A 54,847-nucleotide genomic window follows, 5' to 3' on the forward strand; every position below is an offset into this window, starting at 1 on the left:
CCGTCCCGGGCTGCCAGCCGCGGATGCTCACCCAGCGTTCGGTCAGCGCCTCGAAGTCGGCCTCCTCGAGATAACCGTTGCTGTCGGCGTCCATCGCGTGGAACACCCCGGCCACCTTGCGCCGTTGGAACTCACTCGCCATCTGCCTGCCCCTTTCACCACGTTCCAGGTCCGGTTTGGGACGCTACGCGGGGCGCGGCAGCCGCGCACTCTGAGTAATCGCTCGCGTGTGTCGATGTATTGGGTCGTTGCCAATGGCGTCTTTCGCTCGGGGTGTTAGCGGTTCTTCGTGGGGTCCGTCATCGGCGGGCAGTCGCCGCCGGGCGTGGTGACCAGCTCGAAGTGCCAGATCTCGTTGGACAGGGTCTGGCACAGGCCGAAGCGGTTGCCCTTGCGGTTCAGCCAGTCGTCGGCGTCGGTCGGGCCGACGTCGACCGCGTTGCCGGTGACGTGGTGGGACTCCTCGGGATCGGCGACGTACTCGCGGGCCTTCTCCCGGCTGCCGTACTTCGCGATCGCCTTCTTCATCAGCTCCTGCTGGTACGCCTTGCTGCGCCAGCCGGTTGTCAGGTGCAGCTTGATGCCGTCGTCCTCGGCGGCCTTGGCGGCATCCTGGATCGCCTTGAGCAGCTTGGGATTCAGCTTCGCGACGCCGGGCAGCGACGTGTCGAAGGGGGAGGCGTTGTCCGGCAGTACGCCGTCCTCGGCGCCGGGCGCGCCGCCCTTCTGGCGTTTGCCGCCGGTCGTGGAGTCGCCGGCGGACGCGCTGCTGTCAGCAGCCGGCCGGTCGTCGACCGAGCTGCAGGCGGCCAGCCCGAAGCTGATCACCGCGGCAACGACCGCCAGTGAGACCAGAGCGGTCAGCCGTCGTTCTTTCTTGCGCTTGGCAACAAGTTCGTCTGGGAGCATGCCGATCAGTCCACAGGTCGCGATGTTGCCGGAGCGTCAACGCTTTCGGATACGTTTTCGATACGTCCGGCCTGCTTCAATGAGGTCATGCGGGTTCTGGTCGTGGAGGACGAGGTGTATCTCGCCGAGGCGATCCGGGCCGGGTTGCGGCTGGAGGCGATCGCGGCCGATCTCGCGTTCGACGGTGAGACGGCGCTGGAGTCGCTCGGCGTCAACGAGTACGACGTGGTGGTGCTCGACCGGGACATCCCGGCGCCGGACGGCGACGAGGTGGCGCGCAGGATCCTCGCGCAGGGGTTGCCCTGCCGGATCCTGATGCTCACCGCGGCCGGTGACCTGGACGACAAGGTCAGCGGGTTCGAGGCCGGCGCCGACGACTACCTGACCAAACCGTTCGAGCTGCGCGAGCTGGTCGTCCGGCTGCGGGCGCTGGCCCGGCGGCCGGCCGCGTCGGCGCCGACCGTGCTCGAGTACGCCGGAGTCACGCTCGACCCGTTCCGGCGCGAGGTGTACCGGCAGGGCCGCTACGTGAAGCTGACCCGCAAACAGTTCTCCGTACTGGAGGTGTTGATGACAGCCAAGGGTGGAGTGATCAGCGCCGAGTCGCTGCTGGAGCGAGCCTGGGACGAGAACGCCGATCCGTTCAGCAACACCGTCCGGATCACCATCTCCACGCTGCGCAAGCGACTCGGCGATCCGTGGGTGATCCACACGGTGGCCGGCGTCGGCTACCGGATCAGCGACGAGCCATGAGTACTCCGTCCACGGACGCCGCCTTGGTGAGCTGGCGGCCGCGGCTGACCGTGCGGCTGCGCCTCACCCTCAGCTACGCGTTGCTGCTCGTCATCGCGGGCGGCGTGATCGGCGTGATCATCTACGCGGTGATGCGGTTCGTGCCGAACTACCCGCTCACCGCGGCCAACCCGCGCGACCAGGGGCCGGTGGTGTCGCGGGGCGAGATCCTCGACACCGTGGTCAGGCTGACCCTGTACGCGCTGGCGCTGCTGGCCGTGATCGGGATGGGCGCGGGCTGGATCATCGCCGGCCGGATGCTGCGGCCGCTGCAGGAGATCACGGCGGCCGCCCGGCAGGCGTCGGGTGGGTCGCTGGATCACCGGATCAGCCTGGGTGGGCCGCGGGACGAGTTCACCGACCTGTCGGACACCTTCGACGAGATGCTCGCGCGGCTGGAGCAGTCCTTCACGCAGTACCGGCGGTTCGCCGCGAACGCCTCGCACGAGCTGCGGACGCCGCATGCGGTGATGAAGACGATGCTCGAGGTGGCGATCGCCGACCCCGACCATCAGGACGTCCGGGTGCTGGCGCAGCGGCTGCACGAGACCAACCAGCGCGGGATCGACATCGTCGAGGCGCTGCTGGCGCTCGCCTCGCTCGGCAACCGGAAGGTCGAGCTCGAGCCGCTCAACCTCGCCGCCGTCGCGCGTCAGGTGGTCGAGGAGTTGCAACCGGAGGCGGCCGCAGCAGGCGTCACCTTCACCGCGTTGGTGGAGGGATCGCCCGTCGAAGGCAACAAGACGCTGCTGCATCAGCTGCTCGTCAACCTCGGACAGAACGCGATCCGGCACAACCTGCCCGCCGGCGGTACGGCGACGCTGACGGTCCTGCCCGGCGGTCGGCTGACCGTCACCAACACCGGCGCGATGCTCGATCCCGCCAAGGTCCCGACCCTCACCGAGCCGTTCGCCCGCGGTGGACGACTGGCCAAACGGCCAGGTCAGCAAGGCAGTCATGGCCTCGGCCTCGCGCTGGTCGAGGCGATCACCACCGCGCACGGCGGCTCGCTGGAGCTGACCGCGCAGCCAGCCGGCGGCCTTGCCGTCGCAGTACAGCTCCGTCCGGCCCAGGCCTGACCCGCTGCTGGGTGAGGATTGGAAGATGGGCGAAGTGACAGTACGGCGGGCGGTTGAGGCGGACGAGCAGGCGCTGCTGGCGATCGAGCTGACAGCCTGGGACGCCTCGTCGGGGTTCCCGTCGATGACCCCGGCCGACAAGAAGACGTTCTTCAGCGAGCGGAGTGGTCCCGACGCGCATCTGGTCGCGGAGGCGGACGGTGAGGTCCTCGGCTACCTCCGGCTCCAGGACGCGTACTCGTTTCCGGAGGGATCCGGTGTGCTCTCGATCAACGGGCTGGCGGTCGCCACCGAGGCGCGCGGCCGGGGCATCGGCTCGATCCTGATGACCGCGGTGGACGACGAGGCGAAGCGCCGCGGCGCCCGCAAGGTCACCTTGCACGTCCACGGCACGAACACCGTCGCAAGGCGGCTCTACGAGCGCCACGGTTACGTCGTCGAAGGAACCCGGGCCCGGGAGTTCCTGATCGAGGGCCAACTGGTCGACACCCTCGATCTGGCCAAGTTCCTGACCTAGTACTACCTCTCGTACTACGGATTGACACCGTGCTCACTGAGCCACGGCTTCGGGTTGATCTGCTGCTCGCCACCGAGCAGTACCTCGAAGTGCACGTGCGGGCCGGTCGTGTTGCCGGTGACCCCGATCGCGCCGACCTGGTCGCCGGCCTGGACCGAGTCGCCGACCGAGACCGTGAACGCCGACATGTGGCTGTACGACGTGACCGTGCCGTCCGCGTGCCGGACCTTCACCTGGCGACCGTAGGCGCCCTCGTAGTCGGCCTGGATCACTTCACCGGCCATCACCGAGCGGATCGGCGTACCGATCGGGGCGGCGAAGTCGAGACCGGTGTGGTTGCTGGCCCAGCGTCCGCCGGCCTGACCGAAGCCCGCGGTGAGGTGGTACCCGGTGGTCGGCAGGACGACCTTGGGGGCCGCCTTCGCCTCGGCGATCGCCTCTGCCTTGGCCTTGGCCTCGGCGACTGCCGCGGCAGCGGCCTTGCGGGCGGCGACTGCCTTCGCCGTGGCCAGGGCCAGTGCGCGGCGCTGGGTCAGGGTCGCGTTGGCGGCGAGCTTCGCCGCGCGGGCCTTGGCGACGGCGGCCGCGTCGACCTGCGCCTTGCGGGTCGACTGGAGCGACATGTCGAAGCGCGACATGTCCCGCGAGGCGAGCTCGCGGCGCTCGACCCGGGCGGCGGTCATCGCCTCCAGCTGAGCGGACGAGGTGGAAGTGGTCCCGGCGTTGGCCGGACCGGCAGAGGGGGACAGAGCGACAGCACTGGTACCGGCGGCGGCGGCGAGGGCGGCGGTGAGGCCGACCAACTGGACGCCACGGACGGAAGAACGGCGGGACGTCAGGCGGTGCTTCGCCACCCGACGCGCGCCGGCCGGAGTACGACGTGGTGCCGTACGTCCTGCTTCCGACACGTCATGGTGAGGGGACACGAGAGCCTTCCAGAGTCGAGTTGCCGCCAGGGTCGTCCCCAGCGGCCCATCGACCATAACGACGAGGTCACGGTCTCCTCAAACGCGGATTGCGATCGGATCACCGATTTCGGCGACGGAGAGTGATCGACGGTCACCCGATCGTGCTGGCCCGAGCGCGCAGGTGACCTGCGGGTAACCGTTCGATCGCGTGACGGGGATCACCCGCGTCATGTCTGTCCGCAGGTCTTTCGGGCCGATATATGGGCGTCCAGCATATGAGAGGTTTGTCCACTAACTTACTTCCCTTTCAACGACATCGCATACTGGTGGAACCAGGCCCGAAGGAAGGAGACGGTGATGACAGAACCAGCTCGGCGCGAACTCGCCTTCTACCGTCTCCACATCGACCTGCAGCGCGTCTCCAGCGCCCTCTGTCTGCTCTGACAGCTCTGTAATCCCCAATTCTTCGGCCATGACGCCCCGCTGAGGGTGCGTCCGCAGCGCCGTGCCCGGAAGTCCACCGGCCGCGGCGTTTCCCCCTGCCTGCCCGCCGCCCGGGAGCCCACTGTGTCGACCACCTCGCTGACCTCGGCAACCGCCGCCACCGACCCACCGCCGAGCTCCTCGCCGGCCGATGCCGATCTGCCCGTGATCGGCCGCCGGCACCCGTGGCGCTGGGTTGGTGTCGGTGTCGTCCTGGTGTTGCTGGCGATGTTCGTCAACGGCCTGATCACCAACCCTGGTTGGGATTGGCCGACGTTCTTCCAGTTCTTCACCACCCGGACGATCTTCTCCGCGCTCGCGGTCACCCTGCAGCTGACGCTGTACGGCACCGTGCTCGGGTTCGCCCTCGGCGCGGTGATCGCGACGATGCGGCTGAGCAGCAGCCCGTTCCTGCAAGTAGTTGCCTGGGGCTACATCTGGGCGTTCCGCTCGATCCCGTTGATCGTCCAGCTGTTGTTCTGGTTCAACCTGGCCTACCTCTACCAGGAGCTGAGCCTCGGCATCCCGTTCGGGCCGGAGTTCGTGAAGTTCAGTACGAACAACCTGTTCGGGCCGCTGGGCGCGGCGGTGCTGGGACTGGCCCTGCACCAGGCCGCGTATGCCGCCGAGATCATCCGCGGCGGCATCATCTCGGTCGATCAGGGCCAGCTGGAGGCGGCTGCGGCGCTCGGCATCCCGAAGTCCCGGCAGTTCTTCCGGATCGTGCTGCCGCAGGCGATGCGCTCGATCCTGCCGAACGGCGCGAACGAGGTGATCAGCCTGTTCAAGGGCACCTCGATCGTCTCGGTGATGGCGATCCCGGAGCTCTTCTACCAGGTGCAGGTGATCTACGGCCGCAACAGCCGGGTCGTTCCGTTGCTGATGGTGGCGACGGTCTGGTACATCGTGCTGACCACGCTGCTGTCGATCGCGCAGTTCTACCTGGAGCGGCACTTCGCCCGCGGCACCAGCCGGAACCTGCCACCGACACCGATCCAACGGGTCCGCCGAAGCTGGCGGAACCTGCAGGCCAAGGCCGCCGCGACGGCGCGACCCGGAGCGGGGGCCACGTCATGACGACGGCGATGGTCGACCTGAAGGGCGTGCACAAGGCGTTCGGCACCCTCGAGGTGCTGAAGGGCATCGACCTGGAGGTCCGGGCCGGCACGGTGACGGTGATCCTCGGTCCGTCCGGCTCCGGCAAGTCGACGCTGCTGCGTTCGATCAACCACCTGGAGAAGGTCGATCGCGGCCTGATCCGGATCGACGGCGAGCTGGTCGGCTACAAGCGCAAGGGCGACAAGCTCTACGAGCTGCGCGAGCGGGAGATCCTGCACCAGCGCTCGCAGGTCGGGTTCGTGTTCCAGAACTTCAACCTGTTCGGGCATCTGACCGCACTGCAGAACGTCGTCGAGGCTCCGGTCTCGGCCCAGCGCCGCAAGCGCCGCGATGTCGAGCCGGTCGCGCGGGAACTGCTGGAGCGGGTCGGCGTCGGCGACAAGGCCGACGTCTACCCACGCCAACTGTCCGGCGGGCAGCAGCAACGAGTAGCCATCGCGAGGGCCCTGGCCCTGCGACCAAAGGTGCTGCTGTTCGACGAACCCACCAGCGCGCTCGACCCGGAGCTGGTCGGCGAGGTGCTCGACGTGATCAAGGAACTCGCCCGGGACGGATCAACGATGGTCGTCGTCACGCACGAGATCGGTTTCGCCCGCGAGGTGGCCGACACCGTGGTGTTCATGGACGACGGACTGATCATCGAGTCCGGCCCACCACACGAAGTACTCGACAACCCTGCCCATGAGCGCACGCGCGCCTTTATCTCCAAGGTTCTCTGATGAAACGATCCCTGCTCGCCGTCGCCCTGCTGCCGCTCGCCCTGGTAGCGGCCTGCGGCGCCGATCCGACGACTGCCACGAACGCCAGTGCCCAGGTGGGCGGCGTGAACACCTCGCCCGAGCAGAACCGGGTGACCACGACGAAGAACGAGGCGGCGGCCGCGCTGCTGCCGGCCAAGGTCCGCGAGCGCGGCAGCCTGATCGTCGGGTTCGGCTTCGGGGCCGGCAGCCCGCCGCTCGGGTTCATTGCCGATGACAACAAGACGCCGATCGGGCTGGAGCTGGACATCGCCTACCTGGTGACCGGCGCGCTCGGGCTGAAGCCGGACGTCCAGGTGACCAGCTGGGAGAACCTGTTCATCGGGCTCGACTCCGCGAAGTACGACGTGGGCTTCACCAACATCACGGTGACCGAGAAGCGCAAGCAGAAGTACGACTTCGCCACCTACCGCAAGGACGATCTGGCCTTCGAGGCGAAGAAGGGTGGCTCCTGGAAGGTGACCGAGGGCAAGGACATCGCCGGCAAGACGATCGCCGTCGGCACCGCCACCAACCAGGAGAAGATCCTGGTCGACTGGAACGAGGCGAACGTCAAGGCCGGGCTGCCGGCCGCGACGATCAAGTACTTCCAGAGCCAGTCCGACACCTACCTGGCGCTGTCGTCCGGTCGCCTGGACGCGTACTTCGGGCCGAACCCGTCGATCGCGTACCACATCCAGACCAGCGGGCAGACCGAGTCGATCGGCAAGTTCTCCGGCGCCGGCCCGACCCTGCAGGGACTGATCGCGGCCACCACCAAGAAGGACAGCGGACTGGTGCAGGCCTACCAGGCCGCCCTGAACGCGGTGATCGCCGACGGCAGCTACGCGAAGGTGCTGGAGCGCTGGAACGTCGCGAACGAGGCGATCGAGAAGTCCGAGATCAACCCGCCCGGCCTGCCGATCACGAGCTGAGGACAACCATGAAGAAGCTACTGGCCTCAGCAGGGCTCTTGATGCTCCTGGCCACCGGCTGCGCGGACCCGGTGGCGGAGGCGCCGAAGGGGAGTGACGCGTCGGCGATCTCGTTCGACAGCTCGGCCGGGCAGTCGCACATCACCTCGGTCAAGGTGGACAGCATCGCGGCGGCGGTGCCGGCCGCAGTACGGGAGAGCGGGAAGCTCGTCGTCGGCAGCGGTTCGGCCGGTGGTGGGCAGCCGCCGCTGGCGTTCACGGCCGACGACAACAAGACACCGGTCGGTGTCGAGATCGACATCGCCTACCTGGTCGCGAGCATGCTCGGCCTGCAGGTCGAGGTCCAGACCACCAGCTGGGAGAACCTGTTCCTCGGGCTCGACTCCGGCAAGTACCAGGTCGGCATCTCGAACATCGGCGTCTCCGAGCTGCGCAAGGAGAAGTACGACTTCGCCACCTACCGGCTCGGCCTGCATGCCTGGGAGGCGAAGAAGGGGGCCGGCTACAAGGTCGACAAGCCTGCCGACATTGCCGGCAAGACGGTGGCGGTCAGCTCGGGCACCCTGCAGGAGGCGATCCTGCTCGACTGGAACAAGCAGAACGTCGCCGCCGGCCTCAAGCCCGCGAGCCCGAAGTACTTCCAGACGGCGACCGACTACTACCTGGCGCTGGAGTCCGGCCGGATCGACCTGTACCTCGGCCCGAACCCGGTCTCGACGTACCACGTGGCGACCTCGGGCAAGACCGAGATCATCGGCACCGTCTCGTCCGGCTACCCGATCCAGGGGCTGGTCGGCGTGACCACCAAGAAGGACTCCGGACTGGCCAAGCCGATCGCCGACGCCCTGAACGCGGCGATCAAGGACGGCAGCTACGCCAAGGTGCTGGCCAAGTGGCACCTGGAGGCGGAGGCGGTACCGACGTCGCTGGTGAACCCGCCCGGGCTGCCGAAGACCAAGCAGAAGTGAGAGGAGCAAGGGGCTAATGGCAACTATCGCGACCATCTCCAGCAGTCCGTCCGACGTGTCCCGGACCGATGCGGTGCTCAGCTATGTCACCAAGCGGCTGCTCAGCCACGGTCATCGGGTCACGCCGATCGTGCTGCGCGACCTGCCGGCGTCGCCGTTGCTGCGCGGCCAGGCCGACGACCCCGAGATCGCGCGAGCGGTCGAGACGCTCGCCGCGGCCGACGCGGTGGTGGTGACGACGCCGGTCTACAAGGCGGCGTACGCGGGGCTGCTGAAGGTGTTCCTCGACCTGCTGCCGCAGTACGCGCTGCGCGGGAAGCCGGTGTTGCCGTTGGCAACAGGTGGCACACCCGCGCACGTGCTGGTGATCGACTACGCGCTCCGGCCGGTGCTGACGAGTCTCGGCGCGGGATCGATCGGGCAGGGGTGGTTCGTGTTGTCGTCGCACATTCGCCTGTACGACGGGGGTGGGTTGCTGCTCGACCCGGCTGCTTCGGTTCCGCTCTATCAGGTGACTGAGGCGTTCCTGTCGACGGTCGAGGGCGCGCAGGTGGTGGAGAGCGTGCCGGTGCAGACCGCTGCGTTGGAGGTGGTGCGGGCTCGACCCGAGGACCCGGAGGCGGCGCCGTTGCTGGCCGACCTGGTGGTCGAGTACAGCTCGCGGTACGGGCTGAGCAATGAGTACACGTTGCTGACCGAAGTACCGACGTCGGACTTTCATCGCGAGCAGGGTGGCGCGTTCGTGCTGCTGCGGCACGGCGACGAGACGGTGGCCGGCGGCGCTATTCGCCGGTACGACGACCAGACCGCGGAGGTGAAGCGGATGTGGACCTCGCATCTGCACCGGCGGCAGGGGCTCGGCCGGCGGGTGCTGGAGGAGCTGGAGGTGGCGGCGCGGGATCTCGGGTATCGGCAGTTGTATCTGACGACTGGGCCGCGGCAGCCGGAGGCGAGTGCGTTGTATCTGGCCGCTGGGTTCGAGCCGCAGTTCGATGTGGATGCTGATCCGGAGTCGATCGGGCCGCTGGCGTTCAGCAAGAAGCTGCCGGTCAGTCTGCAGGTGGCGTCATGAGCCGGCGGTTGATCACTTCCATTGAGATCGACGGCGCGGGCGGGCATCCGGCTGCCTGGCGCGGGGCCGAGGTCGATCCGTCGGCGATTCTCACTGGTGAGCTGGCGTTACGTGCTGTCCAGCGGGCGGAGGCGGCGGGGATCGACTTCGCCACCTTCGTGGACACGCTCGAGGCGCCTGCTGATGATGCTTCGCGGGTCAGTGCCCGGTTGGATGCGCTCGGGCTGGCGGCGCGGATTGCGCCTTCTACCAGCCGGATCGGGTTGATTCCGACGCTGACGGTCACGCACACGGAGCCTTTCCACCTGCAGGCTTCTGTCGCGACGCTCGACTTCGTGTCTGAGGGTCGCGCGGGGTGGCTGGCGGAGGTGTCGTCGTCTGCTGAGGCGGCGGCGGTGATCGGTCGCCGCGAGCCGGCCGAAGCTGCCGAGACCTGGCGCGAGGCGCGGTACGTCGTGGATGTCAGCCGGCAGCTGTGGGATTCGTGGGAGGACGACGCGATCATTCGCGACGCTTCCACTGGTCGGTTCATTGATCGGGAGCGGATCCACTACGTCGACTACGAGTCGCCGAACTTCAAGGTCAAGGGCCCGTCGATCGTCCCGCGATCACCCCAGGGTCACCCGCTGACCGCAGTACGTTTCAACACGCCTGAAGCACTTCAGGTGGCTGTTGAAGCAGATCTAGTTCTGTTGCCGGGAGTGACCGAAGTTGAGGAGCGGCTCGCCGTAGTACGGGCGGCCAGTACTACTCCGAAGGTGCTTGTCTCCGTCAGCGTGCTGCTTGACGACGAGGAACGGGCTGCTGGGGTTGGGGTTGATTACGTCGGTGGGGTCGACGGGCTGGCTGACCTGATCGGCGAGTGGCAGGCGGCAGGCGTCGACGGGGTTCATCTGCGGCCCGCCTCGCTGGAGCTCGACGTACCGGTGATCGCCGAGCGGCTGGTGCCGTTGTTGCGGGAGCGCGAGCTGGTCGGGCCGGTGGTCGAACGGGCTACGTCGTTGCGGAACAGGCTCGGGTTGAAGCGCCCGGCGAACCGGTATGCGGGGAGTAGAGGATGACCAAGCAGATCCACCTGGCCGCGCACTTTCCCGGGGTCAACAACACCACCGTCTGGGCCGATCCGGAGTCCAAGTCGCAGATCGACTTCTCGTCGTTCAAGCACTTGGCGGCGACGGCGGAGCGGGGGACGTTCGACTTCTTCTTCCTGGCCGAAGGGTTGCGGCTGCGCGAGGTGAAGGGGCGGATCCACGATCTCGACGTGGTGGGCCGGCCCGAGTCGCTGACCGTGCTCAGCGCGCTGGCCGCGGTGACCACGCATCTGGGGCTCGCGGCAACGGTCAACTCGACCTTCAACGAGCCGTACGAGCTGGCCAAGCGGCTCGCGACACTCGACCACGTCTCGGGCGGCCGCGCTGCCTGGAACGTCGTCACCTCCTGGGATGCGTTCACCGGGGAGAACTTCCGCCGAGGTGGGTATCTCGACAAGGCCGACCGGTACGTCCGGGCGCAGGAGGCTCTCCGGGTGGTCCGCAAGCTGTGGGACTCCTGGAGTGACGACGAGCTCGTGCTTGACCAGCGGGGTGGGGTCTTCGCTCATGAGGGCGCTGGGGCCTTCGCGGACGAAGGCGACCACTTCGCGATCAAGGGGCGGTTCGGGTTGCCGCGGTCGCCGCAGGGGCATCCGGTGGTGATCCAGGCGGGCGACAGCGACCAGGGGCGCGACTTCGCGGCCTCGGGGGCCGATGTCATCTTCAGCCGGCACGGTGCTTTCGAGGCCGGTCAGGCGTTCTACAAGGACGTGAAGGCGCGGCTGCCGCAGTACGGGCGGCGGGAGGAGTCGCTGAAGATCATGCCGGCGGTCACGGTTGTTGTCGCCGACAACGATGCCGAGGCGGCGGAGAAGGCGCAGCACATCCGCGAACAGCAGGTCTCCGGCGCGACCGCGATCGTGCTGGCCGAACTGCTCTGGGGACGCGACCTGTCGTCGTACGACCCGGACGGGCCGTTGCCGGCCGAGGACCCGGTGGTCGGCTCGGCGGTGACTCAGGGGCGCACCGGTTACAACGATCCAGCGGCGATCATCACCGAGTGGCGAGAACAGGCGGCGGCGCACAACTGGTCGCTGCGCCAGACGGTGATCAACCAGCAGAACCGCCAGACCTTCATCGGTTCGCCCTCCACGGTCGCCGAGGCGATGAACCGTCACGTCCAGGAGGATGCCGCCGACGGTTTCGTGCTGGTCCCGCACATCACGCCGGGTGGTCTCGACGACTTCGTCGACCAGGTGGTCCCGCTGCTCCGAGAACGTGGCGTACTGCGCACTGAGTACACCGGTACGACGCTCCGCCACCACCTGGGCCTCGAAGGATGAGTACCCCGACCGTTCTTCATCCTCATCGTTCCACCGATCCCGCGACGGTGGTGTTTGTTGGGGGAGGCCCCCGAACGGTTGGCCTGCTGGAGCGTTTTGCGGCCAGTGCTGACGAACTGCTCGGCGACCGCGAAGTACACATCCACGTAGTCGACCCGTACCCCGCGGGCGGCGGCCGGATCTGGCGACGGGACCAGTCCCGCCTGCTGTGGATGAACTCGATGGCCTCCGACGTCACCATCTTCACCGACGAGTCGGTGGTCTGCGACGGCCCGATCCGCCCAGGCCCAGACCTCGCGACCTGGGCGAACGGGGTCGGCGCGACGCTGCTGGAGGAGGCCGGGCTGGAGCCGGCCGGGCCGATGGACTTCCCGCCGCGGCTGCTGCAGGCGGAGTACCTGAGCTGGGTCTGGGATCGCGTGATCCGTTCGCTGCCGGCCGGCGTCACCGTCACCACCCACCTGGAACGCGCGGTGTCGCTCACCTCGGACTGGGGAGCGGGCAACCGCGTCGTGCTGGCGTCGGGGGAGGTGCTGGAGGCCGAGCTGGTCGTGCTCGCTCTCGGGTACCTCGACCGGGCGCCGACGGCCGACGAGGCGGCTCTGGCGGACTCCGCCTCGTCGGCCGGCCTGACCTACATCCCGCCCGGCTACACCGCCGACGTCGACCTGAGTGAGCTGCGCCCGGCCGAGCCGGTCATCGTCCGCGGCTTCGGGCAGGCCTTCATCGACCTGATGGTGCTGCTCACCGAGGGCCGCGGCGGCTGGTACGACGGTTGCTCCGGGCAACTCGAGTACAACCCGTCCGGCAGCGAGCCGATCCTGTACGTCGGGTCGCGCCGCGGCGTTCCGTACCACGCGAAACTCGGCTACACCGTGGCCGGTACGACGCCCGTCCCGACTCGCTACCTGACCGGCGCGGCGCTGGACGAGCTGGGTGAGGGTGTCCTCGACTACGCGACCCAGATCCGGCCGCTGGTCGACAAGGAACTCACCTTCGCCCATTACCAGCAGCTCTTCCTGGCCCACCCGGAGAGAACCCGTTGGCCTTGGCAACAGTTCTTCGACGTGCTGGAGCGGACCTTCCCGGCCGACCCGGAATTCGTTGCTGCGGTCAACGAGGCGGTGCCTTCGGGTGACGACCGGTTCGTGCTGGCAGAGGTGGATCGGCCGCTGGCCGGGCTGACCTTCGAAACCCCAGCGCAGCTGGACCGTGAGCTGGTCCACCTGATCGAGACCGATCTGCTGCGTCGCGCCGACCCGCGGCACTCGCCCGATCTCGCGGTCTTCAACGCGTTGCTGAGCGTCTACACCGTGCTGTCGGTGGCGATCACCCAGGGCCGGCTCTCCGACGAGGACCGGGTCCGGCACGTCGAGACCGAGTGGCACGGCTTCTTCTCCTTCGTGGCCAGCGGTCCGCCGCCTCGCCGGCTGGAGGAGCTGCTCGCGCTGCACCGAGCCGGCCTGGTCCAGTTCGCCGGTCCTTCCCTGGAAGTTGCTTTAAGCAACGGTCGTTTCGTGGCCTCCAGTCCCGCGCTACCGGGGACGATCGAGGCCCGGGCGTTTGTGGAGGCCCGGTTGCCGCGGCCGGATGTGCTCGCCACCCCGGACCCGCTGCTGACCGGGCTGCTCGACTCCGGGCTGCTCGCCGCGGACGAGCTGATCGCCGCGGATGGCACCAGCCTCGGCGGCGGCCAGCTCAAGGCCGACGGCGACTGCCGCGCGATCACGGCGGACGGCTCGGTCCATCCGTCCCTGTTCCTGCTGGGTCCCTCGGTGTCCGGCTCGGCCGGCTCGTCGGGGTTCTCCCGGCCGCACTTCAACGGACCGGGCTTCCGCCAGAACGACGCGGTCGCCCGGCGACTCCTCCAGCTCGTCGCGGACCCAGCGGTCCGATCGCAGAAAGCAGGTCACCGTCATGCCAGTTGAGTTCCTCGGGATCGCCGGCACCAACCCGGCCAGCGAGGTCACGCCGCGTACCGGTGGCGCCCTCGACCTGGAGTACACCGCCAAGCTCGCCCGGGCCCACGAGGACAACGGCTGGGACCGGATCCTGTTCGCCTACCACTCGGGCGCGCCGGACCCGTCCCAGGTCGCCGCGTACGTCGCGGGCAGGACCGAGCGGATCAACCTGGTGGTCGCTCATCGCCCCAACGTCGCCTACCCGACGCTGACCGCGAAAACCTTCGCGACCCTCGACCACATCAGCGGCGGGCGGTTCGAAGTACACGTCATCACTGGCGGGTCGACCGCGGACCAGGCGGCCGAGGGCGACTTCCTGGCCAAGGACGACCGGTACGGCCGGACCCGCGAGTTCATCCAGATCCTCAAGCAGGCCTGGACCTCGGACGAGAAGTTCGACTTCGCCGGCCAGCACTACCAGTTCGAGCAGTTCGTGGCCGACATCAAGCCGCTGCAGCAGCCGCGGCCGCGGATCTCCTTCGGTGGTTCGTCCGCCGCGGCCTACGCGGTCGGCGCCTCCGAGGCGGACATCTTCGCGTTGTGGGGCGAGCCGCTCGCCGGGACCAAGGAGCAGCTCGCGACGATCGACGCCGAGGCGGCCAAGGCCGGCCGCAAGGACCGGCCGACCATCCAGATCGCCTTCCGCCCGATCCTGGCGGAGACCGAGGATCTGGCCTGGCAGAAGGCCGAGCGGATCCTCGGCCGGATCAAGGACGCGCAGGCTGGTGGCGCGGGCGCGAAGGGCCGGTACCGCGATCCGCGGAAGACGCCTGAGAACGCGGGCTCGCAGCGACTGCTGAAGGCCGTCGAAGCCGGTGACCGGCACGACCGCGCCTTGTGGACCGCGCCGACCGGCCTGACCGGTGGTGGCGGCAACTCGACCGCACTTGTCGGTACGCCGGAGACGGTCGCCGCCGCGTTGCTCGACTACTACGACCTCGGCGTCCGGATCTTCTCGGCCCGCGGCTACGACATCTACGACGACGCCGTCGACTTCGGCCGCTACGTGATCCCGCTGGTCCGCGAGGAAGTCGCGCACCGCGAACTCGGCACCAGAAAGGACCTGGCCTCATGACTGTCACCACTGAGCTGCAGCAGGACTGGCAGACCTGGCACGCCTTGCGGGAGCAGGACCTGAACACCGACTACGGCTGGCTCACGGTGGTGGCTTTCAACTGGTTGCCGTCGTCGCCGGGGGAGCTCCCGGGGCTGCCAGGCAAGTGGTGGGCTGCCGACGGCCTGGCGCATGTAACGGCTGCTGACGGCCTCACGCTTAACGGGGAGGCTGTCGAGGGCACTACCTCCGCCAGTGTTGCCGAGGCAGGCTCCCTGAGCTGGCTGCTGCACGGCGACAAGCTGGTAGAGCTAGTACTGCGTGGTGGCCGCTACGCGGTTCGCCAGCGTGACCCGAACGCCAGTACTCGCGCAGGCTTCAGCGGCGTACCGACGTACCCGGTGGACTCGTCCTGGGTGGTCACCGGCCACTTCAGCCCGTACGAGGAGCCGAAGCGGATCGAGGTGTCCACTGCCCGGGAGGACCTCCGGCAGCACGTCACTGCGATCGGTACTGTCCACCTGGCGATCGGCGATTCGGCGTACGAGCTGGTGGCGACCGCTGCTGGTGAGGGACGGGTCTCGCTGTCGTTCCACGACGAGACGAACGCGGACGAGACGTCTCCCTGGCGCACGGTGACCACGGAGCCGGTCGCCGATGACCGGACCGTCGTCATCGACTTCAACCGCGCCATCAACCTGCCGTTCGCCTTCACCGACTACGGCACCTGCCCGGCGCCGGTCGTCGGCAACCAGCTGGCACTACCTGTGGTTGCGGGGGAGAAGAGGCCCCGGTGAAGTTCTGTACGTACACGCTGATCGACAACTCGCCGGACCCGATCAGCGGGCAGCAGCTCTCGACGTACGAGCGGTTCCAGCACGTGGTCCGGCAGGCCCAGTGGGCGGAGGAACTGGGCTTCGACGGGTACGGCGTGGGGGAGCGGCACGCGCAGCGGTTCATCTCCTCGTCGCCGCCCGTGGTGCTGTCCTACATCGCTGCCTCCACCAGCAGGATCCGGCTGCTCACCACCGTCACTGTGGTGTCGCTGCTCGATCCGGTGCGAGTGGCCGAGGACTACGCGACGCTGGACCAGCTGTCGGGTGGGCGGCTCGACATCATCATCGGCAAGGGCAACGACCCGGACCAGAACGCGCTGTTCGGCTACGACCTCGACGGGCAGTGGGACCGGAACCGGGAGAAGTACGAGCTGCTCCGGCGACTCCTGCGGGAGACCTCGGTCTCCTGGTCGGGGGAGTACCGGCCGGCGCTGGTGGATGCCACTACTCAGCCGAGGCCGTTCCAGGACCCACTGCCGATCTGGCACGGCTCTGCGTCGTCCACCGAGTCCACGGAGCTTGCGGCGAAGTGGGGTGAGCCGCTGTTCTCCGCCAATGGGTTTCACCCGATGGAGAAGTACGCAGGGCTGATCCGGCACTACCGGGAGCGCTGGGAGGCGTACGGGCACGACCCGGCGGATGCGGTGGTCGGAGCCGGCTTCAACGGGCTCTACCTGAAGAAGAGCTCACAGGAAGCCGTCGAGGGCTACCGGCCGATTTTCAACGCCTTCATGGACTCGCCGGGTGCCAAGCACAACAAGCTGCCGTTCTCGACGCTTGAGGAGTTCCTGGAGCAGGGCTCGGTACTGGTCGGATCGCCGGAGCAGGTGATCGACAAGTTCGGCCGCTACCAGGAGGCCTTCGGGCACGAGCTGTCCGGCGTCTCGCTGGAGGTCCCGGGCCTGCCGGAGGAGGAGAACCGGGCCAGCATCGAGACTTTCGTCACGGAGGTCGTGCCGGTCCTGCGGAAGACGTACCCGAGTCGCGTCTGGACCTGAAAAATGGTTCGAAGCACTCCCGGGAACCGGTATGCTTCTCTGGTCGGACGAGGGGTCCTGCAGGGCGCTTCTTCCCCGATTTCACATCGGGTGGAAGACCGTGTAATCTCTCTCCTCGGCCCGCCCCTTTAGCTCAGTCGGCAGAGCGTCTCCATGGTAAGGAGAAGGTCTACGGTTCGATTCCGTAAAGGGGCTCAGAGAATCGTCGCTCCACCCGGTCCGCCGGGTGGAGCGACGGACTCTTTCCCGGCGGGGTAGCTCAGGTGGTTAGAGCACACGGCTCATAATCGTGGTGTCGCGGGTTCGACTCCCGCCCCCGCTACTTCGAGAGCGCGATCACTCCAGTTGCGTGCTCCAGAGAAAAAGAGGCAGTTGTGGCAAAGGCAAGCGACGTCCGGCCGAAGATCACCCTTGCGTGCACCGAGTGCAAAGAGCGCAACTACATCACCAAGAAGAACCGGCGCAACGACCCGGACCGTCTTGAGCTGAAGAAGTACTGCGCGCGCTGCAACGACCACACCGCGCACCGCGAGACCCGCTGATCTCAGCAGTTTTCGCCGAAGGGCCGTTCCGGATCTCCGGAGCGGCCCTTTCGCATCTCCGAAACTGCAGGTGAAAGTTCATGGTCGGCGGCGGGGGCACCCGCTTGAGTAGGGGGACTGCCGACCCGAAGAGAGTTCCTTATGCGTCATCGCCTCCTGGCCGCCTTGGCCGCTGTAGCCTCCACTGTCCTGCTGGGTACCGCGGTCACCGCCGTACCGGCCGCCGAGGCCGCCACACCGGAGCCGTCCGTCAGCCCCGGTGTCTCGCGGACCTGGGTGACGGAGTTCGTCTCGTCCGACTGCCCGAGCGGCTACCTGTGTGCCTACGTCATGTCGAACAAGCCCGGTAAGTTCGGCGCGGGCTGGTACCTGTTCAAGTTCACCAAGTGCATCACCTACGACCTGAACTACTGGCACTACGACGCCTGGGTCTTCGACCACCAGACCGGCGGCGTGACCACCAGGTTCCTCGGCCAGAACAACCAGGTGCTGGACAGCATGAAGGTGGCCGGCCCCGCGATCCGCTGGGTCTCCCCGAAGAACGGCTATCACCAGTGGGATCCCATCTACAAGATCGACGTCTGCTGACCGCTAGACCGTGAGGATCGGCTTGCCGCCCTCATAAGCGGCCAGCCGATCGGCTCGCGAGGTCAGGCAGCAGGAGCCGCAGACCGTGCCGCAACTCCTGGCGCTCGTGTAGTAGAGACAGCAGGTGTTGCGGAGATAGACGAGCTTGCCTGCTGCCTCGGTGACCTCACCCAGGCGAGCCAGCCCGGCCGGGGCCTTGGCGATGAAGGTCTGCCAGCGTTCCAGCAGGTAGGCCGGCTCGACGGTCTCTTCCTCGCGAGTGGCAGCGCAGAAGGCCATCGCGCAGCCGGCTGCCACTCCACCGTGGAGTTGTCGCAGGCCGGCCCGGGTACGCCGGTGGAGCTCCTCCGAGAGGGGGAGCAGGTGCTGCGTCAGCACAACGTCGTACAGGGTCTGCAGGCCGCCGGGGAGGAAGCGGGCGGAACGGATCGCGACCGAGGCGATCCCGTGGCCGTTGTGGGGCTTCACCCAGAGGTTGTCCGGGCGGATGTCGAGCACCCGGCCTTCGAGCGCCCAGAGCAGCAGCGCGGTAGCCGGTGCGCGACCGGCGTAGAACGACATCAGGCTCAGCGCGTTCGCGTGCGCCGAGACATGATCGCTCGCCTCGTGGTCGCGCTTGAGCAGCTCGGTGAGCTCGGGGCCGTCCGGTTCGAGCAGCCGGTCGACCCGCAGCCACTCGGTCCCCGCCGGTTCGCCGATCTCCAGCCCGTACCTCGGGGCGTAGCGCGCCAAAGCCGCCACACCTCCTCGCCCTGCCGTCACCAGTCCTGACCTTCCGTCTCGGGAGGAGTGGTGGCGGCACTCTGCCCACAGGGTAGCCAGCGGCCTTCCAGTAGGGTTACTGGCCATGACGATCGACGCCACGATGGTCGGCCGGAGCTACGCGGCCGCCGAGTCCTACCAGGTTGGCCGGGAGAAGATCCGGGAGTTCGCCGACGCGATCGGCGACCCGAACCCGGCGTACCGGGGTGATGACGCCGTCGCGCCGCCGACCTTCGCCTTCATGGTCGCCAACTCGGCCCTGATCGAGCTGCTCGGGGACGCCGAGCTCGGGCTGCGGCTGGACCGGATCGTGCACGGCGCGCAGAAGTTCAGCTACACCCGCCCGATCAAGGCCGGCGACGAGATCGCCGCGACCGCCACCATCACCACTGTCCGCAAGGCCGGTGAGGTCGAGGTGATCATGTACGAGACCGCGTTGACCACCGTCGACGGCGACCCGATCGCCACCTCGACCTCCACCATCTCGCACAACCGGGCGAACTCGTGAGCGCGCGCGTCGTCGAGGTCGGCACCGAGCTGCCGGCGCTGACCGTCACGCTGCGCCGCGAGGACCTGGTTCGGTACGCCGGCGCCAGCGGCGACTTCAACCCGATCCACTGGAACGACCGGATGGCCGCCGCCCTCGGACTTCCCGGCGTGATCGCGCACGGCATGCTGACGATGGCCAGCGCTGCCCGGGTCGTCACCGACTGGCTCGAGAACCCGGCCGACCTGGTCGAGTACGGCGTCCGCTTCACCAAGCCTGTGGTCGTCGCGGACGACGACAAGGGCGCGACGATCACCTTCTCGGCGAAGGTCGACAAGCTCACCGACGACGGCCTGGCCGAGATCGACATCACCGCCCTCGCGGGCGAGCAGAAAGTGCTGGGCCGGGCCCGAGCGGTCGTGCGGATCTCGTGAGCACCCCGCAGCAGCCGACCGGCGAAACCGTCGCCTCCGCGCCCAACGGCGACGTCATCGCCTCCGTGCCGACTGGCGAGACCCTCGCCGCTGCGTCCAACGGCGACGTCATCGCCTCCGTGCCGACCGGCGAGACCCTCGCTTCTGCGGACACTTCCGCGTCCGGCGCGGCAGGCGCGGCCGAGGACATCCGGCTGGCGAGCTACACGACGCTCCGGATCGGCGGACCTGCCGACCAGCTGGTCGAGGTGACCACCGAGCAGGAACTCATCGCCGCTGTCCGCGAGGCGGATGCAGCGGTTCAGCCGGTGCTGCTGCTCTCCGGCGGCAGCAACGTGGTGATCGGCGACGAGGGCTTCCGCGGCACCGTCATCAAGATCGCCACCCGCGGCATCCGGATCGACGCGGACGCCTGCTCCGGCGCGATGGTCCACGTCCAGGCCGGCGAGGACTGGGACGGCTTCGTCCAGCGCGCCATCGCCGAGGAGTGGAGCGGGCTGGAGTCGATGTCCGGCATCCCCGGACTGACCGGCTCCACCCCGGTCCAGAACGTCGGCGCCTACGGCTACGAGGTGGCCGAGACGATCGCCTCGGTCCGGGTCTGGGACCGGGTCGACCACGCGGTCCGCACGATCTTCGCCGCCGACTGCGGCTTCACCTACCGCAACTCCCGCTTCAAGGCCGACCCCACCCGGTACGTCGTCCTGGAGGTCGCCTTCCAGCTCCCCCTCGGCAACCTCTCGGCCCCGATCGGCTATGCCGAACTGGCCCGCGTCCTCGACGTCGAGCCCGGCAAGCGCGCCCCGATGACCGAGGTCCGCGAGGCCGTCCTCGCGCTGCGCAGCGGCAAAGGCATGGTGCTGGACGAGTCCGACCACGACACCTGGAGCGCCGGCTCCTTCTTCACCAACCCGCTGCTCGACACCACCGCCGAAGTACCGGCCGGTGCGCCGCAGTGGCCGCAACCCGACGGCCGGGTGAAGACCAGCGCCGCCTGGCTGATCGAACACGCCGGCGTCGCCAAGGGCTTCGCGATCGGCGACGCCGCCGTCTCCACCAAACACACCCTCGCCCTCACCAACCGCGGCAACGCCACCGCCAAAGAACTACTGGCCCTGGCCACCCACGTCCGCACCCAGGTCCAGCAGGCCTTCGGCATCACCCTCGTCAACGAACCAGTCCTGGTGAACTGCAGCCTCTGACCCTCCGATCCATTCGCCGCTGATCGGGCTTGCCACTTGTTGCAGTTCGGGGTTCTTGATTTGGTTTTTCGGCCCGATCACAGTGTTTTTGTGTGCGAGTGACCCGTCCGAATTCGCACAGACTCCAGCCGGTTTCGCAGGTATCAGCAGGAAACGCGTTCTCCGCTGATTCTCTTGCCCCTGACCGGCTGAGCCGTCGCGTCTCCTCGCGGCCGTTTTCTCCTTGTGGGCGGTGCTCTGGAGGGTGAGAACACGATGCAGAGAAAACGGGTGCTCGCGCTGGCGGCGATCGCCGTACTGGCGGTGGGCTTCACACCGGCCGCGAACGCCATCGCCGAACTGGCAGTGGCCGAGGGCGATCCGGTGGTCAAACCGGGCAGTCCTGTCGGCCGGCCGGCGGACCTTCGACAGCCGCCCGATGCGGCCGGCAACATTCCGGCTGATCCGAACGAGGGTGCGGCCAGGAGCGACATCGCGAGTCTGAACCAGAAGTACGCGCTCACCGCCGCGCAACGGGCGCAAGGCGACACGATCCTGCGGAACAGCCCGATCCTGGGGGGCACGTTCAAGAGTGCGGGCGGCGTGCCGTACACGATCGACCAGACCGGTGCCTGGCGAGACGACGACACCGGCGTCATGCACGGCGCGATCTACGACATCACGCTGTCCCGGCCGATCAGTACCACCATGGTCCGGTTGCCGGTGCTGGCCGAGGACGGCGGGCCGTCAACCATCCAGGTCAAGCTGACCAACGTCGAGAAGTTCACCATGATCGTCTCCTTCGACACCCAGACGGTGGTCGAGGTCGATCCGGTCGCCACCGACGGCTCCACCTTCGTTCCCGGCCCGGAGATGACGCCGCGGCCGACCCCCACGGGAGACGGTGATCAGTGATGAGCGCAAGATTCAAGCCGGCGGCGGCGCTGGCGGCTGCCGTGGTGCTGGCCGCCTCGGTCTCCGGGCCGATGATTGCCAGGGCCGCCGAGGCAGGCAACGCAAGAGCGCTCTACATCGGTTCCGACCTGTTCTGGAACTACGACTTCACCACCAAGACCGGAGCCGGCTGGAACAAGGTCGACTGGAACGTGACGCTGCTGTTCTACAACAACGCCGAGGTCGACAAGGTGAAGACCTCCTCGCCGATCCGGTTGCCCTACAAGTACGCGGGCGGCTCGATGTACGCCTTCATGAACGACGGTGGCGGAAACTACTTCGACAGCGACAGAGGCCCCAAGACCTACACTCCTAGTTGCTTCGGTGACACCCGCCATTTCCGGATCTACGCCGACGCGGACGACCGGATGTACAGCACCGGGCTGGGGTACTGGGTCTTCGCGACGACGCACAAGGACTACAACGAACTCTGCGCCGATTACTACGGCGACACGAACGGGACCGAGGCCGACATCGCCAACCGGTTTGCGAACAAGGGCTACACGGTGCTGCGGAACTACAGTTACTTCTACAACTACGAGCCGTACCACCTGGATCCCCACGACAAGAAGCACCGTTGGCAGTGCGACGGATACGCCACCTACATCCGGATGTGAGCGGCGTGCGAAGAGTCCTCGCAGTCCTTGCGCTCGTGCTGTGCCTGCCGTACTTCGCTCCGGTCGCGAGGGCGGCCGGAGCGGGGGATCCGGTGCTGATCGAGCCCTCGAAGGAGTCCTGGCCGATCGCCGAGCTCGATCCGGAGGCCCGGGCAGGGGTCCAGCTGATCGGTGCCGAGCGGCAGCGGTACGACGTGAAGTTCCGCCTTCCGGAAGGGACCGCGAACGGCAAGCCGAAGTGGTATCTGATCAAGCTGGACGTGCGTCTGCGGTTCGCCGCCCCGGCGCGCGGCGAGTGGGGGGTGGTCGGTGAGATGAACGGCTACACCGGCGCCCGGGTGGACTTTTCGGTCGAGCAGGGACAGGCAACCGTGAGCAGTCTGTCCCTGCTCGGCGGCCGGCGGACCCGGACGACCACCGCGACGGAGGTGACGGAACAGTTCGTGAACTACGCCCAGGACGGTGGCTTGATCCCCGGCCGGGTGAACGTGCTGTCGTTCTGGGTCGAGACCGACCAGTCGACCGGTCTGACGTCGGCCGAGGTACTGCCGTCCTCCGGCCTCGAGCTGACCTCGGCCCAACCGACCGAGATCGGTCTGGGGACGCCGGAGAAGGCCCTGGTGGCCGCGGTGGGGGAGACGATCGAGGTGCCGTTCGGGGTCAGCCGGCGAGGTGGGCATCCGGATGCCCCGATCGACGTCGAGTTGAGTCCCTTGCGATCGGGAATGTCGGTGGTCGGGGAATCCCATCAGAAGTTCTCCGGAGTGGGTGCCGGAATACGCGGCAAATTCGTGATCAAGGTCGAGACCGCCGGTGAATACCGAGTCGGTATTCGGGCGCTCGGCCATTACAATCCGGCGGGCGGTGAGGTCAGCATTCTCGCCGGTCCGCGAGGGCCTGATCGGATACGCTGGTGGTTGATCATTCCGATAGCGTTGTTGACGCTGACGATCGGCGCTCGGCAGCTGCTGCGGTACCGCAGAGGCACAGCGGAGGCCCGATGATGTCGACAACCAATGACTCGGTGGTGCGGCGCTCGCCGCTGGTGGCGGTCGGCGGGGCGGCGGTGCTGGCGCTGATCCTAGGCCTGCTCTTCGGGGTGATCGTTGCTCTCCCGATGGCTCTGCTGGGCGTGGTAGCTGCTCTCATTCTGCTGCGGAAGACGCCGGCCTGGGCGCTGCTCGGGGCTGGGGCGAACGTTGTTGTGGTCGTGGTCCTTTACGTCATCGCCATCTTCACCGCGAAGTGACGACCGGTCAGGCCAGGACCTCGCGGATGTCCCGGTCCAGCGGGCTGTGAACGCCGGCCGGGGAGCGGATGAAGTCGCGGATGGTCTCGTGCAGGGCGCGGGAGCGTGGGTCCTTTGCGTACTGCGTGGCGCGGGCTAGGGCGGCGACTTCGCTGATCCGGTGGATCAGCGGGCGCATCCGGTACTCCGTGGCGGTGGTGAGGACCGGGGCCAGGCATTCCTTGGCGCCGTCGAGTTCCTTGAGGACGAGGTGTGCCTTGACTTGTTGCAGGCGGGCCATTCGCTCGGAGCCGGGGTTGCGGAGAGCGTGCGGGGCCGCCTCGAACAGGGCGACGCTGCGGTCGGCGTGCTCGAGGGTCAGGTGCGCGTTGCCGAGGGAGAGGTGGGTGTCCGACCAGATGGCGGCGGCGCGTTCCGGAGTGCAGAGGAAGACGCCGCCGATCTCGGGGGTGGACGGGTCGGGGGTGGTGCGCTCGGCGCGGGCGAGGGTGGCCAGGGCCTCGTCGGAGCGGCCGGTGCGAGCCAGGTCGAGAGCAGCGGCCGAGGCCAGGAACAGCGCCGACGTGCCTTTGGCGTAGCGCAGTCCGTCGAGGGCGAAGTCGGTGGCCTGGGCGACGTCGTCCTGCCAGAAGGCGACGGTGTGCTGGGTCGCCCGGACCCAGGCGCGGAGTTCGTCGTGGCCGGCAGCTTCGGCGCAGGCCCACGCGGTCCTGGTGTGGCTCTCGGCGACGTCCGGGCGGCCGAGGTCCACCGAGATCCAGCCGAGCATCGTGATCGCCCAGCCGGCCGCGGCGTACAGCTCGCGGGTCTGCTGCGGTTGCTGCCGCCCGGCCAGCAACCGGAAGGCTCGGTCGCGGACGGCGACGCAGCGCTGGAACAGCGGCTTGGTCGGCACCTTCAGGTAGTTCTGGGCGATCCGCTGGATGTCCGCCTGCAGCTGTTCGACGGTGAGGCCGCCCACGTTCGACTCCTCGATCAGGGTCAGCAGCGAGGTCGACTGGTCGGCGGAGTCGACCAGCTCCTCCGCCATCCCGGCCATCGAGCAGCTCAGGTCGGCCGTCATCGGCCCGGAGGCGCCGGGTGGGACGAACCCGAGCTCGTGGTCGGTGGCGGCGTTCAGCACCTCCCGCAGCCCGGCCCGGTACGGCGCGCCCGGCCAGCGGACCACGCCGCGTTCCAGCTTGGCGATGTAGTGACCGTCCAGCTCGTACCTCGTGCCGGTGGTCGCCCAGAGCCAGGAGACCACCCCCTCGGCCAGCTCGGCGCGGGACAGGTGCACGCCCGGCGCAGTGCCGGATGGAGTCCGCTCCCGTGCGGCTCGCAGCAACTCGTTCGGGTCTGACATGACGGCTACTGTAGAGCTCCGGACACGCTCTGTGACCGCTGAAAAGGCCGTTGTGGAGATCTGCCCCAAACTGCCCCGCGCTGCCCCGAGCTGCCCCGTTTCCCTGCCCCGCCTAGGCTTTCCCAGGTGGCCGAAGAAGCAGTGACGACGTTGCATGCCGAGCTGAGCCGATTCGGCCGGGCCGAGGAGGCCTTCGCCTTGCTGGAGACCTTCCTCGAGGTCGGCCGGCCGCGGCTCGAGTCCGCGCTCCTCGATCCCAGGGTGCTGCACCTGCCGGAGCTGATGACCGACGACCGGGCCGTGGTGCAGGGCCTGATAGATGCCATTAGCAACGAACCCGTGCCGCCGCGCCGGTTGCTGGTCAGCACCGAACGCGCCTACGACCTGGACGACGCGCAGGCGCGCTGGGACTTCACCCGGCTGGCCTACTGCTCCAACCTCGCCACGGTGTGGAGCCGACGCCGGCGGACGACGTACTTCGAGGTGTCGCACCAGAGCCGGGCGACGTACTGGCTGCCGGCCAGCCTCAAGGCGCAGTACTTCGACGCGATCGCCGCCAAGGGCTGGGCGATCCCCGCGGAGTGGCTGTCGGCCGTCGCGAAGACCCCCAAACCCTGGTGGAAGCGTTTCTAGAAGGCCGGCAGCTTCTCCAGCGCCTTCGCGACGGACGCCTGCAGCTCGGCGTCGTCCCAGGCCCGGTCGGTCATCGCGCCGGACAGATACGCGTCGTACGCCGCCAGATCCAGATGCCCGTGGCCGCACAGTGCCGTCAGGATCACCTTCTCCTCGCCGGACTCCTTGCAGCGTTGGGCTTCCTCGATCGCGGCCGCCAGCGCATGGGTCGGCTCAGGCGCCGGCACGATGCCTTCCGAGCGCGCGAACAGCACCCCGGCCGCGAAGCACTCCGACTGCGGCTTGGCGATCGCCTCGATCTCACCCATCTCGTAGAGATGGCTGATCAGCGGGCTCATCCCGTGGTACCGCAGTCCACCGGCGTGGATCGGGTCCGGCACGAAGTCGTGCCCGAGGGTGTGCATCTTCATCAGCGGCGTCAGCCCGATCGTGTCGCCGAAGTCGTAGGCGTAGGTGCCCTGCGTCAACGTCGGGCAGGCCTCCGGCTCGACCGCCCGGACGACGGGTGACATCCGCCCCGCCCACTTCTCCCGCAGGAATGGGAAGGCGAGGCCGCCGAAGTTCGAGCCGCCGCCGGTGCAGCCGACCAGCAGGTCCGGCGTCTCGCCGACCATCGCGAGCTGCATCAAGGCCTCTTCGCCGATGATCGTCTGGTGCAGCAGCACGTGGTTGAGCACGCTGCCCAGCGCGTAGTGCACGGCCGGATCGGCGACCGCCATCTCGACCGCCTCGCTGATCGCGATCCCCAGCGAGCCGGTGGAGGCAGGGTTCTCGGCGAGGATCTTGCGCCCGGCCTCGGTCAGCTCCGACGGGCTCGGGTGCACGGTCGCGCCGAACACCTCCATCATCGTCCGCCGGTACGGCTTCTGGTCGTACGACGCCCGCACCTGCCAGACCTCACACTCGATCCCGTACTGCGCGCAGGCGAACGCGAGCGCCGTACCCCACTGACCCGCTCCGGTCTCGGTGGTGAGCTTCCGGATCCCCGCCTTCGCGTTGTAATAGGCCTGCGGTACGGCGGTGTTCGGCTTGTGCGAGCCGGCCGGCGAGACGCCCTCGTACTTGTAGTAGATCCGGGCCGGCGTATCGAGCGCCTTCTCCAACCGGTGCGCGCGGTAGAGCGGGCTCGGCCGCCACAGCCGATAGACGTCGAGCACCTCGCCGGGGATGTCGACGTACTGCTCCTGCGAGACCTCCTGCAGGATCAGGTCGAGCGGAAACAGCGGCGCCAGGTCGTCCGGCCCGACCGGTTGCCTGGTGCCCGGATGCAGCACTGGCGGCGCAGGCGTCGGCAGGTCGTGCAGCACGTTGTACCAGCGAGTCGGCAGCTCGTCCTCGGGCAGCAGGATCTTCGTCGGCGTCATTCCCGCAAAGTAAGGCCCGGCCCGGGCCTCGGTCTAGAGCGTCGGCGCAGGCTGTGGACAACCAGCCGTTTCCGGTACTCCGAGCCACTCGTCGATCTCGCTCAGCAGCCCTTTCTGCACCTCGGGCGGCGCCGTCGAGGCGAGCACCGAGCCGCGGGCCAGGCCGGCCAACTCGGCGTCGGTGAAGCCGTGCACGGTGCGAGCCGTCTCGTACTGCTCGGCCAGCCGGGAGCCGAAGAGCAGCGGGTCGTCGGCGCCCAGGGCGATCTTCGCGCCCGACTCGTACAGCTGTCGCAGTGGCACGTCTTCGGGCCGTTGATAGACGCCCAGCGACACGTTGGAGGCCGGGCAGACCTCGAGCGCGACACCCGCGTCGACCACGCGCTTCAGCAGGTCGGGGTCCTCGACCGATCGCACGCCGTGCCCGATCCGGCCGGCGCCGAGCTCGTCGAGACAGGTGCGCACCGTCGCTGGACCGCAGAGCTCACCACCATGCGGCACTGCGAGGAGCCCCGCGTGCCGCGCGATCCGGAAGGCCGGGGCGAACTCGGACGTCGTACCGCGGCGCTCGTCGTTGGACAGGCCGAACCCGACCACCCCACGCCCCACGTACTGCGCGGCCAGCCGGGCCAGCGTGCGAGCGTCGAGCGGGTGCCTGGTCCGGTTGGCGGCGATCACGACCTGGACCGAGATGCCGGTGCTCGCGGAGGCGTCCCGCGCGGCGTCCAGCACCAGGTCGGTGAACTCGGTGATGCCACGGAAACGGCCGGCGTACCCCGACGGGTCGACCTGGATCTCGAGCCAGCGCGAACCGTCGGCGCGATCGTCCTCGGCGGCCTCGCGGACCAGCCGGCGGACGTCGTCCTCGGTCCGCAGTACCGACCGGGCGACGTCGTACAGCCGCTGGAAGCGGAACCAGCCGCGCTCGTCGGCGGCGGACAGGTCCGGCGGCCACTCGGTGCGCAGCGCGTCAGGCAGCCGCACGCCGTGCTTGTCGGCCAGCTCGACCAGGGTGAGGTGCCGCATCGAGCCGGAGAAGTGCAGGTGCAGGTGGGTCTTCGGCAGCAGCCGCAGGTCCCGATCCGTCATTACAGAAGGTTACCGACAGACCGCCCGGAGGAGAAACCGGGCGGTCTGTCAGGCCAACCGGTCAGCTCAGCAGCTTGGCGATCCGGGAGACGCCCTCGGTCAGGTCGTCGTCGCCGAGGGCGTAGGACAGCCGCAGGTAGCCGGGAGCGCCGAACGCCTCGCCCGGGACCACGGCGACCTCGACCTCGTCCAGGATGATGGCGGCGAGATCGGTCGAGGTGGTGGCCACCTTGCCGTTGATCTCCTTGCCCAGCAGGCCCTTGACCGACGGATACGCGTAGAACGCGCCGGTCGGCTCCGGGCACTCGATGCCGGGGATGTCGTTGAGCATCTGCACCATCAGCTTGCGCCGCCGGTCGAAGGCTAGCTTCATCTCGTCGACCGCGCTCAGGTCACCGGTCAGGGCGGCGATCGCGGCCCGCTGGGCGACGTTGCAGACGTTCGAGGTCTGGTGCGACTGCAGGTTCGTCGCGGCCTTGATGACGTCCTTCGGGCCGATCATCCAGCCGACCCGCCAGCCGGTCATCGCGTACGTCTTGGCGACACCGTTCAGCACGACGGTCTGGTCGGCCAGCTCCGGCACGGCGACCGGCAGCGAGGTGGACTTGGTGTCGCCGTAGGTGAGGTGCTCGTAGATCTCGTCGGTGATCACCCAGATGCCGTGCTCCAGCGCCCAGCGGCCGATCGCCTCGATCGCCTCGGGGGTGTCCACCGCGCCGGTCGGGTTCGACGGGGAGCAGAACAGCAGTGCCTTCGTCTTCTCGGTCCGGGCCGCCTCGAGCTGCTCGACGGTGACCAGGTAGTTCTGGCTCTCGTCGGCCAGCACCTCGACCGGCACCCCGCCGGCCAGCTGGATCGTCTCGGGGTACGTCGTCCAGTACGGCGCCGGCAGCAGCACCTCGTCGCCCGGGTCGAGCAGCGTCGCGAACGTGTTGTAGACCGCGTGCTTGCCGCCGTTGGTCACCAGGACCTGCGACGCCTCGATCTCGTAGCCGGAGTCCCGCTTCGTCTTCTCGACGATGGCCTGCTTGAGCTCGGGCAGACCACCCGCCGGGCTGTAGCGGTGGTTCTTGGGATCGCGGGCCGCCGCGACGGCGGCCTCGACGATGTAGTCCGGGGTCGGGAAGTCGGGCTCACCGGCGCCGAAGCCGATGACCGGACGACCGGCCGCCTTGAGGGCCTTTGCCTTCGCGTCGACAGCGAGGGTGGCCGATTCACTGATTGCACCGATACGTGCGGAGATGCGGGAGACCATGGGCCCATCCTGGCACTGTCCACGTCGTGGTCACAGCCGGGTATCGCCTGGTGACGTGGAACTGTCACCGGCCCCCCGGCGTTGGCAGTCTCGTGGAGACGGTAAGGTTCTGCCCGCAGTACGACGTCCGGCCCGAAGTCCACGGCGGTTCGCCACCGTGGCGGGGACCCGGAGCACCCTGGGGCTCAGTTCGACCAGGTGGCCCCGACCCCGTACACTCTTCTAGTCCGGGCGTAGATGGCCCTGACTCGGCATGCCCGAGATCAGGTCCAGCGGCGTTCGGAACTTTGCAGAGGGCACTAGCTCAACTGGCAGAGCATCGGTCTCCAAAACCGAAGGTTGGGGGTTCAAGTCCCTCGTGCCCTGCAAATCCTGATCGGCAGATTGCCGGTCAGGCCGCCGCTAGCGAAAGAGGTAGGTCGTGACGGAGACGCGCACCCCGGCACCGTCCGGCGCCGGCAAGCCTGCGGAGAGCAAGTCGGGCAACCGGCTTCTGCGCTTCTACCGCCAGGTGGTCGCCGAGCTCCGCAAGGTGGTCTGGCCGACCCGCAAGCAGCTGTCGACGTACTTCGTGGTCGTGCTGACCTTCGTGGTGTTCGTGATCGCGATCGTGTCGGTGCTCGACCTCGCCTTCGGCTGGGCGATGTTCAAGATCTTCGGCTGACCTTTCGAGCCGCTGAACCACCTGCCGGAGCCCACCCGGTTCCACCACCCGATGCACAGATGACGGAGTACAACGTGTCCGACCAGCGCGACGACGAGGTCCTCGACGTGGAGGACGAGTTCGACGTATCCGCTGACTCCGGCGACGACCTCGATCTCGCCTTGGGTTTCGACGACTCCGACGACGACGACGATGACGACGACCTGTTCGCGGACATCGACGTCGAGGTCGACGTCGACGAGGACGACGCTCCGGTCAGCGCGGATCTCGAGTACGCCGCCGACGACGAGGCCGAGGACGGCGACGCCGACGCGGACGACTCCGACGACGAGCCGGTGGTGGTCGTGGCGGCCGCCGACGACGCGGAGGACGACGAGGTTGTCACCGCGGCCGATGTCGACGACGCCGCCGACGAGCTGGCCGAGGAGACCGCCGAGACGGCGGCCGACGACAGCACCGAGCCGGAGTCCGAGGTCGACGCGGTCGTCTTCTCCTCCGCCGGTGACGACGCCGCCGAGGCCGACTACGACAGCGCCGACGACGAGGACGAGGACGCCGAAGAAGCGGAGCCGGCCGAGCCGGTCGACCCGCTGGAGGAGCTGCGCAGCACGCTGCGCTCCCAGATCGGCGACTGGTACGTGGTGCACACGTACTCAGGGATGGAGAACCGGGTCAAGGGCAACCTCGAGAACCGGATCAACTCCCTGAACATGGAGGACTACATCTTCGAGATCGTCGTGCCGACCGAAGAGGTCGCCGAGATCAAGAACGGGCAGCGCCGGATGGTGAAGCGCACCGTGCTTCCCGGCTACGTGCTGGTCCGGATGGACCTGACGGACGAGTCCTGGTCGACCGTGCGGCACACGCCGTCGGTGACCGGCTTCGTCGGGAACAGCCAGAAGCCCGTCCCGCTCAGCCTCGAAGAGGTCGAGAAGATGCTCGCTCCGGCCGTCGTGGCGGCGGCCGAAGCGGCGGCTGCCGAGACCGGTGCCGCACCCACCAAGACCGCGGCCAAGAAGAAGGTCGAGGTCGCCGACTTCGGTGTGGGCGACTCGGTCATGGTCGTCGACGGGCCGTTCGCGACCCTGCACGCCACCATCACGGAGATCAATGCCGACGCCCAGCGGATCAAGGCGCTGGTGGAGATCTTCGGCCGGGAGACCCCGGTGGAACTCAGCTTCAGCCAGATCCAGAAAGTCTAAGGACCCCAGAGAATGCCTCCGAAGAAGAAGATCGCTGCCCTCGTGAAGGTGCAGCTCCAGGCCGGCGCCGCGACTCCGGCCCCGCCGGTCGGTACCGCGCTCGGTCCGCACGGCGTCAACATCATGGAGTTCTGCAAGGCGTACAACGCCCAGACAGAGTCCATGCGCGGAAACGTCGTGCCGGTCGAGATCACCATCTACGAAGACCGCACCTTCACGTTCATCACCAAGACGCCGCCGGCGCCGGAGATGATCAAGAAGGCCGCGGGCCTGCAGAAGGGTTCGGCCGTCCCGCAGAAGGACAAGGTCGGCAAGATCACCAAGGACCAGGTCCGCGAGATCGCCACCACCAAGATGCCCGACCTCAACGCGCGTGACATCGACGCCGCGATGAAGATCATCGAGGGCACCGCCCGCTCGATGGGCGTCACGATCGAGAAGTAGTACCTCTTTCCGGTTCGCCTCGGCGAGCCAGCTGGAGTGGAAGGGCGAGCAGTTCGCCCATCAAGACCACAACGGACGATGAGCAACCGTCCGCACACAGGAGAAAACCGAAATGGCACAACGCAGCAAGAGCTACCGCGCGATCGCGGAGAAGATCGACTTCGACCACCTGTACTCCCCGCTCGAGGCCATCAAGCTGGCCAAGCAGGGTGCGACCGGCAAGAAGTTCAACTCGACCATCGACGTCGCGATGCGGCTCGGAGTCGACCCCCGCAAGGCCGACCAGATGGTCCGCGGCACCGTGATCCTTCCGCACGGCACCGGCAAGACGGCACGGGTCCTCGTCTTCGCCACCGGTGAGAAGGCCGAGGCCGCACTGGCCGCCGGCGCCGACTTCGTCGGTGACGACGACATGATCAAGAAGGTCACCGACGGCTGGCTCGACTTCGACGCCGTCGTCGCCACCCCTGACCTGATGGGCAAGGTCGGCCGGCTGGGCCGCGTGCTCGGCCCGCGTGGTCTGATGCCGAACCCGAAGACCGGCACCGTCACCGCCGACGTCACCAAGGCCGTCAACGACATCAAGGGCGGCAAGATCGAGTTCCGGGTCGACCGGCACGCGAACCTGCACTTCCTCATCGGCAAGGTCTCCTTCGACGAGGCCCAGCTGGTGGAGAACTACAGCGCCGCACTGGAGGAGATTCTCCGGCTGAAGCCCTCCAGCTCCAAGGGCCGCTACATCAAGAAGACCGTCTTCTCGACGACGATGGGCCCCGGCGTTCAGGTCGACCCGAGCGTCACCCGCAACATGCTCGAGGAGAACACCGAGGCCTGAGCCTCCGATCTCCGAGCTGTACTTCGAAAGGCCCCGGTCGCTGACCGGGGCCTTTTGGTTTGTTCAGCGGCTGATGAGGTCAGGGGTGAGATCGGCCAAGGTGCGGGCGCCCACGAGACGCATCGTGTGTTCCAGTTCGTCGCCGAGGTCGGTGAGCAGGCGAGTGACGCCGGCGGAGCTGTCGACTGTCAGAGCCCACAGGGCGGGGCGGCCGACGAGTACGGCTCGGGCGCCGAGGGCCAGAGCGGCGAGGATGTGTTCGCCCCGGCGGAGGCCGCCGTCTACGTACAGCTCGGTGGAGGTGCCGGCGAGGACGTCGGCGATCTCGGACAGCGCTTGGGCAGTGGGGATGGACCCGTCCAGTTGGCGGCCGCCGTGGTTGGAGACGATCACCCCGGCGGCGCCTGCGTCTGAGCAGCGGCGGGCGTCGTCGGCTCGGAGGAGGCCTTTCACCACGACGGGGAGGCCGGTGCGGTCGGCCAGCCAGCCGATGACGTCGGGGGTCAGGTCGTCGGCTTTGGCCAGATCAGCCTCGGAGTACGCGTCGGCGTCGAGGTTTGCCAGCAGGTGACCGGGTGGGATGACGTCCCAGACGGTGGGGCCGTCGTCTTCCTTGCGGCCGACCACTGGAGTGTCAGCAGTCAGTACTACGGCCCGCGCGCCGGCCTCGACTGCTGCGTCCAGCATCCGCAGGGTGATGTCGCGGTTCTTCACGACGTAGATCTGCAGCCACCAGGGTGCGCCGACCGCGCCGATCTCGGCGAACGTAGTGCCGGCGTTGCTGGAGACCCCGAGCACCGATCCGGCAGCGGCGACTCCGGCCGCCATCGCCGCCTCGCCACCAGGATCAGCCTGGCGTTGCAGAGTCGTCGGAGCCACCAGCACCGGTACGTCGACCCGCGTCCCGAGCACCGTCGTCGAGAGATCCACCGTCGACACGTCGGTCAACACCCGCGGCCGGAACCGGTACGAGCTCCACGCCGTCGTCGCTTCGCCGACACTGATCCCACCGGCGGACCCCTGCCGGAAGTACCGATGCACGGCCTCCGGCAGCTTCTCGGCGGCAGCCGCTTCCAGACCGTCGATCCATCGCATGGGCCAGATCCTTCCACCTCAAGGTATTCTGGGTCTTGTGAGTTACCACGGGCAGCGATTTCCGCGCCCCGGCCGGCACAGTGGTGCCGACGGGGTGAGCTGCTGCTGCGCTCTCTCCTGAGGTGACCGCGGCCGGTCGGGGTGTCTGTTCCCTCGGACCGACTGCTCACAGGAGAGATCACCATGGCTGTACTCAGCATCGAAGAACTGCACTCCACCCTCGCGCTACGCGACCTGGCCGATCCGGCCCAAGGACCGCACGCGATCCAGCTGGTCGTCGATCAGATCCGAACCGCGCTCGGCACGGCCTGGCCGTACACGGAGATCTGGACCCGGCGCGATCATCCGGTCGTCTCGCTGGCCGACAACTACGACAATCTCGGGTACGCCGCCGGCGCGGTCACCCGGGAGGAGCGCTACACCCGCTACGCCTCGGCCGACCAGGTACTGCGGAGTCACACCTCCGCGATGATCCCGCCCGCGCTGCGCGAACTGGCCGGTTCGGCGGCATCCGACGTACTGATGGTCTGTGCCGGCATCTGCTACCGGCGCGATTCGGTCGACTGGCAGCACACCGGTACTCCGCATCAGCTCGACCTGTGGCGGATCAGCCGCAACGTCACCCTCGGCGAGCCCGAGCTGGAGGACATGATCGCCAAGCTGGTCGCCACCGTCCTGCCCGGCCAGACCTATCGCACGGTCCCCGCCGTGCATCCGTACACGACCCACGGCCGTCAGATCGACGTGCTGCTCGACGACCAGTGGATCGAGATCGGCGAGTGTGGCGTCGCCGCTCCCGCCGTACTGCGGAAGGCCGGTCTCGACGAGAGCTGGACGGGACTCGCGATGGGTCCCGGACTCGACCGGCTTCTCATGCTGCGCAAGGGGATCCGCGACATTCGGTTGCTTCGGTCAACCGATCCTCGAGTGGCCGAGCAGCTGCTGGATCTCTCGCCGTACAAGCCGGTCTCGGCGATGCCGGCGGTACGCCGCGACCTGTCGGTCGTGGTCGGGCCCGAGGTCGAACTGTCGGACGAGTTGCTCGGCGACCGGGTCCGCCAAGCGTTGGGCAGCGACGCCGATGCGGCCGAGTCCGTTGAGGTTCGCGGCGAAACGTCGTACGACGAACTGCCGGTCTCCGCGCGGGAACGGCTGAAGCTCGAGCCGGGCCAGCGCAACGTGCTGATCCGGCTGGTCCTCAGGCCACTCGACCGGACACTGACCGATACCGAGGCCAATGAGCTGCGCGATCGGGTCTACTCGGCACTTCACGAGGGATCAGTACTGGAATTGATCGGCCGATAGCCGGCGGTGCCGTGGGGCCACAAGAAGTGCGCCCCACGGCACACCCGGCTAGATGATCACCCAGAGCAGGGAGGCCATCCCGAAGCCGACCAGAGACAGGACGGTTTCCAGCACCGACCAGGTCAGCAGGGTCTCCTTGACGGTCATGTTGAAGTACTTCGCGACGATCCAGAAGCCGCCGTCGTTGACGTGGCTGAGGATGATCGAGCCGGCGCAGATGGCCGCCGCGATCAGCGCCAGATGCGCCTGCGAGTAGCCCTCGTTGACGAGCAGCGGACCGACGATGCCGCCGGTCGTCACGATCGCCACGGTCGCCGAGCCCTGCGCGATCCGCAGACCACACGAGATGACGTAGGCGAGCAGCAGAACTGGAAGACCGGCGCTCGACAGGCTCTTGGCGAGTGCGGCGCCGACCCCGGTGGCCGAGATGACCGCGCCGAAGAAGGCACCCGCGCCGACCACGAGCAGGATCATGCCGACCGGCTTGAGCGAGTTGCTGCTCAGTTCGCTGAACTCGGCGTTCGTCATGCCACGCCGTACGCCGAGCAGGTAGTAGGCCAGCAGTACTGCGATCAGCAGCGCGACGGCCGGAGTACCGAGGAAGGTCAGCACGCTGAGCAGATCGCGGTCCGGGTCGAGGATCAGGGTGCCGAAGGTCGCGCCGAGGATCAGCAGCAGTGGCAGCAGGATGACCGACATGACCAGGCCGAGCGACGGCTCGGGCCGCTCTTCGGCGTTCTCGTCGGCGACCAGGAACTCGTCCGGCACGCTGACCGGCACCCGCGGTGCGATGTACAGCGGCCAGAGGATGCCGGCCACGGCGAAGGCCGGCAGACCGCAGGCCAGACCGATGATGATGAGCCAGCCCATGTCGACGTGCAGCAGGCCGGCGACGGCGGTCGGGCCGGGGTGTGGTGGCAGGAACGCATGGGTCATGGACAGACCGGCCAGCACCGGCAGCGCGTAGAGCACCAGCGACTTGCCGCCGCGCTTCGCCGCGACGTACACCAGCGGGGCGAGCACGAAGATGCCGATGTCGAAGAAGACCGGGATGCCGAAGATGACGCCGACCAGGCCCATCGCGACCGGGGTGCCCTTGGGTCCGAACAGCTTCAGCAGCCGGCGGCTGAGCACGTCGGCGCCACCGGACTTCTCCAGCAGCGCGCCGAGCACGGTGCCGAGTCCGATGATCACCGCGATGTGGCCGAGGATGCCGCCGAAACCCTTCTCCAGCACGGATTCGTTCGACTTGAGCGCCGTACCGACGATGGTTCTGACGTTCAGCCCGGCGGCCAGCGCCAGGAACAGGCCGGTGGCCAGCAGTGAGATGAAGGGTTCGAGCTTGATCTTGATGATCAGGAACAGCAGCAGCGCGATGGCCACCAGGCACAGCAGCAGCAGACCTGCGGTGTCGTGGTGCAGCCAGTCGATGGCTCCGGACATGGGGGGACACTCCCGAGGGGTGGGCAGGACGAATGGATCAGCTCAATGCGGCGCAGAAAGCCTTGGCGTTGGTGGTGATCTGGGACCAGTTCTCCGCGGTGATGTCAGCGGGGGAGACGACATCGGTGCCGGCGCTGACGGCCAGCGCCCCGGCGTCCAGGAACTGCCGGGCGTTGCTTGCGTTGACCCCACCGGAGGGCACCAGTGGGACACCGGGGAAGGGACCGTTGAGGTCCTTCAGGTACTTCGGGCCGAGGTGGTGCGCGGGGAAGATCTTGACCGCGTCAGCCCCGAGCGCGAGTGCGGTCATCACCTCGGACGGCGTGAAAGACCCCAGCACGATGGGGATCCCGGCGTCGTGGGCAGCCTTGACGATCTCCGCCGCCTCGGGCCCCTGGCCGGGGGTGACCAAGAACGCAGCGCCCGCATCGATGGCCGAGCGGGCCTGGGCAGCGGTCTGCACGGTGCCCGCGCCGACCACCGCGCCGGTGTCGCCGGACGCTGCCCACTCCAGGTGTCTGGGCAGGTCCGGCGTGGTGAACGTCAGCTCGATCACATGGATGCCACCGGCAACGAGTGCGGAGCAGAGGTCACGGGCGTCGTCGAGCGCGGGCGCCCGGACGACGCTCAGCACCCGGTCGGCCCGGAGCAGGTCCAGCGTGGTCATCTAGTTTCCTCCTGAGTACTGCGACGGATGGCGCGGCCGGGCAGCGCGTTGGTGCGATGCCCGTCCTCGATGACGGGCACACCGCCGACCAGCACCCACGGAATGCCTTCGGCCTGCTGGCGAGGGTTGTCGAAGGTCGCGGCGTCCCGGACCGCGGCGGGATCGAAGAGCACCAGATCCGCGTGGTACCCCTCGCGGACCAGCCCTCGGTCGGCCAGCCGCAGCCGCTGGGCAGGACGCCCGGTCAAGTGGTGGATGCAGTCGGCCAACTCGAGGACGCCCAGGTCGCGGACGTAGTGCGCGAGGTACCGGGGGAAGGTCCCCCAAGCCCGCGGATGCGGCTTGCCGCCGACCAGGATCGCGTCCGAGCCACCCGTGTGGGTCGGGTGCTTCATGATCGCCTGCACGTTCTCCTCGTGGCCGACGTGCTGCAGGATCGTGGTCGCCAGGTTGTCCCGGATCAGCAGGTCGAAGAACACCTCGGCCGGGGTCTGGCCGGCTTCGACGGCAAGCGCCGCGACCGTATGGCCGACCGCGCCGCTGAGCTCGGGGTTCTTCACGCCGCCGATCTCGATGGTGTTCCAGTCGGTCACGCAGCCGTGGCAGCCGTCGGTGCCGACCTGCTCCAGCTCGTAGGTGATCCGCTCCCGGTCCGCCGGATCGGCCAGCCGCGCAACCAGCGCGTCCGAACCGCCCTCGGCGCTCCAGCTCGGCAGGATCGCCGACAGAGTCGTTGCTCCCGGCAAGTAAGGGTAGGTGTCGGTGGTGATGTCGACGCCGTCCGCGAGGGCCTGGTCGATCATCGCCAGCAGGTCGACGCCGCGGCCCTTGTTCGGCTCGAAGTTCATCGTCGCGTGGGTCAGGTGCAGTGCGCAGCCGGACTCCCGGGCGATCTCGATCATCTCGCCGTACGCCTCCAGTGCGCCTTTGCCGTACGAGCGCTGATGCGGGCTGTAGTAGCCGCCGTACTCCGCGACGACCTTGCACAGCTCGACCAGTTCGGTGGTGTCGGCGAACATCCCGGGCGTGTAGGTGAGCCCACTGCTCATCCCGACCGCGCCTTGCTGCAGTCCTTCGGCGAGCAGGCTCTTCATCTGCTCGAGCTCAGCAGTGCTGGCGGGGCGGTTCGCCGTACCGACGACCATCAATCGCAGCGTGCCCTGCGGGACCAGGTACGCCGCGTTGCAGGCGATCCCCTGATCGAGGCGCTCCAGGTACCCGGCGACGCTCGACCAGGAGAAGTCGAAGTCGTCCGGCTCCCCGTTCCAGCCCGCGATCTGCCGCCGGACAGCGATCCGGGTCGGGTCGTCGATCGGTGCGAAGGACAAGCCGTCCTGGCCGAGCACCTCCAGCGTGACGCCCTGGCTGACCTTGGCCGTGTGGTCCGGGTTGGCCAGGATCTGCAGGTCGGAGTGCGCGTGCATGTCGATGAAACCGGGGGCGACCACCAGCCCGGTGGCGTCGATCGTGCGGTCGGCCCGCACCTCGTTGCCCGGCAGGTAGTTGCCGATGGCCACGATCCGGCCGGCGTCGACGGCGACGTCGGCGCGGACACCCGCGGTACCGGTGCCGTCGATGACGGTGCCGCCGGTGATCAGCAGATCGGTCATCAGAAGAACGTCCGGACCAGGTCGACCACCACGGGGTCGTCGGCGTCGGGGTCGTCGATGACCGGGATCAGGCCCCACTTGTCGAACGCGGTACAGGGGTGGGAGAGGCCGACCCGCAGCTCGTCGCCGATCACCACCGGCGGCTCGCCGTCGGGGGAGAAGCGCAGGAAGCCGTGCTGGTCGTTCAGCTTGGTCACGGTCATCCCCTCGAGCGGGCGGGGGCGCTGCCGCGAGTAGCGCGGCCGGAGCAGCTGCGGCTCGGGAAGCCCTTCGTCATACGGCAGATCGCGCTTGCCCGCGTCGAAGATCGCCAAGCCGGCCTCGGGTTGCGAGGTGATCCGGACCCAGCCGTGCATGGCTGGGATGAGGCCGTCGCCGTTGGTCCGCGGGGTGGAGCCCAGCGGCGAGACCTCGCGGTAATAGCCGTCGTCGTGGGCAATGTAGGCGCCGGAGCGCAGTACGACTCGGGCGCCGTCGTTGGCGAGTGGGGCGAGTACCTGTGCCACCTGCTCGAAGTACGCGCTGCCGCCTGCACTGACCACCGGTACGACGTCAGCCTCGTAGTGCAGCCCGCGGTGCACAGCAGCGAGGTCGCGGAGGTAGGAGCGGACGTGCTCGAGCCCCGCCTCGTCGGCGCCGTGCGCAATCGCCCCTTCGTAGCCGGCGACTCCAGCGAGCCGCAGTGTCGATGCATCGGCGATGGCAGCGCCGATTGCCAGCCCGGTCTCGACGTCACGCGCGCCGGTCCGTCCACCCGCTCCGCCGACCTCCACCAGTACGTCGAGCGGCCGGGCGTCGGCGTCGACGTACGCCGACCTCGCGGCTTGCAGGATCTCGACAGTGCGCACCGAGTCGGCCCACACCATCACCTCGAACGCCGGGTCAGCGGCCAGCTCGTCGGCGATCCAACGGAGCTGCAGCGGCGACACCACCGAGTTGGCGATCATCACCCGGCTCACGCCGTACGCACGGGCGACGCCGAGCTGGAAGACGTTCGCGAGCGTGATGCCCCAGGCGCCCGCGTCGAGCTGCTTGGCCCAAAGTGCCGGCGCCATCGTCGTCTTGCCGTGCGGCGCCAGCTGGACGCCGTGCTCGGTGCACCAGCGGGCGAGCGTCTCGACGTTGTGCTGCAGGCCGGGCGCGGACAGAGTGAGGAGGGGAGTCGGCAGGTCGGACAGGCGTGGCTTGCCGGCCAGTACGTCGGCGACGGTCCGGCCCCAGAAGGCGGGCGGCAACGCCTTGTCCTGCCAGCTCACCGGCTGGTCGGCCAGGGCTGCGACGGCGGCGGCATCGTACGAAGCTGACATGACGTCCTCTGCACTGGGTTGCGTTCTGCGCAACGCGCGTTGCGCATTCTGATGTCTCGGTTGTAGCATCGTGCCAGAACTTCCGTCAACGACATCCCGCCCGAGAGGACTCATCGATGGCCGATCTGGTACCTCGGGCGGTCTGTCTGGGCGAGGCGATGATCATGCTCGCCGCCGAGACCGGGGCCCCGCTGGAGGACGTCGAGACGTTCCGGCGGTCGGTCGGCGGCGCGGAGTGCAACGTGGCCGGCGGGCTGGCCGCGCTGGGAGTGCCGACCGGCTGGATCTCGCGGCTCGGTGCCGACGGCTTCGGCCGGCATGTACTGCGTGATCTGGGGAGTCGCGGGGTAGAGGTGGGTGGAGTCGAGGACGACTCGACCCGGCCAACCGGGCTGTATGTGAAGCACACGATCAACGGCCGGACGCGGATGCACTACTACCGCTCTGGCTCGGCCGCAGCGGCGATGGATGCCGACTTCCTGGACCGGCCCGCAGTACGCAATCGGTTGGTTGGTGCCGAGCTTGTGCACACCACCGGGATCACTGCTGCGATTTCGACGACTGCTGCTGAGCTGCTGGATCGCCTGGCCTCACTGCGCGACACAGTGGGGTTCACCTTGAGTGTCGACCTCAACTGGCGACCGGCGTTGTGGCGCGACACCGACCCGGCTCCGCTGTGGCGACTGCTGCGGGCGGCGGACGTAGTACTGATTGGTGCGGATGAGGCGTTGGTGTTCGCGGGCACCAGTGACCCTGCTGAGCTGCGAGAACTGTTCGGGCCGCGCGCGACGATCGTGGTGAAGTCGGATTCCCATGTGGCACTGGCGTTGGAGCCTGACGGACGGCGTACGGAGGTGCCGGCGCTCACTGTCGAGGTAGTAGAGCCTGTCGGCGCCGGAGACGCGTTTGCCGCTGGCTACCTGGCTGGGACGCTGCAGGGGTTGCCGATGGAGCAGCGGCTGCGGCTGGGACACCTGAGCGCCGCGGCCGTGCTGGCGGTTCCCGATGACCATGCGACGCCGCCTGATGCCTCCACCCGGCAGGCGTTGCTCGACTGCTCCGATGAGGACTGGGCCGGCACCCACGTAGGCCCGGCAGGTATAAGGTCACCAGCCCTAGTGGAAGGTGCGGTGTGAGTCAGAGTCTCGCCAGAGCCCTGCAGATCCTGGTCAGCCTGGGGGAGGGTGACCGCTCGCTCGACCAGCTCGCGACCGAGCTGGACGTGCACAAGACGACAGTGCTTCGGCTGTTGCGAACCATGGAGACCGAGCGCTTCGTACGCCGGGACGACGCGCACCGCTACCGGTTGGGCTCGCGGCTGTTCTCGCTGGCCGACGCGGCGCGGGAGCAGCACGTCGTACGGGCTGTCGCTGCTCCGCATCTACGGCAGCTGAACCAGCGGACCGGGCAGACGGTCCACCTGGCGGCGTACGAGAACGGGCAGGTCATCTACATCGACAAGCTCGACAGCGTGCAGTCGGTGCGGATGTACAGCCAGATCGGTGTGCCGGCAGCGTTGCACTGCACCGCGGTCGGCAAGGTGTTGCTGGCCGCGCAGCCGAAGCGTCAGCGCGAGGGCCTGCTGACCACCATCGAGTACCACCGGTTCACGCCGAACACGATCTCCGGACCGGACGAGCTGCGCGACGAGCTCGACCTGGTCCGGTCGCAGGGCTGGGCGCATGACCGGGCCGAGCACGAATCGTTCATCAACTGCATCGGGGCGCCGATCACCGAGCGCTCCGGCCGGGTGGTGGGCGCGGTCTCGGTGTCGGTGCCGGACGTCCTGCTCAACTACGAACAGGTGCTGGAGCTGCTGCCCGACCTGCTCACCACCACGGCCGCCATCGGCGCCGACTACAACTGAGCCGACTACCACTGAGAGGCACTCCCCAGATGTCAGACAAGACCGCCGTCCTCACCACCGACGCCCCGGCCCCGGCGCACGTCTTCTCGCAGGGCGTCCGCAAGGGCAACCTGCTGCAGATCTCCGGCCAGGGCCCGGTCGACGCGGCCACCAACGAGTACCTGTACCCCGGCGACGTGAAGGCCCAGACCGTCAAGGTGCTGGAGAACGTCGAGGCGATCCTCAAGGCCGGCGGCGCCACCTTCGACGACGTCGTGATGCTGCGCGTCTACCTGACCACCCGCGACCACTTCGCCGAGATGAACGACGCCTACGGCGACTTCGTCCTGCCCCGCTCCACCAGCGGCGTCCTGCCGTCCCGCACCACCGTCATGTGCGAACTCCCGCGCGCCGAGATGCTGGTCGAGATCGACGCCCTCGCAGTCCTGTCCTGACCTCAGCTGCGGTAGTAGCTGTCTGTTTCGAGGTCTTCCAGCAGGGTTGGGCCGGTGGGGGTCCAACCCAGCAGGGTCTGGGTGGCTGTGCTGGTGGTGGGCAGGTCCAGGGCGAAGAAGCCGCCCAGCCAGCCGAGGTGAGTGAGGGCCTCGTCGGGGGTGACGGAGGTGGCCGGGAGGTTGAGGCCGGCGGCGATGGCTTCGGCGATCGCGCGGGTGGGGACGCCTTCCTCGGCGGTGGCGTGCAGGATGGCGCCGGCCGGGGCCTTGGTGATGCCGAGGGCAACTAGTTTGCCGGCGTCCGAGCGGTGGACCGCGGGCCAGCGGTTGGCGCCGTCGCCGACGTACGGGACGAAGCCGAGGGCGCGGGCCCGGGTGACCAGCATGGGGATCAGGCCGAGGTCGCCGGCGCCGTGCACGGTCGGGGCGAAACGCGCGACGATCGGGTGAACGCCCTTGTCCTGAAAGGAAAGCGCGAGGTTCTCCGCACCGCCGCGCGGGGTGTCGGGGCCGTGGTGGGGTGAGAGGTCGGCCTCGGTCGATGAGCGGCCGGGGACGGGGTTGATGCCCGCGGCCATCAGGAACGGGCGGTTCGAGCCGGCGAGTTCGTCGCCGATCGTCTGGACCGCGGCGCGCTCGGCCGCATTCGAAGCCGGGCCGAAGTCGTGCTTGTTGGCGAGGTTGATGACGGCGTCGGCGGCGGCCGCGCCGGTCCGGATGCTGTCCAGGTCGTCGAGGTCGCCGCGCAGTACCTCGACGCCCTTGGCCGCGAGTGCCGCGGCGGACTTGTCCGAGCGGGCCAGCCCGACGATCTGATGGCCGTCGGCGAGCAGTTCGTCGACGGCGATCGAGCCGATCCAGCCGGAGGCTCCGGTGACGAAGACGCGCATGGTGTACTCCTTGGAAGGTTGATGTCAGTGCCTGACATCAACCACCGTACCTCGCTATGTCAGTCCCTGTCATCAACTAGACTGGCGGCATGGTGCGATGGGAGCCGGGCGCGACGGACCGGCTGCGCGTCGCCGCGCTGGAGCTCTACGTTCAGCAGGGCTACGAGCAGACGACGGTGGGAGAGATCGCCAAGAGCGTCGGGCTGACCGAGCGGACGTTCTTCCGGCACTTCGCCGACAAGCGGGAAGTGCTGTTCGACGGCGAGGACCTGCTACAGCACGCCTTCGTGGCCGCGGTCGCCGCCGCGCCGCCGGGGAGCGCGCCGCTGGAGGTGGTCGCGGCCGCGCTGGCCTCGACCGCGCAGCACCTCGAGGAGCGCCGCCCCTGGTCGCGCAAGCGCAACCAGGTGATCGCCGCCAATCAGCCGCTCAAGGAGCGTGAGCTGCTGAAGCTCGCGAGCCTGACCGCCGCCATCGCCGAGGCGTTCCGGCAGCGGGGCGTCCCCGACCCGGCCGCCGCCCTCGCCGCCGAGACTTGCGTCACCGTCTTCGCCGTCGCCTTCGGGCAGTGGATCGCCGACGGTGAGACGCGGTCGTTGGCGACGGTGGAGCGGGATATTTTGGCTGAGTTCAAGCAACTGATGACCGCCTTGGAGACAGCCGAGCCTTAATGGCAGACCCCGTCAGCCTCTGGAAGATCGCGCCTTCGGTGTACCTGCCGGCGCTGCTGTACGGCATCGGTTCGGGCGCGATCGCTCCCGTGGTCGCGCTGTCGGCGCTGCAACTGGGCGCCCCGATCGCGGTCGCCAGCTTGGTCGTCGCCGCGGCCGGGGTGGGGCAGGTGATCGGCGACATCCCGGCCGGCGCGCTGGCCACCAAGGTCGGCGAGCGCCGCGCGATGGTGCTGGCCACGCTGCTGGTCTCGTGCGCGCTCGCCATCTGTCTGGTCGCTCCGAGTGTGTGGAGTCTCGCCCTCGCCATCGGCCTGACCGGGGTCGCCGGAGCCGTCTGGAATCTGGCCCGCCAGGCCTACCTCAGCGAAGCGGTGCCGCTGCAGATGCGCGCCCGAGCGCTGTCGACGCTCGGGGGAGTCGGCCGGATCGGCTCGTTCATCGGGCCCTTCGTCGGCGCCTTCGCGATGAAGTTCCTCGGCACCGACGGCGCCTACTGGGTGCACCTGGTCGCGGCCGCGCTCGCCTGCATCGTGCTGCTCAGCCTCCCCGACCTCGAGTCCGTACGCCGCAGCCGCGCGGCCAACCCGGTCGTGCTGCAGTCCACCGCCGCGGTGATCCGCGAACACCTCCCCGTACTGCGAACGCTCGGCACCGGCGCGCTGCTGGTCGGCGCGGTCCGCGCCTCCCGTCAGGTGGTGGTCCCGCTCTGGGCCGAGCACATCGGGCTCGACGCGCAGACCACCAGCATCATCTTCGGGGTCTCCGGCGCGGTCGACATGCTGCTCTTCTATCCGGCCGGCTCGGTGATGGACCGCTTCGGCCGCAAGTGGGTCGCAGTACCGTCGATGTTCGTGTTGGGGCTGGCACATCTGTTGCTGCCGCTGACTCATTCGGTGACGACGCTGACGGCGGTCGCGCTGCTGATGGGGGTCGGCAACGGCCTAGGGGCGGGGGTGATCATGACGTTGGGCGCCGACGCCTCGCCCGCGGTGGGCAGAGCGCAGTTCCTGGGCGCCTTCCGATTGTTTTCAGACACCGGTAGCAGCGCCGGCCCTTTGCTGATTGCCGGCGTCACGGCTCTGGCCGGGCTGGCCCCCGCGGTGCTGTTCATGGGCCTCACCGGCTGGGCTGCGGCGACCGCGATGAACCGCTGGATCCCGGCTCGGCCGAGGCCGCCGGAGTAACCGATTTGGTTCGCCCGGCTTCCGATGTTTCAATGGACCCTGCCGAAGACCGCTGGTCGTTGCTCCCGGAGCAGCTGAAGGTCCACAACTCGTGGACGGCCCGCGCAGGTGACAAGTCAGTGAAGTAGTTACTTTCACGCCCTTGCGCCTGCGCAGGGGCGTTTTCGATGTTCTGGGTCCTTGGCCGGCGCGGCAAGAGAAGCCCAACCCTGCTCTTGCAGGGCGGAAGGAGAACCATGGCGAGGCCGGACAAGGCAGCCGACGTCGCGGAGCTCACTGAGAACTTCAGGAGCTCAGGCGCCGCCGTACTGACCGAGTACCGCGGACTCACCGTGGCGCAGTTGCGGCAGTTGCGCACTACGCTCGGTGACGACGTGCACTACGCCGTGGTGAAGAACACGCTGACCAAGATCGCGGCCAAGGACGCGGGTGTGGAGTCGTTCGACTCCCTGCTCGAGGGTCCGTCGGCCATCGCCTTCATCAAGGGCGACCCGGTGGTCGCGGCCAAGGGGCTGCGTGACTTCGCCAAGGCCAATCCCCTTCTCGTCATCAAGGGCGGTGTGCTGGACGGCAAGGCACTCGGCTCCGACGAGATCAAGAAGCTCGCTGACCTGGAGTCGCGTGAGGTCCTCCTCTCGAAGCTCGCAGGTGCGATGAAGGCGGCCCCGCAGCAAGCGGTGTCGTTGTTCGCTGCTCCGCTCGCACAGGCCGCGCGCCTGTTCGCTGCGCTGCAGGACAAGCTGCCGGCCGACGACGCCCCCGTGGCGGACGAGGCTCCGGCTGCGGAGGCTGTGCAGGACACGGTCGACGCACCTGCCGAAGAGGCGAGCACCGAGGAGACCGCTTCAGCTGACAGCTGACGCGTTCGCTTCACGCAGTACCCCAATCAGTGATCACCCCAGCAACACGTTGAAGGAAGGACCGCCACCATGGCGAAGCTCAGCACCGAAGAGCTGCTCGGTCAGTTCAAGGACCTCACCCTGCTCGAGCTCTCTGAGTTCGTGAAGGCCTTCGAGGAGGAGTTCGGCGTGACCGCCGCCGCTCCCGTCGCCGTCGCCGCCGCCGGTGTCCCCGGCGCCCCGGCCGAAGAGGCCTTCGAGCAGGACGAGTTCGACGTCGTCCTGGAGTCGGCCGGCGACAAGAAGATCCAGGTCATCAAGGAGGTGCGCGGCCTCACGAGCCTCGGCCTGAAGGAGGCCAAGGACCTCGTCGAGAGCGCCCCGAAGGCCATCCTCGAGAAGGTCGACAAGGCTGCCGCGGAGAAGGCCAAGGAGGCCCTCGAGGGCGCCGGGGCCACCGTCTCCGTCAAGTGACCTGTGCGGCCTAGCCGCACAACGAAGTGATACCAGTTGAAGGGCGGTCCTACCGGGCCGCCCTTCGGCATGTCCGGACCGGACTAGGATCCCCGGTGATTCCGGTGCGTGATCAGGTTGTGACTCCCGGGTCGTCATCACTTGACAGACAGGGGTTACGTAAAACCGTACTCGTGCGTAACCTAAGCAACCGCGCCCTCGTTGAACTGGCGAAAGCACGTCGGTCGGGGCTGCACGATCTACCCGTGAGGAGGACCGGTGGGCGTAGAAGTCCGCGTCGAGGGACTGTCCAAGTCCTTCGGAAGTCAGCTGATCTGGGGCGACGTGTCCCTGACGCTGCCCGCCGGTGAGATCTGCGTGATGCTGGGCCCTTCCGGCACCGGGAAGTCCGTATTCCTGAAGACGCTGATCGGTCTGCTCAAGCCGGACAAGGGTCACGTGCACATCGAGGGTGTCGACATCGCCACCTGCTCGGAGCGCTCGCTGTACGAGATCCGCAAGCTGTTCGGGGTGCTGTTCCAGGACGGCGCCATGTTCGGCTCGATGAACCTGTACGACAACGTCGCCTTCCCGCTGCGCGAGCACACCAAGAAGTCCGAGTCCGAGGTCCGCTCCATCGTGATGGAGAAGATGGAGATGGTCGGCCTGGTCGGCGCGGAGAAGAAGCTGCCCGGCGAGATCTCCGGCGGGATGCGCAAGCGGGCCGGGCTGGCCCGCGCGCTGGTGCTGGAGCCCGAGATCCTGCTCTTCGACGAGCCCGACTCCGGTCTCGACCCGGTCCGGACCGCGTTCCTGAACCAGCTGATCATCGACCTGAACGAGATGACCCAGGCCACCTGCCTGATCGTCACCCACGACATCAACACCGCGCGCACGGTGCCGGACAACATCGGCCTGCTGTACCACCGGCACCTGGCGATGTTCGGCCCGCGCGAGATGCTGCTGTCCAGCGAGGAGCCGGTGGTCCGCCAGTTCCTGAACGCGCAGCGGATCGGCCCGATCGGCATGTCGGAGGAGAAGGACGCCGACGAGCTGGCCGCCGAGGCCGATCAGGAGCTGCCACCGCTGCCGCCGATCCCGATCCAGCAACTGCCCAGCAGCGGCGTACTGCGTCCGACGCAGCGCCCGCCGGGGCAGTGGTGTGAAGAGAACGGCGTGACGCCACCGCCGGGTTCCTTCGCCTCCGCGACCGTGGGGGCTTCGTGAGCCTTTCGGCGACCGCCCCGCTGAAAGCAGCAGGATCACTGTTCGCTTTCGCGCTGGACACGGCCCGGGCCTCGGTCCGCCGGCCGTTCCAGCTGCGCGAGTTCCTGCAGCAGGCCTGGTTCGTGGCCAGCGTGACGATCATCCCGACCGCGCTGGTGGCGATCCCGTTCGGCGCGGTGATCGCGCTGCAGGTCGGCGGACTGATCAAGCAGTTCGGCGCGCAGGCCTTCACCGGGTCGGCCGCCGTCCTGGCCGTGGTCCGGGAGGCGTCGCCGATCGCGACCGCGCTGCTGATCGCGGGCGCCGGCGGCTCGGCGATCTGTGCCGACCTGGGCGCGCGGAAGATCCGCGAAGAGCTCGACGCGATGATGGTGCTCGGCATCGACCCGATCCAGCGCCTGGTCGTCCCGCGGGTGCTGGCCACCATGATGGTCGCGTTCTTCCTGAACGGTTTCGTCAGCGTGGTCGGCGTGATGGGCGGCTACGTCTTCAACGTCGTCCTGCAGGACGGCACGCCAGGCAGTTACATCGCCTCGTTCACCGCGCTCGCGCACCTGCCCGACCTGTGGCAGGGCCAGGCGAAGGCGCTGGTCTTCGGCTTCATCGCCGCAGTGGTCGCGTCGTACAAGGGGATGAACGCCGGTGGCGGCCCGAAGGGCGTCGGCGACGCGGTGAACCAGTCCGTCGTGATCACCTTCATGCTGCTGTTCGTCGCGAACTTCGCGATGACGGCGATCTACTTCCAGCTCGTCCCGCCGAAGGGGGCGTGACGTGTCCGTCCTGGTCGACGTGCTGGTGAAGAAGCCGCTGAACTCCCTGGACCGGCTGGGGGAGCAGCTCGCCTTCTACCTGAAGGCCCTGGCCTGGTCGGGTAAGTCCGTCACCCGCTACCGGCGCGAGATCCTCCGGCTGCTGGCCGAGGTGACGCTCGGCACCGGCGCGCTGGCGGTGATCGGCGGCACCGTCGGCGTGATCACCTTCCTGGCCTTCTTCACCGGCACCGAGGTCGGCCTGCAGGGCTACTCGGCGCTGAACCAGATCGGCACCTCGGCCTTCGCCGGCTTCGTCAGCGCCTACATCAACACCCGCGAGATCGGCCCGCTGATCGCCGGTATCGCGCTGGCCGCGACGGTCGGCTGCGGTTTCACCGCCCAGCTCGGCGCGATGCGGATCAGCGAGGAGATCGACGCCCTCGAGGTGATGGCGATCCCGTCCCTGCCGTACCTGGTCACCACCCGGATCATCGCCGGGCTGATCGCCGTCGTCCCCCTGTACGTCGTGGGGTTGCTGTCGTCGTACTTCGCCACCCGGCTGACCGTGACCACCTTCTACGGGCAGAGCACCGGCACGTACGACCACTATTTCCATCTGTTCTTACCACCAGGGGACGTGCTCTGGTCGTTCGGCAAGGTGCTGGTCTTCTCGGTCCTGGTGATCCTGGTGCACTGCTACCACGGGTACCACGCGACCGGCGGTCCCGCGGGCGTCGGCGTCGCCGTCGGCCGCGCGGTCCGGACGTCGATCGTGGTGATCAACGTGGTCGACCTGCTGCTGTCGATGGCGATCTGGGGAACCACGACCACCGTCAGGCTGGCGGGATAGCGATGACCAGACGAATCCTCGGGACCGCCTTCATCGGGATGCTCTGCTTCCTGCTCTGGCTCACCTACGCCTTCTACGCCAAGGTCTTCACCGACACCGTCGAGGTGAAGCTGCAGACCAGCCACATCGGCCTGCAGCTGAACCGGCACGCGGACGTGAAGCTGCGCGGCATCATCGTCGGCGAGGTCAGCGACGTCTCCACCGACGGCGAGTTCGCCACCGTGCGCCTGTCGCTGAAGCCGGATCAGGTGAAGGAGATCTCCAGCCAGGTCAGCGCCCGGATCCTGCCGAAGACGCTGTTCGGCGAGAAGTACGTCGCGCTGGTGCCGCCGGCCGGTCAGGCGGGCCGGGCGATCCGGGCCGGCGACGTGATCGCCCGGGACAAGACCGCGGTCGGCATCGAGATCGAGAAGGTGCTGAACGACGCGCTGCCGTTGCTGCAGGCGGTCGACCCGGCCGACCTGAACGCGACGCTGAACACGCTGGCCACGGCGCTGGAGGGACGCGGTACCGAGATCGCCTCGACCCTGACCCAGCTCGACGGCTACCTGAAGAAGCTGAACCCGAACGTGCCGAACCTGATCGCGGCGCTGACCAAGCTGACCCAGGTCTCGAACATCTACGGCGACGTCACCCCCGAGCTGGCCCGGGCGCTGCGCAACCTGACCATCACCGGAAACACGGTGGTCGAGAAGGAGAAGCAGCTGCAGACCTTCTTCACCGACGTGCAGACCCTGTCGGCCACCGGGAACACCTTCCTGAAGGAGAACGAGGACCGGGTGATCCGGCTCGGCGAGGTGAGCCGGCCGGTGCTCGACCTGCTGGAGCGCTACTCGCCCGAGTTCCCCTGCTTCCTCAAGGTGATGACCGACACCGCGCCGATCCTGAACGACACGTTCCGCGACGGCATCCTGCACATCAACCTGGAGCTGGTCACCAACCAGCCCACGCCGTACCAGCCGAACGAGACCCCGAGGTACGACGACCACCGCGGTCCGACCTGTGTCGGCAAGAACTACAGCGTGCCGGGGGAGAAGCCCGGCCCGTACACCCAGCAGAACCCGGCGCCGTACGTCACCGGCGAGGACGGCGTGGTCGGCGACCACGGCAAGAAGACCCGCTTCCCGGTCAACCTGCAGCTGAACCGGGCGATGCCCGGCTTCGCGATGGACACCGGCGGCGCCGGTACGCCGGCCGAGCAGAAGGTGATCGACTCCTTCGCCGGACCCGCGATGGGCATCCCGGCCGGCGACGTACCGGATCTGACCACCCTGATGATCGGGCCCCTCGTACGTGGTGGGCAGGTGAACCTGAAATGAAGCTGCTGGACAGGAAGACCTCGATCGACACCGTGCGGCTGGCGATCTTCGTGGTCGTCACCACCGTCGCGACCGCGCTGCTGGCGGTCACCATCGGCAACATCAGCTTCACCGCGACCACGAAGTACCGGGCCGTGTTCACCGACGTGGTCGGGCTGAACAAGGGCGACGACATCCGGATCGCCGGGGTCCGGGTCGGGCAGGTCGACAAGATCGAGATCTACCAGGACAAACTGGCGATGATCAGCTTCAGCGTCGACTCCGGCCAGGTCGTGGACACCTCGACCCGGGCGACGATGCGCTACCGGAACCTGGTCGGCAACCGCTACATCGCGCTCACCGAAGGTGTCGGTGGCGGCAGCCGGATGAAGGCGAACGGCATCATCGGAAAGGACCGGACCGCCCCCGCGCTGGACCTGTCGGTGCTCTTCAACGGGTTCAAGCCGCTGTTCACCGCGCTGACCCCGAAGGACGTGAACCAGTTCGCGTTCGAGGTGATCAAGGTGCTGCAGGGCGAGGGCGGCACGATCGAGAGCCTGCTGGCCCGGACCGCGTCGCTGACCACCACGCTGGCCGACTCCGACCAGGTGATCGGCGACCTGATCACCAACCTGACCTCGACCCTGCAGATCGTCTCGCAGCGGCAGGCGAACTTCTCCCAGCTGCTGGTCAACCTGCAGCAGTTCATCACCGGGCTGAGCCAGGACATCAACCCGATCCTCGGCTCGCTGACCTCGATCAACTCGCTGAACACCAAGACGGCCGGCCTGCTGCAGCAGACCAGGGTGCCGATCAAGGCGGACCTGGACCGGCTGCGGGAGGTCTCGACCACCCTCGACGACACCCAGGCGATCTGGGTCAAGACGCTGCAGAACATGCCGGGCAAGCTCGAGACGATGACCCGGACCGCGTCGTACGGGTCCTGGTTCAACTTCTACCTGTGCGGCTTCGACGGCAACGTCACGCTGCCGCTGGGCACCCGGATCCCGATCAGCCATGACGTGAACTCCGCGAGGTGTGCGAAGTGAAGCCGTTCAGAGAACAGAACCAGGTCACCATCGGCGTGGTCGGCCTGACCGTGCTCGGGCTGATCATGCTGGCGGCGTTCAAGGTGCAGGACCTGCCGCTGATCGGTGGCGGCACGAAGTACTCCGCGCAGTTCTCCGAGGCCGGTGGGCTGAAGCCGAAGGACGAGATCCGGGTGGCCGGTGTCCGGGTCGGCCAGGTCCGTAAGGTCGAGCTGGCCGGCACCCACGTCCGGGTCGACTTCGTGGTCGACCGGGGCGTCAAGCTCGGTGACCAGACCGGCGCTGAGATGAAGATCAAGACGCTGCTCGGGCAGAAGTACCTGAAGCTGGACCCGGCAGGTGACGGCGAGCTGAAGGAGGGCTCGGAGATCCCGCTGGCCCGGACGGTCTCGGCGTACGACGTGGTGGACGCGTTCACCGATCTGGCCAACACCACCGAGCGGATCGACACCGCGCAGCTGGCGAAGGCGCTGGACACCCTGTCGACCACCTTCAAGAACACCCCCGAAGAGGTGCAGGCGTCACTGACCGGGCTGTCCCGGCTGTCGCGCAACGTCGCCAAGCGCGACGAGGAGCTGAAGAAGCTGCTGCAGCACTCCGAGGTGGTCACCAAGGTCCTTGCCGACCGCAACCAGCAGCTGGTCAAGCTGATGAAGGACGGCAACACCGTGTTCCAGGCCGTGCAGGCCCGCCGGGTGCTGATCCACCAGCTGCTCGTCTCGACCCAGAAGCTGTCCGCGCAGATCACCGCGCTGGTCCGGGAGAACCGCAAGGACCTGGCGCCGACGCTGACCAAGGTGAACGCCGTGCTGGCCACGCTGCTGAAGAACCAGAACGCGCTGGACGCCAGCATCAAGGGGCTCGCGCCGTACGCGCGGGTGTTCACCAACACGCTCGGCACCGGGCCGTGGTTCGACACCTACGTGCAGAACCTGGTGCCGGTGCCGGAGATCCCGTTGCCGACCATCCCGATTCCGGGGCTGCCGCCGATCCTGAGCGGACTGACCGGGGGGACGGGCCGATGAAGGTTGCCGCGCTGTCCCGGCTGATCGCCTTCGGTGTCGTCATCGTGGTGCTCGCCGTCAGTGTGATCGCGTTGTGGCCGCACCCCGAGCGGGTGTCGGCGACCGCGTACTTCCCGCGGGCGGTCAGCGTCTACCCGGGGTCCGACGTCCGGATCCTCGGGATCAAGGTCGGCGAGATCGAGAGCGTGACGCCGGCCGGGCGCGCGGTACGGGTGAAGTTCTGGTGGGAGGCCAAGCACAAGGTGCCGTCGAACGCGAAGGCGGTGATCGCCTCGCCGTCGATCGTTGCCGACCGCTACATCCAGCTCACCCCGGCGTACTCCAAGGGGACGGTGATGGCCGACGGCGCGGAGATCCCGCTGGACCGGACCGCCGTACCGCTGGAGCTGGACCAGATCTACCAGAGCCTGAACGACCTGTCGGTCGCGCTCGGGCCGAAGGGCGCCAACGACCAGGGCGCGCTGTCGCGGCTGCTGGACGTGTCGGCGGCCAACCTGAACGGTCAGGGCGCGAAGCTGAACCAGACCATCACCGATGTCTCGACCCTGACCCAGACGCTGTCGAGCAACTCCAAGAGTCTGTTCACCACGATCAAGCAGCTGCAGACCTTCGTCTCCGCGCTGGCCGCGAACGACGGCCTGGTGAAGCAGTTCAACACGAACTTCGCGGCCACCTCGACCACGCTGGCCGGTGAACGCAAGGACCTCGCGGCCGCGCTGTCCCTGCTGGCCACCGCGCTCGGCGAGGTCGCCACCTTCGTCAAGGACAACCGCGGGCTGCTGAAGACCACCATCTCCGGCGCCACCGACATCTCCCAGATCCTGGTCAAGGAGAAGGCGGCGCTGGCCGAGATCATCGACACCGCGCCGCTCGGCCTGGGCAACCTGGCCCGGGTCTACAACCCGCAGTTCGGCACCCTGGACCAGCGGATCAACCTGGCCCAGCTGGACGACCCGGCGACCTTCATCTGCTCGCTGCTGATCCAGGCCAACCAGCCGCTCTCGACCTGTACTGCGCTCAAGCCGGTCCTCAGCGCGCTGCCCAAGCTCCCGCTGCTGAGCGCGATCACCGGTTCCGGCGGACCAGCCGGTACGCCGTGGGCGCCGGCCCCGAAGCCCAAGCTGCCCAGCCCTGACCCGGTCGACGAGACGCTCGGCGGCCTGGTCCCGGGAGGCGACCGATGAGGCGGCTCCGCAGTACTGCGGTCGTCGCCGGCGTCGTCGCGATGGCGACCTTGCTGAGCGGCTGCGACTTCAGCGTCTACTCCCTGCCGTTGCCGGGTGGCGCGAAGATCAAGGGCGACGCGTACACCGTCACGGTGGAGTTCACCGACGTACTGGATCTGGTGCCGAAGTCGACGGTCAAGGTCGACGACGTCACCGTCGGCACGGTCGAGAAGGTCTGGCTGGACGGCTACACCGCCAAGGTCCGGGTCAAGCTGCCGAAGAGCCTGGAGCTGCCGGACAACGCCCGCGCGACGATCCGCCAGACCAGCCTGCTGGGCGAGAAGTTCGTCTCGCTCGCACCGCCGTCGGGGTCGGAGCAGCCGCGCGGCAAGCTGGAGAACGGCGAGCTGATCCCGCTGTCGCGGACCACCAGCAACGTCGAGGTCGAAGAGGTCCTGTCGGCGCTGTCGCTGCTGCTCAACGGCGGTGGCGTGGCCCAGCTGCAGATCATCACCCAGGAGCTGAACAAGGCGCTGACCGGGAACGAGCCGGCCATCCGCAGCGTGCTGACCCAGCTGAACACCTTCGTCGGCACCCTGGACGCGAACAAGCAGAAGATCGTCACCGCGATCACCGCCGTCGACCAGCTGGCCAAGCAGCTGAACGCGCAGAAGACGACCCTGGCGGCCGCGATCGACTCGCTGCCGAAGTCGATCGCCGCCCTGGACAAGCAACGCGCGGCGCTGGTCAAGACGCTGCAGGCGCTGGCCTCGCTGGGCAACACCGCGACCCGGGTGATCACGGCGTCGCAGAAGGACCTGGTCGCCAACCTGCAGTCGCTCTACCCGTTGCTGACCAAGCTCGCCGAGGCCGGGGAGAACCTGCCCAAGTCGCTTGAGCTGCTGCTCACCTACCCGTTCCCGGACGAGGCGGCCAAGGCGGTCAAGGGCGACTTCACCAACCTGAACATCACCCTGGACGTGAACACCCAGAAGGCCCTGAAGGGACTGCTCGGGCTGAACCTGCCGAACGTCGGTCTGACCATCCCGACCATCCCGGTCAGCGTGCCGCTGCACAACTCGCCGAAGTTCCCGACCGGCAACCCGACCGGCGGGCTGCCGTCGTTGCCGCTGCCGACCGGGACCGCGACCACCTGCGTGACGATCCTGGTGCTGCCGGTCTGTACGCCGAAGCTGAACCGCTCCGGGTTCGATCCCGAGCTCGCCAAGGTCCTGATGCCGGGGGTGGCCAAGTGATCACCAGAATGGTCCGGATCCAGCTGATGGTCTTCCTGCTGATCACCCTGGTCGGCGTCGCCTACGTCG

General features: G+C 68.1%; 60 protein-coding genes and 3 tRNA genes (2 of these 63 cut by a window edge). 49 read left to right on the top strand and 14 right to left on the bottom strand.

Translation table 11 applies throughout. From position 1 onward, the window contains the following. Both AB0P21_RS16740 and AB0P21_RS16745 read right to left on the bottom strand, forming a co-directional pair. Window positions 1-142, bottom strand: partial view of an EF-hand domain-containing protein gene (locus AB0P21_RS16740; RefSeq protein WP_363697498.1) — the 5' end (the start) only. Its footprint begins 392 nt before the window's first position; only the first 142 of its 534 coding nucleotides appear in the window; the start codon lies at window positions 140-142; the stop codon falls past the left edge of the window. A 134-nt stretch (window positions 143-276) separates the two neighbouring features. Beyond that, window positions 277-909, bottom strand: coding sequence for a M15 family metallopeptidase (locus AB0P21_RS16745; RefSeq protein WP_363697500.1), 633 nt, complete (start codon window positions 907-909; stop codon window positions 277-279). Between the two features lie 87 nt (window positions 910-996). On the opposite strand from AB0P21_RS16745, the gene AB0P21_RS16750 reads away from it, so the two are divergent. Genes AB0P21_RS16750 through AB0P21_RS16760 form a run of 3 tightly spaced genes read left to right on the top strand, consistent with a single transcriptional unit; the run spans window position 997 to window position 3,297 of the window. Next, a complete protein-coding gene (locus AB0P21_RS16750; RefSeq protein WP_363697502.1) occupies window positions 997-1,662 on the top strand; it encodes a response regulator transcription factor in 666 nt (221 codons plus the stop codon). Continuing rightward, window positions 1,659-2,780, top strand: a complete 1,122-nt coding sequence (locus tag AB0P21_RS16755; RefSeq protein WP_363697504.1) for a HAMP domain-containing sensor histidine kinase — start codon at window positions 1,659-1,661, stop codon at window positions 2,778-2,780. Before AB0P21_RS16750 ends, AB0P21_RS16755 begins: the two co-directional genes overlap by 4 nt. A gap of 25 nt (window positions 2,781-2,805) precedes the next feature. Then, complete coding sequence (locus tag AB0P21_RS16760) at window positions 2,806-3,297, top strand: GNAT family N-acetyltransferase (RefSeq protein ID WP_363697505.1); 492 nt, start codon at window positions 2,806-2,808, stop codon at window positions 3,295-3,297. Window positions 3,298-3,311: 14 nt separating this feature from the next. Here the strand turns inward: AB0P21_RS16760 and AB0P21_RS16765 are convergent, their stop codons facing one another. Next, the gene (locus tag AB0P21_RS16765; protein ID WP_363697506.1) at window positions 3,312-4,205 is read right to left on the bottom strand and encodes a M23 family metallopeptidase; all 894 of its coding nucleotides are present in this window, start codon (window positions 4,203-4,205) and stop codon (window positions 3,312-3,314) included. Between the two features lie 357 nt (window positions 4,206-4,562). Here AB0P21_RS16765 and AB0P21_RS16770 point away from each other — a divergent pair, with 357 nt between their 5' ends. From AB0P21_RS16770 to AB0P21_RS16845, 16 genes are all read left to right on the top strand, one after another. Further along, complete coding sequence (locus AB0P21_RS16770) at window positions 4,563-4,649, top strand: putative leader peptide (protein ID WP_343238371.1); 87 nt, start codon at window positions 4,563-4,565, stop codon at window positions 4,647-4,649. A 123-nt stretch (window positions 4,650-4,772) separates the two neighbouring features. Continuing rightward, complete coding sequence (locus AB0P21_RS16775) at window positions 4,773-5,765, top strand: amino acid ABC transporter permease (protein ID WP_363697508.1); 993 nt, start codon at window positions 4,773-4,775, stop codon at window positions 5,763-5,765. Then, window positions 5,762-6,526, top strand: coding sequence for an amino acid ABC transporter ATP-binding protein (locus AB0P21_RS16780; protein WP_363697510.1), 765 nt, complete (start codon window positions 5,762-5,764; stop codon window positions 6,524-6,526). Before AB0P21_RS16775 ends, AB0P21_RS16780 begins: the two co-directional genes overlap by 4 nt. Further along, window positions 6,526-7,479 (top strand): ABC transporter substrate-binding protein, encoded by a 954-nt coding sequence (locus AB0P21_RS16785; protein ID WP_363697511.1) that lies wholly within the window; start codon window positions 6,526-6,528, stop codon window positions 7,477-7,479. The genes AB0P21_RS16780 and AB0P21_RS16785 overlap by 1 nt, the downstream gene beginning before the upstream one ends. Window positions 7,480-7,487: 8 nt before the next feature. Next, window positions 7,488-8,447 (top strand): ABC transporter substrate-binding protein, encoded by a 960-nt coding sequence (locus AB0P21_RS16790; RefSeq protein ID WP_363697513.1) that lies wholly within the window; start codon window positions 7,488-7,490, stop codon window positions 8,445-8,447. Window positions 8,448-8,463: 16 nt separating this feature from the next. Next, window positions 8,464-9,519 carry an NADPH-dependent FMN reductase gene (gene ssuE / locus AB0P21_RS16795; protein WP_363697515.1) on the top strand — a complete coding sequence of 352 codons (1,056 nt, stop codon included), beginning with the start codon at window positions 8,464-8,466 and terminating at the stop codon, window positions 9,517-9,519. Further along, window positions 9,516-10,580: an LLM class flavin-dependent oxidoreductase gene (locus AB0P21_RS16800; protein WP_363697517.1), complete on the top strand. Its 1,065-nt coding sequence runs from the start codon at window positions 9,516-9,518 to the stop codon at window positions 10,578-10,580. Before ssuE ends, AB0P21_RS16800 begins: the two co-directional genes overlap by 4 nt. Then, window positions 10,577-11,893 (top strand): NtaA/DmoA family FMN-dependent monooxygenase, encoded by a 1,317-nt coding sequence (locus AB0P21_RS16805; RefSeq protein WP_363697518.1) that lies wholly within the window; start codon window positions 10,577-10,579, stop codon window positions 11,891-11,893. The genes AB0P21_RS16800 and AB0P21_RS16805 overlap by 4 nt, the downstream gene beginning before the upstream one ends. Beyond that, entirely contained in the window at window positions 11,890-13,821 is a 1,932-nt protein-coding gene (locus AB0P21_RS16810) for an FAD/NAD(P)-binding protein (protein WP_363697519.1), read from the top strand. Before AB0P21_RS16805 ends, AB0P21_RS16810 begins: the two co-directional genes overlap by 4 nt. Then, the gene (locus tag AB0P21_RS16815; RefSeq protein WP_363697520.1) at window positions 13,811-14,929 is read left to right on the top strand and encodes an LLM class flavin-dependent oxidoreductase; all 1,119 of its coding nucleotides are present in this window, start codon (window positions 13,811-13,813) and stop codon (window positions 14,927-14,929) included. Before AB0P21_RS16810 ends, AB0P21_RS16815 begins: the two co-directional genes overlap by 11 nt. Beyond that, complete coding sequence (locus AB0P21_RS16820; RefSeq protein WP_363697522.1) at window positions 14,926-15,705, top strand: DUF1684 domain-containing protein; 780 nt, start codon at window positions 14,926-14,928, stop codon at window positions 15,703-15,705. The genes AB0P21_RS16815 and AB0P21_RS16820 overlap by 4 nt, the downstream gene beginning before the upstream one ends. Further along, complete coding sequence (locus AB0P21_RS16825) at window positions 15,702-16,742, top strand: LLM class flavin-dependent oxidoreductase (RefSeq protein WP_363697524.1); 1,041 nt, start codon at window positions 15,702-15,704, stop codon at window positions 16,740-16,742. Before AB0P21_RS16820 ends, AB0P21_RS16825 begins: the two co-directional genes overlap by 4 nt. Window positions 16,743-16,864: 122 nt before the next feature. Next, window positions 16,865-16,937, top strand: a tRNA-Thr gene (locus tag AB0P21_RS16830). 53 nt (window positions 16,938-16,990) lie between these two features. Further along, a tRNA-Met gene (locus tag AB0P21_RS16835) sits at window positions 16,991-17,064 on the top strand. 52 nt (window positions 17,065-17,116) lie between these two features. Further along, complete coding sequence (gene rpmG / locus AB0P21_RS16840) at window positions 17,117-17,284, top strand: 50S ribosomal protein L33 (RefSeq protein ID WP_363697526.1); 168 nt, start codon at window positions 17,117-17,119, stop codon at window positions 17,282-17,284. Between the two features lie 141 nt (window positions 17,285-17,425). After that, complete coding sequence (locus AB0P21_RS16845) at window positions 17,426-17,872, top strand: hypothetical protein (RefSeq protein ID WP_363697528.1); 447 nt, start codon at window positions 17,426-17,428, stop codon at window positions 17,870-17,872. A 3-nt stretch (window positions 17,873-17,875) separates the two neighbouring features. Here AB0P21_RS16845 and AB0P21_RS16850 read toward each other — a convergent pair whose 3' ends face one another. Continuing rightward, a complete protein-coding gene (locus tag AB0P21_RS16850) occupies window positions 17,876-18,613 on the bottom strand; it encodes a hypothetical protein (RefSeq protein ID WP_363697530.1) in 738 nt (245 codons plus the stop codon). Window positions 18,614-18,719: 106 nt separating this feature from the next. Between AB0P21_RS16850 and AB0P21_RS16855 the strand changes: the two genes are divergently transcribed. From AB0P21_RS16855 to AB0P21_RS16885, 7 genes are all read left to right on the top strand, one after another. Continuing rightward, window positions 18,720-19,142 carry a MaoC family dehydratase N-terminal domain-containing protein gene (locus AB0P21_RS16855; protein ID WP_363697532.1) on the top strand — a complete coding sequence of 141 codons (423 nt, stop codon included), beginning with the start codon at window positions 18,720-18,722 and terminating at the stop codon, window positions 19,140-19,142. Next, window positions 19,139-19,555 (top strand): MaoC family dehydratase, encoded by a 417-nt coding sequence (locus tag AB0P21_RS16860; protein WP_363697534.1) that lies wholly within the window; start codon window positions 19,139-19,141, stop codon window positions 19,553-19,555. Before AB0P21_RS16855 ends, AB0P21_RS16860 begins: the two co-directional genes overlap by 4 nt. Continuing rightward, window positions 19,552-20,757, top strand: coding sequence for a UDP-N-acetylmuramate dehydrogenase (locus AB0P21_RS16865; RefSeq protein WP_363697536.1), 1,206 nt, complete (start codon window positions 19,552-19,554; stop codon window positions 20,755-20,757). Before AB0P21_RS16860 ends, AB0P21_RS16865 begins: the two co-directional genes overlap by 4 nt. Window positions 20,758-21,012: 255 nt before the next feature. After that, window positions 21,013-21,651 carry a hypothetical protein gene (locus AB0P21_RS16870; protein ID WP_363697538.1) on the top strand — a complete coding sequence of 213 codons (639 nt, stop codon included), beginning with the start codon at window positions 21,013-21,015 and terminating at the stop codon, window positions 21,649-21,651. Continuing rightward, entirely contained in the window at window positions 21,651-22,307 is a 657-nt protein-coding gene (locus AB0P21_RS16875) for a hypothetical protein (RefSeq protein WP_363697540.1), read from the top strand. The genes AB0P21_RS16870 and AB0P21_RS16875 overlap by 1 nt, the downstream gene beginning before the upstream one ends. 5 nt (window positions 22,308-22,312) lie before the next feature. Beyond that, window positions 22,313-23,311, top strand: a complete 999-nt coding sequence (locus AB0P21_RS16880) for a hypothetical protein (RefSeq protein WP_363697542.1) — start codon at window positions 22,313-22,315, stop codon at window positions 23,309-23,311. Continuing rightward, window positions 23,308-23,556, top strand: coding sequence for a hypothetical protein (locus AB0P21_RS16885; RefSeq protein ID WP_363697544.1), 249 nt, complete (start codon window positions 23,308-23,310; stop codon window positions 23,554-23,556). Before AB0P21_RS16880 ends, AB0P21_RS16885 begins: the two co-directional genes overlap by 4 nt. A 7-nt stretch (window positions 23,557-23,563) precedes the next feature. Here AB0P21_RS16885 and AB0P21_RS16890 read toward each other — a convergent pair whose 3' ends face one another. Further along, on the bottom strand, window positions 23,564-24,901 hold the full coding sequence (locus AB0P21_RS16890; RefSeq protein WP_363697546.1) for a hypothetical protein: 1,338 nt from the start codon (window positions 24,899-24,901) through the stop codon (window positions 23,564-23,566). Window positions 24,902-25,027: 126 nt separating this feature from the next. On the opposite strand from AB0P21_RS16890, the gene AB0P21_RS16895 reads away from it, so the two are divergent. After that, entirely contained in the window at window positions 25,028-25,534 is a 507-nt protein-coding gene (locus tag AB0P21_RS16895; RefSeq protein WP_363697548.1) for a hypothetical protein, read from the top strand. On the opposite strand, the gene AB0P21_RS16900 is transcribed toward AB0P21_RS16895, so the two are convergent. The 3 genes from AB0P21_RS16900 to AB0P21_RS16910 form a co-directional block, all read right to left on the bottom strand. Then, a complete protein-coding gene (locus AB0P21_RS16900) occupies window positions 25,531-26,898 on the bottom strand; it encodes a TrpB-like pyridoxal phosphate-dependent enzyme (protein ID WP_363697549.1) in 1,368 nt (455 codons plus the stop codon). The genes AB0P21_RS16895 and AB0P21_RS16900 overlap by 4 nt on opposite strands. 33 nt (window positions 26,899-26,931) lie before the next feature. Continuing rightward, complete coding sequence (locus AB0P21_RS16905; protein WP_363697551.1) at window positions 26,932-27,987, bottom strand: adenosine deaminase; 1,056 nt, start codon at window positions 27,985-27,987, stop codon at window positions 26,932-26,934. Between the two features lie 61 nt (window positions 27,988-28,048). After that, a complete protein-coding gene (locus AB0P21_RS16910) occupies window positions 28,049-29,242 on the bottom strand; it encodes a pyridoxal phosphate-dependent aminotransferase (RefSeq protein WP_363697553.1) in 1,194 nt (397 codons plus the stop codon). 293 nt (window positions 29,243-29,535) lie between these two features. Here AB0P21_RS16910 and AB0P21_RS16915 point away from each other — a divergent pair. The 5 genes from AB0P21_RS16915 (at window position 29,536) to rplA (ending at window position 32,387) form a co-directional block, all read left to right on the top strand. Beyond that, window positions 29,536-29,608 (top strand) — tRNA-Trp (locus tag AB0P21_RS16915). 55 nt (window positions 29,609-29,663) lie between these two features. Then, on the top strand, window positions 29,664-29,906 hold the full coding sequence (secE, locus tag AB0P21_RS16920; protein ID WP_020388149.1) for a preprotein translocase subunit SecE: 243 nt from the start codon (window positions 29,664-29,666) through the stop codon (window positions 29,904-29,906). Window positions 29,907-29,965: 59 nt separating this feature from the next. Next, complete coding sequence (nusG, locus tag AB0P21_RS16925) at window positions 29,966-31,108, top strand: transcription termination/antitermination protein NusG (RefSeq protein ID WP_363697555.1); 1,143 nt, start codon at window positions 29,966-29,968, stop codon at window positions 31,106-31,108. A gap of 12 nt (window positions 31,109-31,120) precedes the next feature. After that, window positions 31,121-31,552, top strand: a complete 432-nt coding sequence (gene rplK / locus AB0P21_RS16930; RefSeq protein WP_363697556.1) for a 50S ribosomal protein L11 — start codon at window positions 31,121-31,123, stop codon at window positions 31,550-31,552. 112 nt (window positions 31,553-31,664) lie between these two features. Beyond that, a complete protein-coding gene (gene rplA / locus AB0P21_RS16935) occupies window positions 31,665-32,387 on the top strand; it encodes a 50S ribosomal protein L1 (RefSeq protein ID WP_363697557.1) in 723 nt (240 codons plus the stop codon). A gap of 63 nt (window positions 32,388-32,450) precedes the next feature. Here the strand turns inward: rplA and AB0P21_RS16940 are convergent, their stop codons facing one another. Beyond that, window positions 32,451-33,482: an alpha-hydroxy acid oxidase gene (locus tag AB0P21_RS16940; RefSeq protein WP_363697558.1), complete on the bottom strand. Its 1,032-nt coding sequence runs from the start codon at window positions 33,480-33,482 to the stop codon at window positions 32,451-32,453. A gap of 183 nt (window positions 33,483-33,665) precedes the next feature. Here AB0P21_RS16940 and AB0P21_RS16945 point away from each other — a divergent pair, with 183 nt between their 5' ends. Continuing rightward, complete coding sequence (locus tag AB0P21_RS16945) at window positions 33,666-34,787, top strand: hypothetical protein (RefSeq protein ID WP_363697560.1); 1,122 nt, start codon at window positions 33,666-33,668, stop codon at window positions 34,785-34,787. Window positions 34,788-34,835: 48 nt separating this feature from the next. Here AB0P21_RS16945 and AB0P21_RS16950 read toward each other — a convergent pair whose 3' ends face one another. The 4 genes from AB0P21_RS16950 to AB0P21_RS16965 are packed head-to-tail and all read right to left on the bottom strand — an operon-like array spanning window position 34,836 to window position 39,814. Then, window positions 34,836-36,230 carry a gluconate:H+ symporter gene (locus tag AB0P21_RS16950; RefSeq protein ID WP_363697562.1) on the bottom strand — a complete coding sequence of 465 codons (1,395 nt, stop codon included), beginning with the start codon at window positions 36,228-36,230 and terminating at the stop codon, window positions 34,836-34,838. A gap of 37 nt (window positions 36,231-36,267) precedes the next feature. Then, window positions 36,268-36,897, bottom strand: a complete 630-nt coding sequence (locus AB0P21_RS16955) for a bifunctional 4-hydroxy-2-oxoglutarate aldolase/2-dehydro-3-deoxy-phosphogluconate aldolase (RefSeq protein WP_363697564.1) — start codon at window positions 36,895-36,897, stop codon at window positions 36,268-36,270. Beyond that, entirely contained in the window at window positions 36,894-38,507 is a 1,614-nt protein-coding gene (locus tag AB0P21_RS16960; RefSeq protein ID WP_363697566.1) for a D-aminoacylase, read from the bottom strand. The genes AB0P21_RS16955 and AB0P21_RS16960 overlap by 4 nt, the downstream gene beginning before the upstream one ends. Beyond that, window positions 38,507-39,814: an alanine racemase gene (locus tag AB0P21_RS16965; protein WP_363697568.1), complete on the bottom strand. Its 1,308-nt coding sequence runs from the start codon at window positions 39,812-39,814 to the stop codon at window positions 38,507-38,509. Before AB0P21_RS16965 ends, AB0P21_RS16960 begins: the two co-directional genes overlap by 1 nt. A gap of 116 nt (window positions 39,815-39,930) precedes the next feature. On the opposite strand from AB0P21_RS16965, the gene AB0P21_RS16970 reads away from it, so the two are divergent. The 3 genes from AB0P21_RS16970 to AB0P21_RS16980 are packed head-to-tail and all read left to right on the top strand — an operon-like array spanning window position 39,931 to window position 42,115. Then, entirely contained in the window at window positions 39,931-40,950 is a 1,020-nt protein-coding gene (locus tag AB0P21_RS16970; RefSeq protein ID WP_363697570.1) for a sugar kinase, read from the top strand. Then, window positions 40,947-41,681, top strand: coding sequence for an IclR family transcriptional regulator (locus tag AB0P21_RS16975; RefSeq protein ID WP_363697572.1), 735 nt, complete (start codon window positions 40,947-40,949; stop codon window positions 41,679-41,681). Before AB0P21_RS16970 ends, AB0P21_RS16975 begins: the two co-directional genes overlap by 4 nt. A 29-nt stretch (window positions 41,682-41,710) precedes the next feature. Next, on the top strand, window positions 41,711-42,115 hold the full coding sequence (locus AB0P21_RS16980) for a RidA family protein (RefSeq protein ID WP_363697573.1): 405 nt from the start codon (window positions 41,711-41,713) through the stop codon (window positions 42,113-42,115). Window positions 42,116-42,117: 2 nt separating this feature from the next. Here AB0P21_RS16980 and AB0P21_RS16985 read toward each other — a convergent pair whose 3' ends face one another. After that, on the bottom strand, window positions 42,118-43,005 hold the full coding sequence (locus tag AB0P21_RS16985) for an SDR family oxidoreductase (protein ID WP_363697574.1): 888 nt from the start codon (window positions 43,003-43,005) through the stop codon (window positions 42,118-42,120). An 89-nt stretch (window positions 43,006-43,094) separates the two neighbouring features. Between AB0P21_RS16985 and AB0P21_RS16990 the strand changes: the two genes are divergently transcribed. The 13 genes from AB0P21_RS16990 to AB0P21_RS17050 all read left to right on the top strand — a co-directional run. Next, window positions 43,095-43,676 (top strand): TetR family transcriptional regulator, encoded by a 582-nt coding sequence (locus AB0P21_RS16990; protein ID WP_363697575.1) that lies wholly within the window; start codon window positions 43,095-43,097, stop codon window positions 43,674-43,676. Next, complete coding sequence (locus AB0P21_RS16995) at window positions 43,676-44,863, top strand: MFS transporter (RefSeq protein WP_363697576.1); 1,188 nt, start codon at window positions 43,676-43,678, stop codon at window positions 44,861-44,863. Before AB0P21_RS16990 ends, AB0P21_RS16995 begins: the two co-directional genes overlap by 1 nt. Before the next feature lie 236 nt (window positions 44,864-45,099). Continuing rightward, the gene (rplJ, locus tag AB0P21_RS17000; RefSeq protein ID WP_363697578.1) at window positions 45,100-45,723 is read left to right on the top strand and encodes a 50S ribosomal protein L10; all 624 of its coding nucleotides are present in this window, start codon (window positions 45,100-45,102) and stop codon (window positions 45,721-45,723) included. A 69-nt stretch (window positions 45,724-45,792) separates the two neighbouring features. Next, on the top strand, window positions 45,793-46,176 hold the full coding sequence (gene rplL, locus AB0P21_RS17005; protein ID WP_363697579.1) for a 50S ribosomal protein L7/L12: 384 nt from the start codon (window positions 45,793-45,795) through the stop codon (window positions 46,174-46,176). A gap of 258 nt (window positions 46,177-46,434) precedes the next feature. Continuing rightward, window positions 46,435-47,382, top strand: a complete 948-nt coding sequence (locus tag AB0P21_RS17010) for an ATP-binding cassette domain-containing protein (protein ID WP_363697580.1) — start codon at window positions 46,435-46,437, stop codon at window positions 47,380-47,382. After that, complete coding sequence (locus AB0P21_RS17015; protein ID WP_363697582.1) at window positions 47,379-48,152, top strand: ABC transporter permease; 774 nt, start codon at window positions 47,379-47,381, stop codon at window positions 48,150-48,152. The genes AB0P21_RS17010 and AB0P21_RS17015 overlap by 4 nt, the downstream gene beginning before the upstream one ends. 1 nt (window position 48,153) lies before the next feature. Beyond that, window positions 48,154-48,984 carry an ABC transporter permease gene (locus AB0P21_RS17020; RefSeq protein ID WP_363697584.1) on the top strand — a complete coding sequence of 277 codons (831 nt, stop codon included), beginning with the start codon at window positions 48,154-48,156 and terminating at the stop codon, window positions 48,982-48,984. Window positions 48,985-48,986: 2 nt separating this feature from the next. Further along, a complete protein-coding gene (locus AB0P21_RS17025) occupies window positions 48,987-50,303 on the top strand; it encodes an MCE family protein (protein ID WP_363697586.1) in 1,317 nt (438 codons plus the stop codon). Further along, on the top strand, window positions 50,300-51,331 hold the full coding sequence (locus tag AB0P21_RS17030; protein WP_363697588.1) for an MCE family protein: 1,032 nt from the start codon (window positions 50,300-50,302) through the stop codon (window positions 51,329-51,331). Before AB0P21_RS17025 ends, AB0P21_RS17030 begins: the two co-directional genes overlap by 4 nt. After that, on the top strand, window positions 51,328-52,356 hold the full coding sequence (locus tag AB0P21_RS17035) for an MCE family protein (RefSeq protein WP_363697590.1): 1,029 nt from the start codon (window positions 51,328-51,330) through the stop codon (window positions 52,354-52,356). The genes AB0P21_RS17030 and AB0P21_RS17035 overlap by 4 nt, the downstream gene beginning before the upstream one ends. After that, window positions 52,353-53,540: an MCE family protein gene (locus tag AB0P21_RS17040; RefSeq protein WP_363697592.1), complete on the top strand. Its 1,188-nt coding sequence runs from the start codon at window positions 52,353-52,355 to the stop codon at window positions 53,538-53,540. Before AB0P21_RS17035 ends, AB0P21_RS17040 begins: the two co-directional genes overlap by 4 nt. Beyond that, the gene (locus AB0P21_RS17045; protein WP_363697594.1) at window positions 53,537-54,778 is read left to right on the top strand and encodes an MCE family protein; all 1,242 of its coding nucleotides are present in this window, start codon (window positions 53,537-53,539) and stop codon (window positions 54,776-54,778) included. The genes AB0P21_RS17040 and AB0P21_RS17045 overlap by 4 nt, the downstream gene beginning before the upstream one ends. Then, window positions 54,775-54,847 carry the beginning of an MlaD family protein gene (locus tag AB0P21_RS17050; RefSeq protein WP_363697596.1) on the top strand. Its footprint extends 1,217 nt past the window's final position, so 73 of the gene's 1,290 nt are visible here — the first part of the coding sequence; the start codon lies at window positions 54,775-54,777; its stop codon lies beyond the right edge, outside the window. The genes AB0P21_RS17045 and AB0P21_RS17050 overlap by 4 nt, the downstream gene beginning before the upstream one ends.

This window comes from Kribbella sp. NPDC056861, from assembly GCF_040687575.1.
In the GTDB taxonomy this organism is placed as follows: Bacteria; Actinomycetota; Actinomycetes; order Propionibacteriales; family Kribbellaceae; genus Kribbella.

Bases quoted from the DNA above. Each gene is read 5' to 3' on its own strand.
- AB0P21_RS16805 (WP_363697518.1), top strand. From the start codon at position 10,577: ATGACCAAGCAGATCCACCTGGCCGCGCACTTTCCCGGGGTCAACAAC.
- AB0P21_RS16820 (WP_363697522.1), top strand. From the start codon at position 14,926: ATGACTGTCACCACTGAGCTGCAGCAGGACTGGCAGACCTGGCACGCC.
- AB0P21_RS16900 (WP_363697549.1), bottom strand. From the start codon at position 26,898: ATGACGCCGACGAAGATCCTGCTGCCCGAGGACGAGCTGCCGACTCGC.
- AB0P21_RS16940 (WP_363697558.1), bottom strand. From the start codon at position 33,482: ATGCGATGGATCGACGGTCTGGAAGCGGCTGCCGCCGAGAAGCTGCCG.
- AB0P21_RS16760 (WP_363697505.1), top strand. From the start codon at position 2,806: ATGGGCGAAGTGACAGTACGGCGGGCGGTTGAGGCGGACGAGCAGGCG.
- AB0P21_RS16875 (WP_363697540.1), top strand. From the start codon at position 21,651: ATGAGCGCAAGATTCAAGCCGGCGGCGGCGCTGGCGGCTGCCGTGGTG.
- AB0P21_RS16960 (WP_363697566.1), bottom strand. From the start codon at position 38,507: ATGACCGATCTGCTGATCACCGGCGGCACCGTCATCGACGGCACCGGT.
- AB0P21_RS16945 (WP_363697560.1), top strand. From the start codon at position 33,666: ATGGCTGTACTCAGCATCGAAGAACTGCACTCCACCCTCGCGCTACGC.
- AB0P21_RS16800 (WP_363697517.1), top strand. From the start codon at position 9,516: ATGAGCCGGCGGTTGATCACTTCCATTGAGATCGACGGCGCGGGCGGG.
- AB0P21_RS16955 (WP_363697564.1), bottom strand. From the start codon at position 36,897: ATGACCACGCTGGACCTGCTCCGGGCCGACCGGGTGCTGAGCGTCGTC.
- AB0P21_RS16870 (WP_363697538.1), top strand. From the start codon at position 21,013: ATGCAGAGAAAACGGGTGCTCGCGCTGGCGGCGATCGCCGTACTGGCG.
- AB0P21_RS16785 (WP_363697511.1), top strand. From the start codon at position 6,526: ATGAAACGATCCCTGCTCGCCGTCGCCCTGCTGCCGCTCGCCCTGGTA.
- AB0P21_RS16755 (WP_363697504.1), top strand. From the start codon at position 1,659: ATGAGTACTCCGTCCACGGACGCCGCCTTGGTGAGCTGGCGGCCGCGG.
- AB0P21_RS16990 (WP_363697575.1), top strand. From the start codon at position 43,095: ATGGTGCGATGGGAGCCGGGCGCGACGGACCGGCTGCGCGTCGCCGCG.
- AB0P21_RS17030 (WP_363697588.1), top strand. From the start codon at position 50,300: ATGAAGCTGCTGGACAGGAAGACCTCGATCGACACCGTGCGGCTGGCG.
- AB0P21_RS16910 (WP_363697553.1), bottom strand. From the start codon at position 29,242: ATGGTCTCCCGCATCTCCGCACGTATCGGTGCAATCAGTGAATCGGCC.
- AB0P21_RS17025 (WP_363697586.1), top strand. From the start codon at position 48,987: ATGACCAGACGAATCCTCGGGACCGCCTTCATCGGGATGCTCTGCTTC.
- rplK (WP_363697556.1), top strand. From the start codon at position 31,121: ATGCCTCCGAAGAAGAAGATCGCTGCCCTCGTGAAGGTGCAGCTCCAG.
- AB0P21_RS16995 (WP_363697576.1), top strand. From the start codon at position 43,676: ATGGCAGACCCCGTCAGCCTCTGGAAGATCGCGCCTTCGGTGTACCTG.
- AB0P21_RS16845 (WP_363697528.1), top strand. From the start codon at position 17,426: ATGCGTCATCGCCTCCTGGCCGCCTTGGCCGCTGTAGCCTCCACTGTC.
- AB0P21_RS16855 (WP_363697532.1), top strand. From the start codon at position 18,720: ATGACGATCGACGCCACGATGGTCGGCCGGAGCTACGCGGCCGCCGAG.
- AB0P21_RS16950 (WP_363697562.1), bottom strand. From the start codon at position 36,230: ATGTCCGGAGCCATCGACTGGCTGCACCACGACACCGCAGGTCTGCTG.
- nusG (WP_363697555.1), top strand. From the start codon at position 29,966: ATGACGGAGTACAACGTGTCCGACCAGCGCGACGACGAGGTCCTCGAC.
- AB0P21_RS16985 (WP_363697574.1), bottom strand. From the start codon at position 43,005: ATGCGCGTCTTCGTCACCGGAGCCTCCGGCTGGATCGGCTCGATCGCC.
- AB0P21_RS16790 (WP_363697513.1), top strand. From the start codon at position 7,488: ATGAAGAAGCTACTGGCCTCAGCAGGGCTCTTGATGCTCCTGGCCACC.
- rplJ (WP_363697578.1), top strand. From the start codon at position 45,100: ATGGCGAGGCCGGACAAGGCAGCCGACGTCGCGGAGCTCACTGAGAAC.
- AB0P21_RS17045 (WP_363697594.1), top strand. From the start codon at position 53,537: ATGAGGCGGCTCCGCAGTACTGCGGTCGTCGCCGGCGTCGTCGCGATG.
- AB0P21_RS16810 (WP_363697519.1), top strand. From the start codon at position 11,890: ATGAGTACCCCGACCGTTCTTCATCCTCATCGTTCCACCGATCCCGCG.
- rplA (WP_363697557.1), top strand. From the start codon at position 31,665: ATGGCACAACGCAGCAAGAGCTACCGCGCGATCGCGGAGAAGATCGAC.
- AB0P21_RS16980 (WP_363697573.1), top strand. From the start codon at position 41,711: ATGTCAGACAAGACCGCCGTCCTCACCACCGACGCCCCGGCCCCGGCG.
- rplL (WP_363697579.1), top strand. From the start codon at position 45,793: ATGGCGAAGCTCAGCACCGAAGAGCTGCTCGGTCAGTTCAAGGACCTC.
- AB0P21_RS16770 (WP_343238371.1), top strand. From the start codon at position 4,563: ATGACAGAACCAGCTCGGCGCGAACTCGCCTTCTACCGTCTCCACATC.
- AB0P21_RS16890 (WP_363697546.1), bottom strand. From the start codon at position 24,901: ATGTCAGACCCGAACGAGTTGCTGCGAGCCGCACGGGAGCGGACTCCA.
- AB0P21_RS16780 (WP_363697510.1), top strand. From the start codon at position 5,762: ATGACGACGGCGATGGTCGACCTGAAGGGCGTGCACAAGGCGTTCGGC.
- AB0P21_RS16815 (WP_363697520.1), top strand. From the start codon at position 13,811: ATGCCAGTTGAGTTCCTCGGGATCGCCGGCACCAACCCGGCCAGCGAG.
- AB0P21_RS16750 (WP_363697502.1), top strand. From the start codon at position 997: ATGCGGGTTCTGGTCGTGGAGGACGAGGTGTATCTCGCCGAGGCGATC.
- AB0P21_RS16885 (WP_363697544.1), top strand. From the start codon at position 23,308: ATGATGTCGACAACCAATGACTCGGTGGTGCGGCGCTCGCCGCTGGTG.
- AB0P21_RS16905 (WP_363697551.1), bottom strand. From the start codon at position 27,987: ATGACGGATCGGGACCTGCGGCTGCTGCCGAAGACCCACCTGCACCTG.
- ssuE (WP_363697515.1), top strand. From the start codon at position 8,464: ATGGCAACTATCGCGACCATCTCCAGCAGTCCGTCCGACGTGTCCCGG.
- AB0P21_RS16965 (WP_363697568.1), bottom strand. From the start codon at position 39,814: ATGTCAGCTTCGTACGATGCCGCCGCCGTCGCAGCCCTGGCCGACCAG.
- AB0P21_RS16745 (WP_363697500.1), bottom strand. From the start codon at position 909: ATGCTCCCAGACGAACTTGTTGCCAAGCGCAAGAAAGAACGACGGCTG.
- AB0P21_RS16970 (WP_363697570.1), top strand. From the start codon at position 39,931: ATGGCCGATCTGGTACCTCGGGCGGTCTGTCTGGGCGAGGCGATGATC.
- AB0P21_RS17040 (WP_363697592.1), top strand. From the start codon at position 52,353: ATGAAGGTTGCCGCGCTGTCCCGGCTGATCGCCTTCGGTGTCGTCATC.